We start from the raw sequence: 57,671 nt of genomic DNA on the forward strand, positions 1-57,671 counted from the left end.
GCCCGTTAGGGCACAGCAATTTTGTGTGTTGCAAGAGGGAGCTTATTTTAATGTAGTCGCAGCCTAAGCAAGCTCTCTTGTGGTACCCAAAACCGTTTTAACGCTACCGCTAACGGTTTTGACCACTCCGCCCCGAGCTGAAAAAACAGTCCACCGGACTGTTTTGTTTAACCGCTCGCGCATAGCAAAAACGCATTTATCAAAAGAAAACACGCAAAATTTTGCGTGTTTTCTTCATTTTGTGTCTTTCTCGTGCGTTTGCACAAACTTTGTTCGCCTTTATACTCGCGTTTTTGCGATCCGGACTTTTTTTACATTCCCTTTTTTTATTTGACTGTTTCGATAGAAGATACAATATCCTCAAAAACTTGAAGGGTACCTTTTGCGTAGGTATCTTCCGGAACGGAGGCAATAAAATGATAATGTACACCGTTGTTAAGGGTCAGATAATACAGGTCATAGGAGATTTTTCCGTCTTTTTCCGATGCCAGAACAAATGAACCGACCATTCTGCCGTTGACCTCTGTGATGTTTGGTCTGGAAATCACATCTTGATTTGCTTTTTTTACAGATTTGTATATAAGATTTAGTTTCTCTTCCAGTACTTTTTTGGACATGGTTGCATTTTTTTCTGAAGCAACCATAAAACCGAGTCCGGTGATAGAATCAACATAAACACCCGATACGGGTTTTATGCTTGTGGGCAGCTGCATGGTGTACCCTTCGGTTTTCTCTTCGTATTTTTCGTCGTGGGTCGGGTAGTTGCGCAACAGAATACCGACTTCATCGGGATTCAATTGTTCTGCTTTTATGCTGTTGAAAATAGAATTCATTTTTTCGTTGCCTGCGGTAGGATCTAAAGGCAAGTCAATGCGCATGTTGTAAATGTATTCGCCAAGCTCAAAGAACACATCCCGACTCATATACGGATGCGCCTCGGATTTGCAGGTGAAAGCATATTCATAAGCTTTAAATCCGGCATAGGAAGCTTCGGTTACGCCACCGGAGAATGTAAAGAGTTTTTCGTTGGAATATTTTTTGTTGTGTGCAAAATCGTAAAGGGCAAGATCGGCTGCACTCTTTCCGTCTGATTTTGAGGTTACGCTAAAGGAAATACGAGGAACGAGCTCTTCATCGGGAGATCCGAATTCATATTTGCCGTCCACATCTTCATCCGAAAGCATAATCATGTCGGCAGGAACATTGAAAGAAAGCTTTAAGCCTTCAGATTTAAAGGTGCGCCAGCCATCTTTGACGTTGGAAAGGTCATAAATATCAGAGCCTTCATATTTTAACGCAAAGCTGTCCATGTATGCCAGACCTTTTTCGCGGATTTCTGAATTTTCGATTGAAAATTCGGCATCTAACATAATGATTTGTGTTTCGGTGGAATACACAATGGTATTTAAAAAGGTCTTTTTGTCTTTTGCCTGGAAATGCATGTACTGCACACCGTCATCGGTTGTGCCTTTGTCAGCCTTTACCAGGGTCATGTCTGAAAGACTGTCCTTAACAGAGCTGAAGGTCTTTTCAAAGTTTGCATCTTCCTTTTTTTCGCCGTAAAGAATACAAAACCAATTGTCATCATCGTAAGAAAAGGCGGTAAAGGTGCCGTCGAACGACCGTTCGTCCATAGTAAAATCCTTTGGATTGTCCATGGACCAGTCAAAATAACTGTCTCCGATTGTGGCGGCATTAATTGCACCTTCCATGACTGTTTCGCCGCTTGTTGCGGTTTTGGTAACCGTAATACGTTCGGTTGCTTCATCATAAGCAACTGTCGCACCAAAAGTTTCGGAAATAAAACGCAAGGGAACCATAGTACTGCTGTTCGGAAGCTCGGGCGCAGCAAGCAAGGTTTCTGCAACACCGTTTACTTCTGCAATGGGATTGCCGATTTGCAAAACAATTTCTACACCGGGGTATTTAAGTGTAATGGTTTGCGTCTCCTCAATCCAGCCAACCTCTGCACCAAAGGCTTCGGTAATTACACGAAGCGGGACTAAGGTTACACCGTCACCTACGACATAAGGGGTTTCCACAGCGACCTCATTGCCGTTAATCAAAAGGGTACTGTCGCCTACACAGAACTGGATTTCCACCAAACCGGCAGGGGCGGTTTCCTGCGCCCATACGGGAAGCACGGAGCAGATGAGTACCAGTACCAGCAAGAAAGCGAATCGTTTTTTCATTTTTATATATCCTCCTTTTTATTTTTATCCTTGAATTTCTATATCGGATTCAACGCCGTTACGAATAATATGCACCCAAAAAGAATTGCCTGTATAAGTTTGCTTTAGTGCCTCGTTCCAATCGGTAATGCTGTGCACCGGGATGCCGTTGACCGCTGTGATTTCGTCACCTGTCAGAAGATTCGGTATTTTATCAGAAGTAACGAGAAGTCCTTTTTGCGTGGGAATGCCGATTTTAGCTTCCCAGGATGGTTCTAAATCAATTGCGACAGAAGGGCGCTTGATATTTCCGTTTTGCTCAAACTGCGCGAGAGCATATTGAACCGTATCGATTGGCACAGCAAAGCCGACATTGTCAATATCGGTATGTACAAATTTGGAGCTTACAATACCGACAAGCTCGCCTTTGGTATTTAACAACGGACCGCCCGAGTTTCCCGGATTAATGGCAGCATCGGTTTGGGTCAGCTTGTAATATGAGCCGGGAATGCTTACATTGATTCCGCAGATGATGCCTTTGGTAACTGTATTTCGCATGGATAGCGAAATAGGTGTGCCAATGGCAATGGCAGTTTTCCCGGATACAACTGTATCCTGTTTTGCCATAGGAATGGGTTTTAAGCCGATTTTATCAATTTTTACGACCGCGAGATCTGCTGTTTCGTCGCTATACAGCACTTGACCGGGCAGACAGGTGCCGTCATTTAAAACAACCGTCAAATTACGAAGCTTATCTACTACATGGGCGTTGGTCAGAATATAACCATTGCTTTTGTAAATTACACCGCTTCCGTGTACGGTAGGCGTGTTATACTGAGAGGTCACTTTACCGTCATCATATATGCCTATAATGGTAACCACACCGCTGCTTACATTTTCCACGACTTTTGCAATAGCATCGTCTTCGGTAAAGGTGATGAACGCGGAATTTGTAGTTTCATCCCAGGCTACATTTGCGCCAAGGGTCTCGCTGACTGCCCGGAGCGGAATAAAGGTGCGGTCATTTTGTAAAATGATATCGCCGTTGAAACGCACTCCGTTGACATAAACGCGAATGTTTTCCGCGGCATATATGTTTATACTTCCAAGCAACAAAAGGGCGCACAGAACCAAACAAAATCCCTTTTTCATTTTATCATCCTTTCTTTTCTTCTTATTATATATTATATCATATGTTCCTGTTGATTTCAATAGATGGATTTGCGAAAGTATCAACGAATAGGTCTTAATACGCAACGTTTGTGCATAAACTGGAAAGAAAGCGGTTTAAGGAGGCGAGACAAGAAATGATGAACCGGATATGGGTGGCGCTGATATCGGTTGCCTTTTTAGTCAGCATTTTCACGGGCAGAATCGAGCAAACCGCCTCGGCGGCAATGGAAGGGGCAAACGAAGCGGTACAAACCTCTGTTTCGGTGTTGGGGATAATGTGCTTTTGGATGGGCATGATGCGCATTGCAGAAAAAGCCGAGCTTTTAAACCGATTTTCCAACCTTTTAAAACCGCTCATCACAAAGCTATTTCGCGGGGTGCGACGGGATGAAACCCGAAAAGCCATTTTAATGAATATTACCGCAAACCTTTTGGGACTTGGCAATGCGGCAACGCCTTTTGGATTAAAGGCAATGGAGCTTATGGAAAAAGAAAACGGCAAAAAAGGGGTTGCCACCAATGATATGTGTCTGTTTGTAGTCATCAACACCGCCTCCATTCAGTTGATCCCCACCACTCTTTTTGCGCTGCGGAGCAGCTACGGCTCGGAAAAGCCCTATATTGTCCTGCCCTGTGTGTGGCTGGTGTCGGTGGCGGCGGCAGTTTTAGGAATTTTAACTGCAAAGCATTTTGAAAAGCGGAGGTAAGAAAAATGCAACTGATAGGAATCTTGAGCATACCGTCCATTATTCTGGGTATCCTTTGGTACGGCTTATACAAACGCGTGAAAGTGTACGAGGCGTTTATGGAGGGCGCAGGGGACGGCATTTCGACCCTGCTGAAAATCTTTCCTGCCCTTTTGGGACTGATTGTATCGGTTTCCATGCTTCGGGCATCGGGGGCGTTTGATTTGCTGGCAAGGCTTTGCGCACCTTTGACCGAAAAAATCGGGCTTCCCTCCCCTTTGCTGCCGCTTATGCTGATGCGACCCATTTCGGGAAGCGGCGCCATGGCAGTTATTACCGATATTTTTAAAACCCACTCACCCGATTCCTTTACAGGACTTTGTGCCTCGGTTATGATGGGCTCGACCGAAACTACTTTTTACACCATTGCGGTCTATTACGGTGCTGTGGGCATAACAAAAATCCGCCACACGGCAAAGGCTGCCGTTATAGCGGATTTAGTTGGTATGTTCGGGTCGATACTTGCGGTGCGGTTTATTCTACTGTAATGATTTCACGGCTGCCCTCAATGCCTGCTTTCCAGGTCATGGGCATATCGCCGTTGCTTTGGGTGTAACCGGTGTAAAGCTCGTTTACAACCAGCATATCCTGCTCCATACTGCTGTAGAGATAATCCAGCACCTCAATGGCGTGACGCTCGCCTGCATCCGAAACCAAAGTATAATTTCGGATGGTGGCACGGAAGTTTATGATTTTTCCGTCATCTACCGTAATTTCACAACTGTTTTTCTTGCTTAAAATCCGGTTGCCGTCAAACAGATATTCAAACGAAACGGTGTATTTGTCCTTTGCTGTCCCGGTTAAAGGTGTATTGATAAACAGCGTGACGTTGGGATCCATCTCAAAAAGGTTAAACAAATCGTCAAGAAGCTTACCGCAGGCGGTGGCGTTGGAAGAAAGGGAGCCGTCCCCCTGAAGCGGAATGCCTCTGCCCGATTCTGCCGTATATATAAGATGACCGCTGGCAGGGTTAACCGAGAGAGTGGAATATTGATCGACAAAGAGCAAATTTCCGTTGTTTTCGGTAAATTTTCTGACAATTTTCGGATTATAACCAAAAAGAGTTAAAATTCTGTCTGTGTTTTTTTCGTTAAAAGCGACGTTTTGCGCGCGGATAATGTTCATGGCGTGCGGTTCTAACGGCAAAAGTACATAAGAATCCAGCAGGACGTTTTGCTGTACATCGGCACCGTCCATTTTTTTGTCTAAATTCAATTCAAAAGCATAAGAATAGCTCTGTTTTGGTGCATTTGCAAAGGAATCGAACATTGTTTGCAGGGCGGTTGCATCACCAACCGGGATAGAAACCTGTTTGTCCGATGCGCTGTCCCGCAGAAAAACCTCTGCGCCCGAGGTTACAGGGTTGAAGCAAACGACAATCCGATCAAAGGCCTCAGTATCAAAGCGGGCGGTTTTGGTGTTGCCCAGAAAGGCTGACATGGCATCCACACTGACCGGGACAAAGTAGTCGGCATAAATGCTTTGCTGCTGTAAAGCCGATTGCCAGTCCTCCTCCGTAACAGTTACGGCATTTTCAGACTGCAGGGCAGATTTTAAAATGCGGTTAAAGGGTGTCCGGATATCCTTGCCCTCCTGTTGGGTGGAGCTGTAAAATAGTCTGCCGTCGGCATAAGTCAGCAAAAAGGATGAGGGCGAGAACACACTGCTCAGCGCGCCTGTATCGTTAATGTTGATGGCTTCCTCTTTTTCGCTTTCTGTGCCTGCTAAAAGGGATAGCAGACTGATGTCGGTTGTCCATGAGGCATTCTGCAACAAAACCTGAACACTTAAAATAACACTACTGAAAATCAGTAGTGTTAAAATCAAGGTTTTTAAAGTTTCTTTTTTCATAAGGGACTCCCCTTATCTGCCCATCTGTAATGCGGTGGACATATTTACGGTATAATCTTTCATCTTCTGTGTGAAAGAAGAACTTGTAACGGTTACTTCGCGACGAACAACCTGATGATAACCACCGTTTTCTGCATAAATCAGAATTTTGTTTAAGCCGCCGGGCAGGTTTACCTTTTTCCAGAACACGCCCGAGTCATTAATGGTGGATGCGGAAACACCCATTTTTTCATATCTTTGGGTTGCGTTGTTGAAACGGTAAAGGGTTACCGTTGTGTTTTTGCTGCCGTAACCGCAGAAAACAACACCGCCCTGAGAAGTGGACGAAAAGCTTGGCGGATTGGTAATTACAATCAGGTTATAGGAATTTGAACCTGCGCCTGCCGAAAGCGTCTGGGGTGCTGCATATGTAGCTACGGGGCAAAGCAATGCTAAAAGTGCAACTAAAACTGTAACGAAACGTTTGATTTTACGCATTGCGTACACCTCCTGATAGTTTTTTTCATTTTACACTATTATTATACCCCATTTTATGTTACAAATCAATTACAGAGCGTTTAAAAGTATAAAACATTTGGAAAAGCGGGTCTTTTTTTACAGTTACACTTGAAATTGCGGACGGTTTTTGTTATAATACTTTTAGAAGAGATATATAAAGGAATTTTTTGGAGGCAGATATGGGAAAAATTGTGGCAATCGCAAACCAGAAAGGCGGCGTAGGCAAAACAACTACGGCGGTTAATCTTTCGGCTTGTGTCGCGGCTCTTGGTAAAAAGGTTCTGGTGGTAGATATAGACCCACAGGGAAATACAACAAGCGGGTTGGGTGTATATGCGGAGCATATGGAAGCTACGATATATGATGTTTTGGTAAACGGCGTGCCGGCGGAAAGTGCCGTGACGGATGTTTCTTATTTTTCCATGCAGATTATCGGCTCGGACATCAGTCTTGCAGGCGCGGAAATCGAATTGGTGGGTGCGAAAAGACGCGAGTTCTTGCTTCGGGATGCTCTGGAAGAAATCAAAGATCAGTACGACTTTATTTTTATTGATTCTCCTCCGTCATTGGGATTGATTACTTTAAACGGTCTTGCGGCGGCGGATGCAGTAATCGTGCCGGTGCAATGCGAGTATTACGCGTTGGAAGGCATTGCACAGCTGACCAAAACGGTAAATATGGTCAAAAAAGCATTAAACCCTGAACTGGATATAGAGGGTGTTGTTATGACTATGTTTGACGGCAGAACCAATCTTTCCATTCAGGTGGTGGAAGAGGTTAAGAAATATTTCGGGCAGAAGGTTTACAAAACCTTGATTCCCCGTAATGTTCGTCTTTCGGAAGCGCCGTCCTTCGGAGAGCCGATTCTGGTGTTTGACAGAACGGCAGCAGGCGCGTTGGCGTACGAAAAGCTTGCAAAGGAATTTATTAAGAAAAACAGCTGATGTTCCACGTGGAACATTGAAAGGATGATAAAGGTATGGTAATGAAAAAAAGAGGGCTTGGCAGAGGCTTGGGTGTCAACGCACTGATTCCCGAGGTAGCAGAGCCGGTTGTTCTGAACAGGGAAACCAGTGTGTTGCCGATTAATGAAATTGAACCCAACCGGGAACAGCCCAGAAAGAATTTTGACCCTGAAAAAATAGAGGCATTGGCGGAGTCTGTGAAGGAGCATGGCATTGTTCAGCCGCTTATTGTAACCAAAGAAGAGGGGTATTACCGCATTGTTGCAGGGGAACGGCGCTGGAGAGCCGCAAAAAAAGCGGGCTTAAAAGAAGTGCCGGTTGTGATTCGTGAATACACAGCGCAGGAAGCAGAGGAAATCGCTTTGATTGAAAATCTGCAAAGAGAAGATTTGAATCCCATTGAAGAGGCGCTCGGTTATAAGCAGTTGATGGAAAAATTCAATCTGACCCAGGAAACGGTGGCGCAGAAAATCGGCAAGAGCCGTTCGGGAATTGCCAATGCACTTCGCTTGCTGTCTCTTCCCGAGAAAACCGCAAAACTCGTGCAGGATGGTGTGTTGAGCGTTGGCCATGCAAAGGTATTGCTCGGTGCAGATGCAAAGCAAATTGATGCTCTTGCGAAAGAGGTTGTGGAAAAGGATTTAAATGTTCGTCAGACCGAAGCACTGATGAATCAGAAACCGAAAAAAGAAAAGGCGAAGCCTATAAAAGATCAGAATTTTGAAAATGCCGTAGCTGATTCGCAGAAGAAAATGGAAAATAAATACGGCACAAAGGTTAAAATTCAGTATTCCAACGGCTATAAAGGCAAAATTGAGCTGAATTTTAAAGATATGAAGCAAATGATTTCTTTGTTGGATGCATTGTTAAAATAATACTTGCATTTTCTGAAATTTTGTGCTATACTAATACAAGTCGGTTTAAACCGACTTTAACGAGGCGTAGCTCAGTTTGGTAGAGTGCTTGCTTTGGGAGCAAGATGCCGCAGGTTCAAGTCCTGTCGCCTCGACCATAAAAACACCACCAAGAATTTGGGGGTGTTATTTTATGTTGAAATGAAAAGGACTTGAACCTTAAGAAGGCGCGAACCGTGAAATAAAACAGTCCGGCGGACTGTTTTATAGGTGAGCGGCGCGCAGACGGGTACCGCGAGCAGTGCGGAGCGGTCGTCAAGCGGTGCGGATTGCGAAGCAAGACGTGTCCTGTCGCCTCGACCATAAAATAACACCCCCAAGAATTTGGGGGTGTTATTTTATGTTGAAATGAAAAGGACTTGAACCTGCTTGCGAACAAGACCTAATCATACGCCACTTGTATACAAGCGGCTTTATTTTCGGTCTGTTCGCGCGCTAATCGCCAAAAGTTTCGGAGAATACTTTTGGCGAACCAGCCGAAAAGTATTGTTTGCAAACTTTTCGGCTAAAAGGAGGTGCAGAACGGAAAGAGAGCAAAACGCTGTAAGCGGATTGCGATAAAAAAGTTCTTGCACCGACGCTGTCCTGTCGCCACTCGCAGACGCGCCCTTTTCTACTCGCCGTGCAACTAAGGTTGTACGGCATCGCTTTGCAGGCGGTCTGCTCGTTTATCGCAGAAAGTTTGCTTTGCAATACTTTCCGCGAGGGCTCACTGCGTTCGTATCCCGATTCTGATATGCACCCCAAAAGTGTCTAACTTTTGGGGTGCATATCAATGTGATGGGTGGTTTTTTTATTTAATTTTATCAAATTCCACATTTTCAATGCGCATATCGTCACCGGGTTCCGGTTTTGAAAGCAAAATTCTGTATTTTCCCGGTTTGTCAATCTTAAATACGCCTGCATCGCGGACAATTCTTGTATTGACATCGGTGGTTTTGCTTAAATAAAACCGTCTCTTTTCTTCTTTCATATTTACCGACTGACTTGTACCGTCAACCGTTAAAGTATAGTCACAGTACTCCTCTTTCTGCTCCACCTGGTTAAATGTATAGGCGTGTGTAAGTGATGCCTCGTATTCACCCGCTTCGGTAAAATATGCATCCCAGCACATAACCTCGTTGCTGTCCAGCCAGAACGAAGCCTGACAGTCTTTGCCCACACACAGGCCGTGTTTTCCGTAATCGTCGATAAAGGGTCCCTTCTCATAAAAAAGCTTTGTGCTTTCACCGTTCTCATTGCCCTTTTCCACTTTGCTTGCCCATAAAACCCCAAGGAAAAGCTTACCTCCGTGTTGCACAATTTCTTTGGAAATATCGGGTTGGTTTTTGAATTCAATTTTATATACCGGCATCATCAATTCGGTCTCTGTCTGCGTTATGGTAAGCACACCGTCAACAAAGCTGTACCGAACCTCTTCCTCCAAACCTATAACAGATACCTTTTCAACCTCGTTACCTGCACCTATATTTATTTTAATTTCTTTTTGTGATTTGTCTCTTATATAAAGATACATATTTTTATCTTTATACCCAATTTGTCCCCAGGAAAATATATTCGGGAAAGGATTGCCTTTTATTCCGCCATATACCGCTTCGCTGTTTCTTGCGGTCCACTCTCCCATTTTTTTCAATATGTCTTCGGTTTCCCGCGTAAGACTTCCGTCGCCTTTAGGCCCTACATTCAGAAGAAGCGAAGCGTTACTGCCTAACGTTCTGCAAAGAATTCCGCAAACGTCGTCCGGTGTTTTCCAATTGTTATCCTGTGCCTTATATCCCCAGGTGTCATTAAGGGTAATCAGACATTCCATATTCACACCAACCGGCGCTACGGGAAGCGCGTTGTCCCCGAGGGATTCATAATCATTACAGTTGTGTGCAATTCTTGAGTTAATCTGACAATCGGGCTGCAGGCTTTTTACCAACGCACGCAATTCCTGCGACTGTTCCTTTAAAATATCGTGCGGATAGTCAAACCATATTATCTTCAAATCCCCATAATTCGTAAGAAGCTCTTTCACCTGCGGAAAACATTTTTCGTAAAGATACTTTTCAAGCTTGATATTATCATCCGGATAATCCCAGTAATTTCTGTTTTTTTGCGGTATTTTGGTTGAAGATTCCATATTTCCACCCGCATCCTTTTCATACCAATCAAGAGTATGCGAATAATAAAAGCCAAGTCCCATGCCTTGTTTTTTGCATTCATCCGAAAGTTCTTTACAAATATCTCTGCCAAAGAATCCGTAAGTAGAATAATCGGTATACTCGCTTTTGAACAAGCAAAACCCGTCGTGATGCTTACTGGTTAAAACGATGTATTTAATGCCGGCCTTTTTCGCACTTGCAACAAGATTCTTTGCAAAATCCGGAGCAGGACAAAAATACTTTCTTCCAAAGGCTTCATACTCTGCAATGGGAATTTCAAGTCTCTGCTGAATCCATTCGCCGAGCCATTCACATTTTCTGCCGTTGTAAGAGCCTGCCATTGCACTGTAAATTCCGAAATGCACAAACATCCCGAATCTGTCATCCAGTATTTTCTGAAAAGCCAAATTGTTCTCTTTCATAAAAATCCCCCTTTAAAATCGACATAATTTCTTGCACCTTCAAGCATATTATGATATAATCAGTATAGTATAATCAACAAAATTTGTAAATATATTAAATTGTAAAAATGATTGTTCAAAATCGACTTAAGGAAGTGATTGATATGATAAATTCCGTCTCTCTTTTTACTTGCGGAGTGTGTATTGCACCTGAAAATTGGTTCACCAAAAATATTCCGACACCCTACAGACTCTATTACATTCGCGGTGGCTCTGCATATTTTAGTTTTGGTGCCGAGGAATTTAAACTCCGCAAAAACCACTTTTATCTTTTCCCCTCTTCTCTTCCTTTTGTCATAAGACAAGACCCGCACGACAGACTTGACCACCTTTTTTACAACTTTTTGCTCTCCCCTTCGGTTATGTCGGCAAATCCCATATCCGCCGATATCCACACACACCCGTTATTTGAAAAATTTCTTGAAATAATGGAAATAACTGCATGGAATTATGCACAGAACAAGACAACCGAAAACAAGGACATTGCGGCCAAAGTTTTAGAGGCATTTTTAACTCTTTTCTTTTCTGTAAATCCGATTTCAAAGTCGGAAAACAATGACATTTTAGCAAGCATTACATATATGGAAACCAACTATATGCACGACATAACCATTAAAGAAATTGCATCCGGTTTATTTTTAAGCGAAGATTATTTTATAAGAAAGTTCAAAGCTTCAATAGGAATGACGCCTTACGCCTATTTATCCAAGCTTCGCCTCAGCATTGCCAATGAACTAATTGCAAGCGGTGTGTCGCTTACAGATGCCGCAAAAGCCACGGGCTTTAAGTATGTTTCCTCCCTAAGCCACGCACTGAAGAAAAAATCATAATCAACATACAAAAAACGAACCTCTGAAAAGAGGTTCGTTTCAGTTTGTTACTAGGAGACTAAATATATTTGAAGCCTCAAAACTATTACTCAAAACTTAAGTAGTTTTAGGGCAAATTATGCTTTCTGAATGTTCGTAGCCTGAGGACCTTTCGCACCTTCGGCTACTTCAAAAGTAACTTCTGCTCCTTCTTCAAGAGTCTTGTAGCCATCCATCTGGATTGCTGAAAAGTGAGCAAATACATCTGTACCGTCTTCACTTTCGGTCTGCTTGCGAACAAGACTGTATCTTCCTCTTGACTTTTTTCTGTAAACTGTTATAATATTTGTAGAAATATGTCGAGAGGTGGATACGATGGGTTTTAAATCCGAAAAAATCAGCATCAAAGAGATTGTACAGCGCGAGCTGGGCGAAATTGATGCCTATTTGTTTGAAGACGGTGAGATTGTAAAGTATGAAATTGCGTTAGAAAGCGTTCCCGAAAAGATGAGGGACTACGCCAGAGATATGCAGGCAATCTACGGCTGGGAAAATGAGGATGACAAGGTCGAGTTCTTAACAAAGGAGCAGTTTGTAAAGAATTTTTATGCGGAATATTGTGCGACGCATCATGAAAGTGTTAAAACGCAATCATTGGAAAGTGAAATGTTCGCCTATCAGGCACGCAAAAGAAAGCAACGCATGCTGACACCGCTGATTCTTCTAATCGTGGTATTGGTTGTAGCTGTGGTGGGATTTGCTTTGGCATCCTTTGGCGATATGCTTTCAGAAAAGAACGGCTCAAAAGCATCTGTTGCGCAAATGGAGCATGAAGTAAAGCAAACAAAAGAAGAACTGAACGAAGTAACAGAAGAAAGAGATGCCTTGCAGGCACAGCTTGATGCCACCGAAACCGAAATGGAATTGCTTCAGGAGGATGTGGATTCGCTGAAAACCGAAAACGAAGAGCTTCTGGAGGAAGCAGAACAGTGGCGTGAAAACAAAGACAGAGTTTCCTGGTACAATGCAAATGCGGTTGTGGTGTATAGCGACGGCGCGGACTTATATCACCTCTACGGTTGCAGTCGACATCAGGATGTGGCTTACAGAATATATGATACGGCAACGGCAAAAGCAAGCGGATATCTCGCCTGCCCCCATTGCTTAGGAAATTAAAAAAAGGAATGTTCCACGTGGAACATTCCCTTTTTGTTGCTTAAATTATTCTGCAGGAACTTCTGCGTTTTCGGCTTGCTGTGCCTCATACCGTTCTTTGGTCTGATACAGACGAACGTACTGGATATCCATGCTGGTGCCGTCTGCCTCGTCGCTGATTTGTCCTGCCCAGTTCATAACCGCTGTGGAGAACCAGGGGGTTACACCGGTGGTGGCGTTGGTGTTGGGCTTACGGGAAACCTCGGTGCCATCGAAATAGAAAATCAGCTCGGAATCTGTCCATTCTACCGCATAGGTGTGGAAGTCAGCCGACAGGTCATAAGGCGCAGTATATGCGTAAGACAAGGAAGCTTTGTTACCATTTAAGTCTACCGCTGTGTGGAGGGTAGAATTCATCTTGTTGGGATAATGACCTTCGTTGATGTCGATTTCAAAACCGTGAGGCGGTGTAGAAGAGCTTTCCTTTGTGCGATTCCACCAGGCGTTGTTGATGCCTTGCGCCGCACAGTAACGATAACGCGCTTCCCAATAGCCGTATGCCTGGGTAAACACGTCACGCTTAACCCAAACGCTGGCGGTGGTCCAATGCTTACCGCCACGTTCTTGCTTCAAAGTCATCAAACGAAGCATACCGTTTTCTACAACGGCATTTTCGCGCCATCTGGAGGATTGCAGCGATGCTCTACCTGCAGAGTGTTCGCTGTCCCATACGTCCCAATTCAAGCTGTCGCCATTAAATTCATCATTAAAGGTCATAACCCATTCCTGCCCTGCCGGGGGTCCTGACCAGACACAGGTTTCCATATATCGCTTCAAAAGTGCCGCCGCCTCTGCACGGGTTGCAGTATTTTTCGGAGAAAGGGTTGTGTCGCTTGTGCCGTTGATTACGCCCATATGTACCAAAACATTAAAGCTTTCGGCGGCAAAAGGATTGATGTCTGTTTTATCTGCATATTTTTCAAAGTTGTTGGGCACAGAATCCAACCAGGGGAAGGATTTGCCACTCTTTTGAACTGCGTTATAAATAAGAAGTGTCAATTCTTCACGGGTAATGGGTTGATCGGGCAAGAAACCGTTTTCGGTGGGGAAATTATCCAAAAGTCCGTAGCTTTTCGCACTTGCAATGGTTTTGTAGTACCATGCATCGGGCGTTACATCGGGATAAGACGGTGCGTCTGTTTCTTCGGGGCAAACGCTTCTTGCCAAGATTGCGGTTGCTTCTGCACGGGTAATGGTATCTTCGGGTGCGAAAGCGCTTTCTGCTTTACCGTTGATATATTTCTTGTCTGCCATATATTCAACATCATATTCTGCCCAATGTCCGTCCATATCGGCAAATTTGTTTAAATGACTCATCTGTGCTTTGCCGAGCATTAAAAGGTTAGGGGTAATATAAATGGTGTTCCAGATGCTATTGTCTACAGAACTTAAAATATCGAAACGAACAGCACTTGCACGCGTGTTGATGGCGGCAGTTGTTTCGGTTTCGCGAATCAGCTCCACATATTCATCACCTGTGCCGGCAAAATAGAAATCACCGAGGGTAATCCACTCGTCACCGCCACCTGCGGCTGTATCAATATAGAAGGTATCGACTTCCCCATTGTGATGTACATCGTAGCGTACATTTGTGTCATTGCCGCCTTTGTACCACAACTTGTAAACAGTAACACGAACATTGCCTACTGCGGTAATATCGGGGTCGTATTTACAGGTTGCCCCTTGCTTAGTGGTCCATAACGAACCGGGATAATTTTTGATAGGACCTGCCAAAGAACCGCTCCAACCCCACCATTTTTCACCGGCATCGTTGTATTCGGGATAGGAGAAACCGGGATAAGGTTCTACATCAATTACAACAGGTGCCTCTACTTCGAAAGTAGTGATTTCCTTGTCGGTTTTAATCAGTTTAACTGCGGAAAGACGGTGCATACCCGATTCGATAATCTGCCCTACATAGGCTTCGTTCACATCGTCAAAGTTAAATACGCCGAGGGAAACCCAACCCGGTTCGCCTTCGGTTTGGCTGATGGTTTTAACGGGTTCTTTTTTGCCGTTGTGGTTTAGTTGTAAAGTTAATTTCTTGGAAGCGGAAGTGTGTACCGGGTTCCATAAAAATACTTCATAGTTACCTGCTTCGGGCACATCAATACCCATTTTGAAAGATGCACCGGGGGTAGAACTGTAATAATGTCCCTTACCATCATAACCGGGCGAAGAAGAGGTTTTCGCCCATTTGCCTTTTGCTTCGGAAAGTGGAAAAATATAACCGCCGTCCTCAGAAGGAATTGCAACCACTTCCCGGGACAAATACACAGTATCTTCGGTAATTTCAGGCTTTTCTTCCGGTTCTGCAGGTTTTTCTTCCTGAGCAGGGGCATCTGCAAATTCAGTTACTTCTTTGTCGGTTTTAACGAGTCTTACCGCAGAAGCTCTGTAATTGCTCTTTTCAATAACAGCACCGAGATATGCCTCATTTACATCATCAAAATGAAACACGCCAACCGATTCCCAACCGGTTTCGCCTGTGGTGAGGTCTACGGGTTTAACATTTTCGGTTTTGCCGTTATGTGTCAGGCTCAATGCCATAGCAGGAGAGGAATTGGAATGAACGGGTTTCCAGTAAAACACCTCATAATTGCCTGCTTCGGGTACATCAATGCCAATTTTAAAGGAAGCACCTTTAGAATAGGTGTAGTAATGCTTGTCCCCGTCATAACCGGGTACGGTTTTAGAGGCATTCCACTTACCCTTTGCTTCGGAAAGCGGGAAGATAATGCCGTCACCGTCCGGGATTCCTTTCACTTCCTGTGACAGGTAAATCGTTTCGTTCGTGATTTCGGGTTCTTCGACCGTTTCTTCAGCCGGTGTTTCGGTTTCTTCAGGCATTTCGATAACAATTTCGGTTACGGGTTTGGTGGTTTCTTCAAGCTTTACAGCATTTACACGCGCGGTAGGCTTTGTCACTTCACCGCTGACGTACGCCTCACTTTTGCCGTCAAAATCAAATATACCAATAGAAGCCCAACCTGTTTCGCCGGTTTTCTGATTGATGTTGGCAATCTGCTCGGTTTTTCCGTTTCTGGTCAGATACAGAGGCATTTCGTTAGATGTGTTTTCATGCACCGATTTCCAGAAAAACAGCTCATAATTCCCTGCCTTCGGGATTTCCAGAGCAATTTTGAAGGTTGCGCCCTTTTCGGAGCTCCACTGATGCTTGCCGCCGTCATAGCCGGGTGCGGCAGAGGATGTGCCCCACTTTCCTGTGGTTTCAGACACCGGGAAAATCAGCTCTTCTTCTGCTGAAACAGCCATAACACTGCATATAGACAGCATAAGCGAAAAAATTAGGATCAAACAAATACTTTTCTTCATGGTTCTTTCTCCTTTCTCTGCTTTTATTATAAAATACGGCGCAGAAAAAATATATACAAAAAATACGCAAAAGTTGTTGAAAAATACGCAAAATAAATGTATAATAAAGGAGAAAGGGGGTACGACCATGCAAACGAAGGTACATCACTTCACATCCTTGCGGCAAAAGCTTTACATTTCGGAACTCGGATATATGGGGTGGACAGGCAAGCATAGGGTAAAGCCCTATATGCGGAATGTGTATATTTTGCATTTTGTCACCAAAGGCAAAATGCGATATTGCGGACAGGAAATTCAGGCAGGGCAGGGATTTTTAGTGGCAAAGCAAACGGTGCACAGTATGGATTTTGACGGGCAATCTCATGAGCTTTTCTGGTTTGCCTTTGACGGAGAAAGTGCAGAAATACTTTTGAAAGAAATCGGACTCTCCCCCACAACCCACGGTACGTTTAACATTAACAATTTGCCATATGTGGAAGCGCTGTTGCGAATGGCGCTCAAAGTGTGCGATAAAGATAAAAATGAAGAAGTTGCCCTATCGGCATTTTTAGGGTGTTTGCCTTTCCTGGCGGTACGCCACGGGGAAACTCCCGTGGAGCGCGGCTATTTTGAAGCAGCGGTCAGCCTGATGAAACGAAACCATTACCGTCATCTTTCCATGAATGATATCGCGAGAGAAATCAATGTTTCTGAAAAGCATCTCTGTAAGCTGTTTAAAGCCCGGTGCGGGCAATCTCCGAAGCAGTACCTCACCGGCATCCGTATGGAAGCAGCGAAGAAAATGCTTTTAGGGTCTAATCTTGCAGTCAAGGAGATAGCAGAAATTGAAGGCTATTCCTCACAGGGCGCTTTTTCCCAGGCTTTTACCAATTATTTCGGCGTAAGACCTACGGCTATGAAGAAAAAATAAAAAAGGATGTTCCGTACGGAACATCCTTTTTATTTGGCAATATCTGTGATGAGGTCCTCGTGACCGCGATTGCGTCTGCCGACAATGTTGGCTGTCGGAAACACATAGGGTTCTCCGCCGGTGGAAAAGGTGATGTTTCCAAGCCCGCGCTCGTGTACCAGACGATCGGAATTGGCGGAATATACCCCGTTTGGATAAGAAAGGGAGGTAACCGGTCTGCCGATCATTTTTTCCAGATGAGATTTGTTGTGTGCAAAATCATTCAAAACATAGTTAGGCGTCCGTTTGATATGCAGACGTTTTATGGTAAGATAAGCATTTAAATGCAGATAATACGAATGGTTTCCGATTTCTGCCCGGGGGGACTGCGACAAGAGCTTTAATGTATCATCGGTCAAATAGTCGGAATAATTCAATCGGCTGCCTATCACAAAGAAAGTCGCACAGGCACCGTGTTTTTCTAAAATGGGAAGCGCGTATACATAATCGCTCATATATCCATCATCAAATGTCAAAACCGCGGTTTTTTGATTGGGGTCAGGCGGATTTTGTGCAATCTCCCCTGCTGTTTTGAAAACATAGCCTTTTTCTTTCAGATAAAGAATATCATTTTCAAAATTCTGCGGCGAAGTGCACCAGGGACTCCACTCGCTCGGATTTTCAGATAGCTTGTGGTACATAATCGCAACAAAATTATTTCGGGTATAGGAGTTTGCCGAAACAGGCATAACTTGTATGAAAACAATAAAAACAATCAAAAGTGCAAGCTTTTTCATTCTGTTTTCTCCTTTGACGCGATAATAGTTTTCTCTAAAACGCAAAAGCGTTTTACGCACAATTCAGCATAAAAACAGTCTTTTTTCCCTTAGAAAAAGTATACAATTATCCTCTTTTTTTGTCAATAGTAAAATTTTTTTAATTATTTTTAAAAAAAGGCTTGTTTTTTTGAAAAAAATGGAGTATAATGTTTAAGATATCAATATTAAGGAGGATTTTTACTATGTCCGTAAAAGTAGCTATTAATGGTTTTGGCCGTATCGGCCGTCTGGCTTTCAGACAGATGTTTGGTGCAGAAGGTTATGAAATCGTTGCAATCAACGACCTGACCAGCCCCAAAATGCTCGCTCACCTCTTAAAGTATGACTCTGCACAGGGCAGATACGACGGTCATACCGTAGAAGCTGGTGAAGATTCTATCACCGTAGATGGCAAGACCATCAAAATTTATGCAGAAAAAGACGCTAAAGATTTGCCTTGGGGTGCAATCGGTGTTGACGTTGTTCTCGAATGCACAGGTTTCTACTGCTCCAAAGATAAGTCTCAGGCTCACATTGATGCAGGTGCGAAGAAAGTTGTTATTTCTGCTCCCGCAGGTAACGACCTTAAGACCATCGTATTCAGCGTAAACGAAAACACTCTTACCAAAGAAGATACCATCATTTCCGCTGCATCCTGCACCACCAACTGCTTGGCTCCCATGGCTAAAGCACTCAATGACTATGCACCCATCCAGTCCGGTATCATGGCTACAATCCATGCTTACACCGGTGACCAGATGATCTTAGACGGTCCGCACAGAAAAGGCGACCTCCGTCGTGCAAGAGCAGGTGCGGTTAACATCGTTCCTAACTCTACCGGTGCTGCAAAAGCAATCGGTTTGGTTATCCCCGAACTCAATGGCAAACTCATCGGTGCTGCACAGCGTGTACCCGTTCCGACAGGTTCTACCACCATCTTAACCGCAGTTGTTAAGGGTAAGGACATCACCAAAGAAGCAATCAATGCTGCTATGAAGGCTCAGGCTTCCGAATCCTTCGGTTACAACGAAGACGAAATCGTTTCTTCCGATATCGTTGGTATCCGTTACGGTTCCTTGTTTGATGCTACCCAGACCATGGTTGCTCAGATTTCCGAAGACCTCTATGAAGTTCAGGTTGTTTCCTGGTACGACAATGAAAACTCCTACACCAGCCAGATGGTTAGAACAATCAAATACTTCGCAGAACTTTAATTTGCAAATTTTTAAAAAGGGGTGCTCGCACCCCTTTTTTTCAACCCGACTTTCTTCTATATAATATACGGAGGCAAAAATATGTGTAATATTGCAGGCTATATCGGCAAAAAACAGGCAGCCCCTATTCTGTGCGAAATGATGCAGAGAGAGGAAGCGTTCTGGGGAAGCTATTATACAGGCATCACCGTGCATGACGGCAACAAGCTACAGACCGTAAAAGTTGTAGGTAATATGGAAAATTTCTTAAATGAAACAGACGGCATTCATTTTAAAGGAAACATTGGCTTTATGCACAGCCGTTCCAAAGGCGGCGGCGACGTGGAATGGGGTCACCCCTTTACCAATCGGGACGGCTCACTTTCCTATATCGCAAACGGTGGCTTTAAAGGCTTTGAATCGGACGATATATTCACCAAAAGAGGTGTCCTTGCCACCGAGCTGGAGCAAAAGGGCTATCTTTTCCGTTCCAAGGTTGCGGAAAGCATGACGGGCTACCCCAATCTTGCAGACGGTGGCACGGTGCATTGCAGTGATTTGCAGTGCCAGCATATCGCATCCCTGATTGATGAGGGTCTCTCCCCTGCCGAAGCGATGGCGAAAAGCAATTCCCTCTACCCTTCCGGCATTGTGGGGCTTTGTATGCATGAAAAAGAGCCTGAAAAAATTTTTGTAACCCGCCTGACCTGCCCGTTGAATGTGGGCATCACCGATGATGGCGATACATACTTTGCCACAACCCTTTTTGCTTTTCCAGAGAATGTTAAGTTCCGCACCATTGAACTTTTGCCTGCGGCAACGGTGTTTGAAGTGTTTATGGGCGGACATAAAGCAACGCCGTATCCCGTTGAGGTAAATAACATTCTGCCCCTCACCCCTGCCCTCTGGCACAATGCGTATGTGGCGGCAGAGAAAATGCTTACGGGAAGAAAAGAAAACCCGGCAACCATTCAGGAGGTGTGGGACACCTGTGATACATTTAAAAAGGAAGGCTTTGTTCTGCAAACCGACTGCATGACCTATGGTGTATTGGAAGCATTAGAGCAGGACGGTAAATTAAATATAGTAGAAGTGCCCGACTCCGGTGCAATGCCCGGTTATGAAACAAAACGCGTTCATTTTTACATTTAAAAGGGTACGAAAACGCAAAACAAACATATACTATACAGACGAAAAACCGTAAAAAACAAACAAAAAACCGTTAAATTGTGTTACAAAACCATTGTTATGTAACAAAAACCGCCGTTGGTTGACAGTTATTTTACAATTGTGTTACAGTTGCAAAAATGCTATTGACAACGGCGAGATTTTTGTTGTATAATTTCGGTGAAGCAAGAGGAGGGAGAAACTCCCGAGAGCGGATAATCCCATTAGGGAGTGTGTCCCTCATCAATCCTTTTGTGAAAAAAATATTTTATAAGGAGGAAGATTTTATGAAAAATCTGACCAGAGTTCTTGCATTAGTACTCGTATTTGCTATGATGCTCAGCACTGTAGCATTCGCTGGCGCTTTCACAGACGTTGCAGCTGACGATGACTATGCAGAAGCTATCGAAACATTGGCTGCTTTGGGCATTTTCAAAGGTTACGAAGATGGTACCTTTGGTGCTGACAAAGCAATCACAAGAGCTGAAGCTGTTGCAATTGTTAACAGAATTCAGGGCTTGTCCAGCGCAAGTGCAGGTGCACAGTCCGTATCCTTGTATACTGACGTAGCAGCTGATCACTGGGCATTGGGCGACATCAACCTCGCAACCCAGATGGGTACTGTAAGCGGTGACGGCAACGGCACCTTCAGACCCGAAGACCAGGTTTCCTATCAGGAAATGGTTAAAATGCTCGTTGTTGCTTTGGGTTATGCTCCCGCAGCAGCAGACAGAGGCGGTTGGCCTACAGGTTACCTCGTAGTTGCTTCTCAGTATGGCGTTTTGGAAGATACCACAAACGTTGGTGCTGCTCCCGCAACCAGAGGCGTTGTAGCTCAGCTTACCTTCAATGCTTTGACCGCTCCTATGATGAAGCAGACCGGTTATGGCGAAAACAAAGAATTCACCGTAATGGATGAAGACGGCAAGACCGAAGTTCTTTTGACCGAAAAACTCGATATCTATCGTGTAGCTGTAACTCCTATCGCTAACGATGCTGAAGCTATCGAAGACACCGTTCAGAAGGCTGGTTATGTTAAAGTTAAGGGTCTCTCTGAAGACGATGCTTGGTTCGGTGTTGCAAAAGCATTCTCCGGCGACAAAGCAGTTCTCTTGAAGGGCGAATCCGATATCGATGCTAAACTTGGTTATGCAGCAGTTGCATACATCCAGGAAAATGCTGACAAAGAATGGGAAGTTCTCTATTCTGCAATCGAAGATGGTAAGACCATCGTTGTAGAAGTAGATCCCGCTACAATCGTTGACGTTGTAGAAAAGACCGAAGCCACCGGTTACATCGAAGTTGAAGATGAAGACGCTGGTATCGAAGAAGAATATGAATATGATGGTAACACCATGGTTGTTATCGACGGCAAAGCTGCTGTTAAATTCAACACCAAGGGTATGGATGCTTTCATGTACGATGATGAAAACGTAATGGAAGGTACCGTTACCATGTTGTTCGAAAAGAACGAAGACGAAGCTAAGTACATCTTCGTTAAGAAGTACTACACCGATATGGTAGAAGATATCAATCCTTCTGCTACCAAGATTTACCTCAAGCAGGGTGCTGCTATCAACTTGGACGAAGATGATGTTGACGATCTCGTTTACACCATCACCAAGGGTGGCGAAGCTATCGACGTTGCTGACCTGAAGGAAGATGACATCATCACCTACAGAACTGCTAACGACAAGAAATTCTATGAAATCATCGTAACAGACACCACCATCGAAGGTTCCATTTCCTCTATCGGTAAGGATTCCGAAGGTGACACTGTTTACAACATTGGCGGCGAAAAGTACAAAGCTTCCGTTTCCGGTTATGCTGCAGGCCTTGACAACAAGTTGCCTTCCGCTCCTGGTGCTGCTGGTACTTTCTACTTCGACGCATTTGGTAAGATCGCTTACTACAGCAGAACTTCCGTTTCTGGTGTTGCTACCGAAAGAGACTACGCTTATGTAGAAGCTCAGGGTGCTGACACAACTGCATTCGGTGCTGCTTTGAAGGTTAAATTGTTTGACGCTGAAGGCGCAATCAAGACCTACACTGTATCTGATAAGTTCATGGTTAACGTTATCATCGAAGAAGATGACGAACTCATCGAAATCGAAGGCAACGACGGTGAAGCATATGATGTATACACCGGCAACGTTATCAATGCTGACGTTATCGACCTCTTCGCTGATCTCGAAGATACCCTTATCGCTTACTCTGTAAACACCGCTGGTGAATTGGATGAAATCACTCTCCCGATCGTTTGGGATGGCGAAAACGACGATGCTGAATTCAACCTCTATGCTTGCATGGAAAATGCTGAATTCGACGAAGACAACAACGAACTTACCGTTCAGAATGGTCCCAGCATCTATGTTGACGAAGAAACTGTAGTATTCTACGTTGGCGACGAAGAAACCGATGAAGAACAGTATGCTATCATGGATCTCAACGCTTTCGAACATGAAGATTTCTATCATGTTGATGCTTATGCAGTAGATTCTGACAGAGTAGCAAACGTTCTGGTATTGAGAACACCTGTTTCCACCGGTAACGAAAAGGGCAACATCGCTCTGTACACCGATTACTCCACCATGAAGAACGAAGATGGTAAGACTGTTTCTGCTATCTCCTTCCTCGAAAATGGCGAATTGGTAACTAAGTTCTGCGATTCCAAGAGCTCTACTTTCGACATCGCTAAGGGTTCCGTATTCGTATACGAACTCAACGAAAAGGGTGAAATCACCTCTATCGAAAAGATCTTCGGTATCACCTATGATATGGACGATATCGCAGGCCTCTACGGTAAAGTAACTTCCGACGAACCCACCTACGTTGTAGGTCAGGTTTACAGCAAGTCCGGCACATCCTTGAGACTTGGTGACTTCGAATCCAAGGATTTCGAAACTCACAAGGTAGCAGGCGATGCTAACGTATACTTGGTTGACAACTCCGGTTCTAAGGTTAAGATCAACGTTTCTGAACTCGGCGAAGTTATGGGTAACAAGTTCGATAAGAACGGTAACCTCTACGAAGCTGACGAAGCTGATAACTTCTATGTAGTTATCAAGTACGTTGACAAGATTGCAACTGACGTTGTTATCTACAAGAACTTCTTCAACAAAGACTGATTCTTTGTAAATCAATAAGTTCATTACAAGCCACGCGTAAAGCGTGGCTTGTTTTTTTGTGCAACGAAAACCACACGATAGTCGCGTGGTTCAATAGAGGTTTACCGATGAACAGACAGGAAACTAAAGTATATAACAAACGTAAATTGTTAAGCAACATTGTAGAATGATACAAACCAAATCGTTGTGAAGCCTTCCCCTCAAGGGGAAGCCTTGCTTAAAATAACCCATTTATGGGTAGCAAGTAATCGTTGCATGGCTGGCAGATGGGTAAAAGCGCACTTGTGCGCAGCCGGTATCGGGTAGGGCGTAGCCATGAAATAAAATACAGCTCTTCCGCACAGCAACAGAAAAAAAGGCTCCCTCTGACGAGGGAGCTGTCAGCCTAGGGCTGACTGAGGGAGAGAATGACGATTTGACGGTTAGCACGTCCTTCGCCTTCAGAATGACATGTGTATTTTTTCTGCACGCAGTCTAAGCAGTTATTACAATATTCTGCACATAATTGCAGAGTTTATTATGACATTCCGCACACACCACATGAAAACGCACTGGTTTTTTATAACTTTTCGTACACTGCACATGAAAACGTAGTGCTTATCATGGTGTTCTACACACACCGCATATAAATTCAGCACATATCATGACATTCCGTATACACTGTACATAAATTCAGTACTTATCATGACATTCCGTATACACTGTACATAAATTCAGCAGTTATTACAACATTCCGCACACACTACATGTAAATTCAGCAGCAACATAGTGTGCGGTAGCATAAAAGACTTGATTTTTTGGGTGATTTGGTGTATGATAGTAGTATAGAATAGTATAACTATCCGCTAAAAAAGGAGAGAATATAAAATGCTGAAAAAAGGATTGTGCTTATTGCTCACCATCTGCCTGCTCCTGCCCCTTATTCCGACAGTTGCAATGGCAAATACCGCAAATATCAGAATTTCAACCGAAGGTTTCCCCGAAAACTGGGTGAATTCCAACCAATCGGTTAAAATTACTGCGGACAATTCCAAAAACCTGGTACAATCCATGACCGTAAACGGCGAAACCGTTTCTCCCGTAAACGGCACACCTTACTATCTCCTCAAACAAATCTCCTTTACCGATAACACCCTCACCATGGGCGTTTTCATGGGCAACCACGCTGCCAACGGCGGTCAGTTTGCCTTTACCTACGACACAACAAAACTGCAGCCTGCAACAGAGGTTGTAAATGATTTTTATATCGGTGCCACCAATATCACCCTCATCAAAAAAGCCCCCACCGATACCCGTGCAGGCAGTGGCTACTTAGATACCGTAAAGGGCAACGGCTATGTGACCTGGGTCATCAGTACAGGCTCTGCGGTTGGCGGTGAAAATACCGAAGTTCCGCTTTTCACCATGTCCTTTGCCTTAAAAGACGGCACGACCCTTTCCGACCTTAACGCGGATACCTTTGGCACGCCTGCGATTTCCGATTTGTATAAACCGTCCATGAACCAGGCACCCTGCCTTACCATTAACGGCACAACCGTAACTACCGATTTAAAGCACGCAGTTTGGCTGAACGATACCGTGTACGGCGACAGCATTTATCCCACCTTTACCTTTGAAGGACAAACCAACGGCGCAGACCCCTTTGAAGTGGTGGTGACCGATAAAAACGGGAATGCACACCCCGAAACCATCCCCGTCAAAGTGGATCTGGTGTCGTCTTTGGATGCACCAACCTTTGATTTAAGCGAAGACCATACCGAAATTACTGTTTCCAATGTGGCTTGTGCTACCAACGCCCCCTCCGGCATCACCTTTAAAGCCGAGCTGTATGTGGGCGGACAAAAACAAGCCGAAAGTGCTGTGCAAAACGGTACCGCAACCCTCACCGCACCCGAAGGCGTAACCGCAACCGTGAAAGTGATTGCCACAAGCGGTGTGGGCGTTACAAGCTCTGCCAATAAAAACATTTTTGTGCCTGTCATTGACAGAATCGGTCCCGAAATTACGGTCAGCGGTCTTCCGCAGACCGAATGGAGCAATTCGGACGTAACCTTTACCGTCTCTGCCTCCGACCCGTCGGGCATCCGTGATATCAAGGTGGACGATGCTCCCTATTTGGAAGCAATCACCGCAACCGAAAGCAAGAGCTATAGCATAGTTGCAACCGATAACGAAGGAAATTCTTCTCAAAAACAGATTGAAATTAAAATAGATAAAACCAAGCCCGAAGCCAACATCACGGTTTCAGACGAATGGGGTAAAACCAACTCCATCACAGTAAATGCCACCGACAATCAGTCAGATGTAAAAGAAATCAAAGTAAACGGCACGCTTTTGACAGGTACCGTTTATTCGGCAACCGACAACGGCTCTTATACTGTAGAAGTAACCGACAACGCAGGCAATACCTTTACCGAAACCGTGACGGTTTCTAAAGTGGATACCACTGCACCTACCATTCAGATCATTGTGTCCGAACAATGGGGACAAACCAATCTGATTACGGTAAATGCAATCGATACTCAGTCGGGTGTTTGCTCGGTGGAAATTAACGGCGTAGCAGTGGATAACCTTGCTGTACAGCAAAACGGTGACTACCCCGTAAAGGTGACCGACAATGCCGGTAATGTGTACGAAACAGTCGCAACCGTAACCAAAGTTGATATCGATGCACCTGTGGTGCAAATCCATAAAACCGAAGGTTGGGCAAAAGAATGTGTGATTTCGGTTTCTGCAACAGACAGCCAATCGGGCGTAAAAGAAATTAAAATCAATGGCGAAGTATGTGAAACCCTTACCGTGACCGATAACGGAAGTGTAGCGGTAGAGGTTACCGACAATGCAGGTAACACATTCACCGAAGCGGTAAATGTGGATAACGTGGACACCGACCTGCCTGAAATTCAGGTAGACGCATTCCCGACAGAGGATGTAAAAGAGTTCAATATGACCTTTACCGCAACCGATGCCCGTTCAGGGGTGGCATCTGTTATGGTAAACGGCAATCTTGTAACCGGTACAGAGGGCATGTACAGTTATTTTGTAAACCAGAACAAGGATTACGAGATTGTGGTGACCGACAGAGCCGGCAACGTGACAAACCAAAGGATAACAGTTAACATCTTGGATGTAACTGCACCTACGATAAATGTTACCGGCAATCCGTCAAATTGGACAAACGAGGATGTGGTTTTAACCGTTTCTGCAGTGGATAACGGTGTATGCACCTTGTATTTTGAGGGCAATTTACTGACCCAAAACACCGTAACGATAACAGAAAACGGCACTTATACCGTTCTGGCGGTGGACGAAGCAGGCAACCAGACCTCCGAAACGGTTGTTGTAAGCTTTATGGATAAACAACCGCCCGAATTGCAGGCTGTGGTACAGCAGACCTGGGGAAAAACCAACACCATTACTATAAATGCGACCGACTCAGATTCGCAGGTGAAAGATGTGAAGGTAAACAATGCGTTATTTAACGGTTCGGTATATACCGCAACGGCGAACGGTGATGTAACCGTAACCGTTACCGATTACGCAGGCAACAGCACAGAGCAGGTGGTAACCGTCAGCAAGGTGGATACTGAAAAGCCGACCGTTACTGTGACCGATGTAAACGACACACCTTGTCTCGCATTTACCTTTGAAATAGAGGCTTCCGACAGTCAGTCGGGTGTAAAAACGGTTTATGTAAACGGCAACCCGATTCAGGGCAACACATTTACTGCAACCGCAAACGGCACCTACATCTTTACGGCAGAGGATTATGCGGGAAATCTGTCGGACAGTGTAGAAAAAGTCCTGAACTCTGTTGATTCTACTTTACCCGAGGTAACAGCGGTTTCGGGCAACCCCGAGGCTTGGCTGAAAGGGGAAGCGGAAATTACCGTTTCTTTCAGCGAGCTTTGTGCATCCGTCAAAGTGGATGGAGAGGCGGTTGCAACAAATGCAAGTTCCGCGACCTTCACCGCAGATAGTAACAAAGGTTATGTGGTAACCTTTGCCGATGTGGCAGGCAACGCAAACAGCTACACGGTAAGTGTAACCTATTTAGATAATAACGCACCCGAATTTTCAGTGAATGTGCAGGAAACCTGGGGGAAGACCAACCTGATTTCGGTTTTGGCAACCGATGCGCAATCAGGTGTAAAGGAAATAAAAATCGGCACTACCGTTGCAAACAGCCTGGTCGTTACACAAAACGGCAATGTAACTGTAACGGTAACCGATAATGCAGGCAACACCGCGACCCAAACGGTGGAAGTGACCAAAGTAGACACCACCGTGCCCGTGGCGGAAATTGATGTGCAGGAAGCTTGGGGGCAGACCAACAGCATAACCGTAACCGCAACCGATACCCAATCGGGCGTTGCGTCTGTTACGGTCGGTGGTACCCCTGTTACAAAGGTGGACGACAAATATGTCTATACCGCAAGCGAAAATGGAGAATATGCGGTTGTTGTAACCGACCACGCAGGCAACCTCTATACCGAAACGGTAAATGTTGAAAAAGTGGACACCGTCCTGCCAGAGCTTACCGTGTCGGATGCACCCTCGCAATGGTGCAAAGAACACACCTTTACCATATCTGTGACCGATGCGTTGTCCGGAATTAAAGAGATTATGGTGAACGACACGGTTCTTACCGAAAACAGCTATAAAGTGACCCAAAACGGAGAATATGTGTTCAAGGCGACCGACAATGCAGGCAACAGCGTATCCAAAACTGTTCAGGTTGAGAAAATTGACACAAGTGTGCCCGTATTTGATGGTGAAATTTCGGTAACCGCGCTTGGCGAAACAAGCTTTACGTTGGCATTTCCCATTGCAACCGATGCATCAAGTGTTACCTACGCCGTAAAGGTGAACGGCGAAGCCAAAGCCTATGACGGCAACGGTAGTTTCTCTCTTACAGGACTTAGTGTGAACACGGAATATACCGTAGAACTTACTGCGACCGATGCGGTCGGCAACCACACAACCCTTTCAAAGATTGTTAAAACTGCAGGACTTGGCAAGGTGAAGGTTGTTATAAATCTTTCCGAGCTTGGCACACCCACAGAGACACTTTTGATGAACGCAACCGTAAACGGTGTAACCAAAGTGGTAGACAATAACGGCATTGCACTGTTTGAGGATTTAACCGCAGGGGAGTACATCGTAAAAATTGAAGGTGCAGGCTATCTGGTGCTGGAGAAAAAGGTAACAGCAGAAAACGGCAAAGAAACGGTGCTGACCGTAAAGGCAGGCACGGATTTACAAGCCGGCGACATCAATGGTGACAAAAAAATCGACTTAAAAGACTTTAATATTATTGGTTCGTACTACGGTGAAAACGCTGTAACATCCGTTCAGAAAACCGCCGACTTAAACCGCGACGGCAAGGTGGACGGCAAGGATGTATCCCTTTTCTTAAAAGGTTTCAGAAAATAAAATAAGCTGAGCTTTTGCTCAGCTTATTTTTCTATTTAAGATTAGAAAGTATCTTTTTGCCGGATAACACTCAGCACCAGTCCGATTGCCATAAACGAGGTCAGTATCGACGAACCGCCGTAGCTGAAGAAGGGGAGTGGAATACCGGTAACCGGCATAATGCCGATGGTCATGCCGATGTTTTCAAATGCCTGGAAAATAAACATTGCCGCAACGCCTATGCACACAAGTCCGCCCGAGGAGGATTTAACCAAGTTGGCACTTTTGATGATACGCACAATGATGTATCCTAAAAGGGCAATAACCGCAATGCATCCGATGAAACCCAGTTCTTCGCCTGCCACCGCGAAAATAAAGTCGGTGTGCTTGCCGGGCAGAAAACCAAGCTGAATCTGCGTGCCGTTAAACAGCCCCTTCCCGAAAAATTCGCCTGCACCTACCGCAAGCTTGGATTGCAGTACATTGTAACCGCTACCCATAGGATCTGATTCGGGAGATAAAAATACGCGGATACGGTCTTTCTGGAATTCGTCTAAAACAAACCACCATAAAAGGGGCATGGCTGCCAAAAATGTACCGCCCGCCATCAGGAAATATTTAATGCGTACCCCTGCATAAAACAGCATGACAATGGCGATGAAAATAAATACCATGGCAGTACCGTAGTCGGGCTGCAGTAAAATCAGCGCCAGCGGTACACACAAGTGAAGCGCCAGCAGTAACAGCGTTTTAGGCTCGTTGATATCGTCCTGCACAGCAGAGATATGGCAGGCAAAGGTGATGATAAAGCCGAGCTTTGCAAACTCCGAGGGCTGAATGTTCACAGGTCCCACCGCAATCCAGCCTACCGTACCAACGCTTTCACCGTGACCGATAAAAAGCACCAGTATCAGCATCGCACAGTATACCGCAAAAATAATTTTGTTCAGACAAAGAAGCATCTGGTAGTCCATGTACGCAATCCAAAACATCAGCCCGATGCCTCCTGCAATACCGATACACTGTATGATGATAGCGGATTTCGAAGGGTTGGTCTGTACTGCGCTGATAATCAGAACCAGTCCGTAAAGCGCCGCCAGAATGGTCGCAACCACCAGTTTTATATCCGGTTTTTCTTTTGAAGAATAACGCATGTATGTCCTCCTTAAGCTTTCTACTTCTATTATAATCCAAAAACCGTCGCTTGTAAAGAAAAACTGTTGACTTTTAAAAAAATAAATATTATAATAAATTGTAAGGCTATGTAGTTTTTTAAGGAGGGAAAGGTATGAAAAAACAGCTTACAGCCATTTTTCTGGCACTGGCACTTTGTTTGTCCTGCCTTTCTGTCATGGCAACGCCGCCACTTGTTCCGTATGCGACTCTTTCGGTTTCGGAAAGGGACGCAAGCGGAAATATTACCCTCACTTTAACGGTGGGCGGTGTGGAGTATCAGGGCGTGCAGGCGTCTTTGTACTATAACCCCTCCGAACTGCTTGTTACCGATGAACACTTAAAAAATATCACGGTGGGCGAGCCGATAGGGGACAAAAATTCTTTAAATCTTGTACAGGCAGAGCTTCACGAAGAAAGCAATTGTATTGCAATCACAGCAATTATGAATCTTTCGCTGATGGATGATGAAATTTACACCCTTTCAAGCATGTCGAAGCAGATGAATGTTTTTTCTTTAACAGTACCTGCCACAACCGACAAGCCCGACGTAGGCTTTGCCTTAAAGGAAAGTCCGTATTATGATAAAGGTAATCCCGAGGGCTTGGTTATCTCCTGCAACGGGAAATCGAAGGATGCACAAACAGAAGTTTTGTATGCCGACGGCACAATCGGGCAGACGGGCGAGTTGAAACAGCCCGAGCCAAAGAAATCGCTCGAACAACTGCGTGCCGAGCGCATTTCGGATACTGTTATTCTGCAGTATGATAATTATGCGGCGGTGCAGAACGGTGCACTTTGCTATATAGACGAAAGCAACAAGTCGGTTATGCCTTTTGCGCAAAACGGAGAAATATATGTGCCCTATCGCTTTGTGGCGGAAGGCTTCGGCTATACAGTAGGCTGGGAGGACGAAAGTCAGACCCCGTTATTGCTTAAAAACGGCGAAACGCAAAAGGTGGAAATGCTCGCCTTAAAAGAGGGCAGAAGCTTTATTTCGGTTACTACCGCCGAGAATCTTTTGGAATTACACGCAACCGCGGTGGGGAATTGCCTGATATTTACAAAAGCAGACAACCCCTGGAATGCCGAAGGCGCCATCGAACAGGGCATTTTGTCGGATGCAATGCTGATTATGTCTCCCGCAATACGGGATATGAAATAGGAGGAAGTTATGAAAAAACGGCTTATTTGTGCAGGACTGTCTGTGCTTCTGGTCTTAAGTGGCATATCTGCATTTGCGGCAGATACAGTTACAACAGAATATACAAAAACCGAAAACGGATACCACCACTTTACCACAAGCGGCAAGCTTGATAATGCCAACACCGCATTTGTGACGGTGGTTGTGACCGACCGCGATAACATTACCATCGACAGCATCCAGTATGTGGATCAGGGACTTACCGACGGAAACGGAAATTTTGCTTTTACAAACTATATCCCTAAGCAAAACCCTGTAATCGGACAGGAATATACCGTACGCGTTGGCGTGTGGGGCAGAAAAACGCCCATCACCTGCGATCCCTTAAAATTACCGGCTGATGCACCTGCGTATTCTCTGTCGGGGCAGTTCAATTTTGAGGGCAGCCGTACCTTAGGCACGGTAGAGCTTTATAAAGACGGCGTTTTGCTGGATTCTATGGAACGTGCGGCAGGTGCGTATGATTTTTCCATGTTAGAGCCGGGCACCTACACCGTAAAATTTACCAAGCAATCCCACTTGCCCGAAGTCCGCGAAGCGGAAATCACAACCGCGCATGCAACCGATGTGGATGCAAACCTTGTGGCGGGGGATGTAAATGCCGATGCAATTATTAATCTTTCGGACTTTGGTGAGGTTACAGCGTTGCTCGGACAGGAGGCAGGCTCTGCACAACAGAAAAAAGCGGACTTTTTAGAGAACGGAAGAATCGACGTCAACGAGTTGACTAAGCTGATTCAGAATTACGGTGAAGACCGCAGAAGTGAGTAAGTATGAAAAATTTTTTAAGAAAAATATATGATTATTTCCTGGGTATACACATAAGCTTCGGGCTGGCGATGGCAATCTGGCTTTTGCTGACACTGCTGCCCGCAAATGTACCGCTCATGAACATGAAAAACGTATTGTTTTTGTTTCTGTCGGTGATTGTGCCCTGGATTACAAATTTTGTTTTTGATTACAGCTCTTCCCTTTATATGAAAGGGATTCTGCATGGCGGGCTGTGGTTTATGACGGAAATTATTATCTTCAATTTTCTGTACGGCGTGGCGCTGGAAGCAAATGTGCTGATTGTTTTACTGGTAGCGGCTGCTATTTTGTACGGTGTCGGACTGTTTGTATTCAGCCGTATTTCGGGAAAGCTCAATATCCCGGTGCGGTGCGTGTCGCAGTTTCACATGAAGGTTGTAGGAAAAATTACGAAGGACTGAAAAAGGCACAGAAATAAATAAACACTTCTTTGCATACCATGTTACAAAGGAGTGTTTTTATGTTTGTGTATACGTTCAAAATAAAATGGTGGCGGTTATTAAGCTTTGTACTGCTGGCGGTGATTGTGGCAATGGGCATTTACTATATGACCCGAAGCCAAACGACCGAATTTGTACCGGCACTGCCCCAAAAAGAACAGGAGGGACAAGTATGGCAGGTATGAGACTGGATAAAATACTGGCAAAAAGCGGATTCGGAAGCCGGAAGGATGTCAAAAAGCTTGTATCGGAGCGCAGAGTGACGGTAAACGGCGTGGTTGCAACCGACAGTGGCATGAAAGCGGAGGAAACCGAGGTTTTAGTAGATGGCAATCCCGTTTGTTATAAAGAGTTTATCTACCTTTTGATGAATAAACCGCAGGGCGTTGTGTCCTCTACCGAAAAGGGACCGTCGCAGACGGTGATTGACCTGCTTTCGGAAGAACACAAAAAATTTGAGCCGTTTCCCGTAGGTCGGCTGGACAAGGATACCGAAGGGCTGCTGCTTATTACCAACGACGGTCAGCTTGCCCATGAACTGCTTGCGCCCAAAAAGCATGTGGACAAGACTTATTATGCAAAAATTGCGGGAAAAGTAACCGAAACGGACGTAAAAGCCTTTGCAGAGGGCTTGGATATCGGCGAAAAAAAGAACACCTTGCCCGCAAAGCTTGAAATTTTAAAAAGTGACAGCATTTCCGAAATTCACGTTACCCTGCATGAGGGAAAATTTCATCAGGTCAAGCGCATGTTTGAGGCGGTGGGCAAAAAAGTGGTATTTTTAAAACGCATCCGCATGGGAGATATGGAGCTTCCGATGGACTTAGAAGCGGGTCAGTATCGGGAGGTCGACAGGGATTTTGTACAAAATGCACAAAAAAATAAAATAACTTTGTAGAAAAAAGGGTTTGTTTTTTTGGAGCAAAAGTGCTATAATGATAATAGAAAAAATTTATTTTGAAAGGAATGACTGACAATGGCAAGCTTAACTCTCAAAAATATTTACAAAACATATGAAAACGGCTTTAATGCTGTTAAGGATTTCAACCTGGAAATCGAAGACAAGGAATTTATTATCCTGGTAGGTCCTTCCGGTTGCGGTAAATCCACCACTTTACGTATGATTGCAGGTCTGGAAGATATCAGTGCCGGCGAATTCTATATCGATGACGTAATGGTAAACGATGTAGAACCCAAAGACCGTGATATCGCAATGGTATTCCAGAACTATGCACTTTATCCGCACATGACCGTGTTTGAAAACATGGCATTCGGCTTAAAGCTCAGAAAAGTTAAGAAAGAAATCATTAAAGAAAAGGTAGAAGAAGCAGCAAGAATTCTTGACATTGCACATCTTCTCGACAGAAAGCCCGCTGCACTTTCCGGTGGTCAGCGTCAGCGTGTAGCCCTCGGTCGTGCAATCGTTCGTGAACCGAAAGTATTCCTCATGGACGAACCGCTCTCCAACCTGGATGCTAAACTTCGTGTTCAGATGAGAACCGAAATCACCAAGCTCCATCAGAGACTGGATACAACCTTTATCTATGTAACACATGACCAGACCGAAGCTATGACCATGGGTACCAGAATCGTAGTTATGAAGGACGGTATCATCCAGCAGGTTGATACACCGCAAACCCTTTACGATACACCGGATAACATGTTCGTTGCAGGCTTCATGGGTTCTCCCCAGATGAACTTCATCGATGTTAAAGTTGAAAAGAACGGTGACCAGTATACCTTAACCTTTGGCGATCAGAAAATTATTCTTCCCGAAGGCAAGGCAAAGGCTCTGGCTGAATCCGGCTTTGACGGCACAGAAGCAATTATGGGTATCCGTCCCGAACACATCCGTGACGAAGAAGCAGTTCTTGCAAGCAATCCCGACAGTATCGTTTCCGCTGATGTAGAAGTTACCGAATTGATGGGTGCTGAAACTTATCTCTATCTCAAGATTGAAGGTAAGAACTTCACCGCTCGTGTAAATCCGAGAACCACTGCAAAACCGGGCGACACCATTAAGGTTGCTTTTGATGCAAACAAGATTCACCTGTTCAACAAAGACACTGAATTGACCATCATCAACTAATAAAAAAGTAAAGCGGGGCGAAAACGCCCCGCTTTTTTGTGAGAGAGACTATGGAAAAAGACGAAAAAATACTGGTGGCATCCGTGCTGGATAAGGCAAAGCGTGCCGCGCAAAAAAACATCCCCGTCTGTACCGCTTTTCTGGATTTACATCAGCAGGAGTTGGTGCGACAGGAGCGGAAGCAGTTTGAGGGCACGACCTTTTTACTGTGGGGCGGTTACCCGGATGCAGAACGGAAAATAGCGGTGTTTTTGCCTGATTATCTGGATGCTCCGCCCGAGGATGTGCTGTCTGCGGTGCGGGTGGATGTGAAAAACACCGTAAGGTTGACGCACAGAGATTATCTTGGCTCGGTATTGGGTACCGGCTTAAAGCGCGAGCAAATCGGTGACATTCTGCCGGACGAAGCAGGTGCCTATGTACTGGTTAAATCGGATATCGCGGATTTCTTAACCCAAAACCTATTGAAGGTGGCAAGAGAGAATGTGTCCTGTGAAACCTTGCGCTTATCTGAAGTGGCGTTCGCCGTGCCGGAGCCCAAATCCGAAATGACTGTTTCTGCAAACTCTTTACGCCTCGATAAAATCACCGCCGAAGCCTTTAAGGTTTCACGCACCGATGCGTCAGCCGCCATTCTGGCGGGCAAAGTGTTTGTCAACCAGAAGGAAGTGTTAAAGCCCGACCATCAGCTGTCCGAGGGAGATAAAATTACCTTCCGCGGCAAGGGCAAAGCAGAGCTTTCAACCCTTTTGGGCTTGAGTAAAAAAGGAAAGCAAAGATTGTTATTAAAAATCTATTAAAAATGAGGATGCCTTGCATCCTCATTTTTATTAGTATTTATTGTTATTGTCTTTCTTCTGCTGATTGCTCTGGGGTGCGTTGTTTTGCTTCTGCTGATTGTTTTGCTTGTTTTGCTGCTTCTGCTGATTGTTTTTCTGATTCTTTTCGTTCATAATAAAAAGCCTCCCAAAATGTGATTTACCGTATTGGCATCTCTATTTTGTGCAGGCTTTTTGTTTTTATGCATTTTTTAAATATTATCAATTTTAATATGTACGTTATACCGGTTGTCATAGCTTAAAACGGCATTGCGCAAATGCTCCGCCAAAGCTTTCTGATGTTCCGGCTTGTAATCGCAGGGTACAACCAAATCGAACAGCAGATTCCGGCTGTTTTCTCCTAAAGTTACACGCAGGTCGTGGAAGGAGAGGGAAGAATCCAGTTTTTTTACTTCTTCTGCCACAAAGTTGCGGAGAGCATTCACCGTTTCATCATCATAAGAAATGGGATCCATATGAATCACAATGTGAATGCCCATCTGTGTTAAAATCAGGTTTTCCAGGTCATCAATGGTTTCGTGAATGGCAACCACATCAATGTTGTCGGGTACTTCTGCATGTACCGAAGCCATAATTCTGCCCGGACCGTAGTCGTGAATGATTAAATCATGCATGCCTGTGATGCCTTCTGCATTTAAGATGTAGCCGGCAATCTGATTAACCGTTTCCTCCGAAGCGGGCTTGCCCAGCAAAATGCCAATGGTGTCCTTTGCCAGTCCGTAACCGCCGTACATAATAAACAGCGACACTAAAATGCCCATAATACCGTCTATAGGAAGAGCGGTAAACCCTGCACAAAGGGCAGAGAGAATGGTGGCAAGGGTCGCGATGCAGTCGTTCAAGCTGTCCTTTGCGGTGGCAAGCAGAACGGTTGAGTTGATTTTTTTGCCGATATAGCGGTTATACAAAAACATCCAGCCCTTTACGGCAATGGCAAAAAGCAAAAGCGCAGCCTGAACCGGATTTAAAGATACCGGGGATGGGGTTAAAATTTTCTGACCGGAGGATTTTAAAAGTTCAAAACCGACTAATATAATTAAAAAGGAAACAATGAGCGAAGAAACGTACTCGATTCTACCATGACCGAAGGGATGTTCTTTATCGGGCAGACGGTTGCTCATTTTCGCGCCTACAATGGAAACGGCGGATGAACCGCAGTCGGACAGATTGTTAAAGGCGTCTGCCAAAATCGCCATACTTCCGCTGATAAAACCGATTATAAGCTTTGTGGCAAACAGCAAAAGGTTGCACAAAATGCCCACAATACCCGAAAGCACACTGTATTGCTCCCGCACCTTTTTATTTTGTATCTGCTCGTAGTCTTTTATAAACAAACGAATTAAAAACTGCATGAAATAAATCCTTTCTTTTTGTAGTTCTTATATTTTACCATTTATTTTATGAAAAAGCAAGGGGATATATGTGCGTAAAGCGTTATTATATAGGAAGAAACTGCTTTTTTCTAAAAAAACAAAAAATTTTTTAAAAAAGACTTGATTTTTGAAAAAAACTGTGATATACTATTGCCAAGACTGGGAATAGGTCTTTTTTTCTTGCGCTTTTTTAGAAAAACCTATTGACAAGGCAAAAAACTTGCGATATAATATAAGGTACTCGAATTGCGTAGGATATGAATAATTTGGAGGTATAAGATTATGCGTACAAAAATTACATTGGCTTGCACAGAATGCAAACAGAGAAACTATGACACCATGAAGAACAAGAAGAACACACCCGACAGACTGGAAATCAGCAAATATTGCCGTTTCTGCAAAAAGCATACGGCACACAAAGAAACAAAATAATTGTTTTTGGGAAAGGTAGGAAGGCGTAATGGCTGAAAATAAAACTAAGAAACTTAAGGTTAAAGATTTCTTTAAAGGCGTAAAGAGCGAATTTAAGAAAATCGTTTGGCCGTCTTTCCACACAGTTGTAAATAACACCGGCGTTGTAATCGCTGTATCTGTTATTATCGGCGTTGTTGTATTTTTACTGGACCTGGGCTTCGGTGCAGGTGTAAGAGCACTTTTGGGCTAATTAAAATTCTCAAATCTGTTTTTTAACCAAAAAGGACAAGGAGGAGAAATATGGCTCAGGAGGCAAAATGGTATGTTGTGCACACCTATTCCGGCTACGAGAATAAGGTAAAGGCAAACTTGGAAAAAACCATAGAAAACAATAACTTGCATCATATGTTTTTCGATATCCGTGTTCCCATGGAAGAAGTTGTTGAGATTAAGGATAACAACGAAAAGAAATCCAGCATGCGAAAGCTTTTGCCCAGCTATGTGTTTATCCGTATGATTATGACGGATTTCAGTTGGTACATTGTCCGCAACACCCGCGGTGTAACAGGCTTCGTAGGTCCGGGATCCAAACCCGTACCGCTGACCGATGCCGAAATCGACCGTCTGGAGCTGGAAGAAAAGACCATCAATCTCAACTACGCAGTGGGCGACAACGTAAAGCTTGTTTGCGAATCCTTTGAGGACAGCGTAGGTATCGTTGAAGAAATTGATCTGGAAAGAGAAAAGGTTCGTGTATCCGTATTTATCATGGGTCGCGAAACACCGGTTGAACTGAACTTAAATCAGGTTGAACCGCTTGACTAAACGTAGTATATACTGCCCGTTTGGGTTCTGTATATAAATTAGTGGGAGGGCAAAAACCCGCTAAATACCACATTTGAAGGAGGTGCTTGGTAACCATGGCACAGAAAGTAACAGGTTACATTAAACTGCAAATTCCCGCAGGTAAAGCAACACCGGCTCCCCCGGTAGGTCCTGCATTGGGTGCGCAGGGCGTAAACATCGTTCAATTCACAAAAGAATTCAACGAAAGAACAGCAAAGGATATGGGTCTGATTATCCCGGTAGTTATCACCGTATATGCAGACAAATCCTTCAGCTTCGTAACAAAAACACCGCCGGCAGCAGTTCTTTTAAAGAAAGCTTGCAAAATCGAAAGCGGTTCCGGTGTTCCGAACAAAACAAAGGTTGCAACTGTTTCTAAGGAAGCATTAAAAGAAATCGCAACCACTAAGATGCCTGACCTTAACGCTGCATCTGTTGAAGCTGCTATGAGCATGATCGCAGGTACTGCAAGAAGCATGGGTATCACCGTAGAAGAATAATAGTTTTGGAAAATGTGGGAGGCTTTTAAGATAAGCCGTGGAACCACTAAGGAGGATTAGAATCGTGAAAAGAGGTAAGAAATATTTAGAAGGCGCTAAACTCATCGACCGTACCACTTTATATGATGCGGCAGATGCTTTAGATTTAGTTTGCCAGGCTGCAAAGGCTAAATTCGACGAAACCGTTGAATGTCATATCCGTTTGGGTGTTGACTCCAGACATGCTGACCAGCAGGTTAGAGGTGCTGTAGTACTTCCCCACGGTACAGGTAAAGTTGCAAGAGTTTTGGTATTCGCTAAGGGCGATAAGATTGACGCTGCACAGGCTGCAGGCGCTGATTTCGTAGGCGGCGAAGAACTCGTTGCAAAAATCCAGGGCGAAAACTGGTTTGATTATGATGTAGTTGTTGCAACCCCCGACATGATGGGCGTTGTAGGTCGTTTGGGTAAGGTTTTAGGTCCTAAGGGCTTGATGCCGTCTCCGAAGGCTGGCACCGTAACCATGGACGTTGCAAAAGCAGTATCCGAAATCAAATCCGGTAAGATTGAATATAAGTTGGACAAAACCAACATCATTCACTGCCCCATCGGTAAAGTTTCCTTTGGTAAGGAAAAGCTGGAAGAAAACTTCATGACCTTGGCTAAGGCTGTTGTAAAAGCAAAGCCGGCTGCTGCAAAAGGTACCTACATGAAGAGCGTTGTAGTAACTTCTACAATGGGTCCTTCCGCAAGAGTAAATACCGCAAAATTAACAGACTAATTTTAGGGTTGACAAACCGTAAAATATCTGTTATAATATCCCTGTTGCAAGAAATTGCAATATCCGCAGACAGCAGGTGCCGTAAGGCGTAAAGAGAAAATGCCTGCCGAGGAAATACCCTTTTGTATGGAGAGAAAAATTTTCTTTATGCAAGCTTAAAGGTTTTCCGGTGCGGACGGAAAACCTTTTTTAGTCTACTAAATGTGAGGTGAAAAGAATGCCCAGCGAAAAAGTTTTAAAACAAAAGCAAGATATCGTTGCAGCTTTAGCTGAAAAAATGCAAGGCGCTGCAGCCGGTGTATTCGTTTCCTACAGCGGACTTACCGTTGAAAAGGATACCGAGCTTCGTAACAACTTGCGTGCAGCAGGCGTTGAGTACAGCGTTGTGAAAAACACCCTGACCCGTCGTGCAGCACAGTCTATCGGTTACACCGAATTCGACGAAATCTTGAACGGCACAACCGCACTTGCAATTCACACAAGTGACGTTGTTGCTCCCGCAAAGGTTATTGCCGACTTCATCAACAAGTACAAGGATGAATCGGGATTGACCATCAAAGCCGGCTTTATGGACGGCAAAGCATGCGGCGTTGACGAAGTACAGGCTTTGGCAAAAATTCCGTCCAAAGATACCTTGTATGCAATGCTCGCAGGTGGCTTAAATGCTACCATTGCAGGTCTGGCACGTGCAATCCAGGCTGTTGCAGATCAGAAAGAATCTGCGTAATTTAAATTTAAAAACAATTTTTCAAATTTAGGAGGAAAAGAAAATGAGTGAAAAGATCACTGCTATGATTGAAGAAATCAAAACCCTGACTGTTTTAGAATTGTCTGAATTGGTAAAAGCTATTGAAGAAGAATTTGGTGTTTCCGCTGCTGCTCCCGTTGCAGTTGTTGGTGCTGCTGCACCCGGCGCTGCTGCTGCAGAAGAAAAATCCGACTTCGACGTTGTACTTGCTGAAGCAGGTGCTGAAAAGATTAAGGTTATCAAAGTTGTTCGTGAACTCACCGGCCTCGGCTTGAAGGAAGCTAAAGACCTCGTTGACGGCGCTCCCAAGACCTTGAAAGAAGCAGTAGCAAAAGACGCTGCTGAAGAAATGAAAGCTAAACTTGAAGAAGTTGGCGCTAAGGTTGAATTGAAATAATTTCAGCTTAAATAATTTAAAGGGCTAAACGAAGGTTTAGCCCTTTTTTACAAAAAAAGGAGTATTTTCCATGAAAAAAAGAGTATTTGGTCTTATTTTGGCGGTTGTGTTGCTGGTTTCAGCGCTGCCTGCCTTCGCACAAACCTATAATCTGCAGGACTTAGGTGTTTCGTATGACCTGCCTGACACCTGGAAGCAGGTTTCGGGCGAGGGTGCAATGTTTACCTATCAGCATCAGAATAATCCAAGTGAAGTAATCTCCATTACGGTCGGAGACATGCCGGGCATGACAGATGTTTCGCAGTATCCAAAAGACCAATTAGAGGGTTTATGTGCGGAGCTTCTGAGCGATAATGCCATTGCACAGCGCTATGCACAGGCGATGGGCATGAATATCTATGTGCAGGAGGACGAGGTTTCCAAACAATACGCACACTGGAATACCAACAATTTCTATACCTACGAAAAGTTTTTCTATATCTGGACAGACGGTGTAGAAAAAATCAAGCTGTATCACGGTGTATTTATTGCCATTGCAAACGAAAAAATGTATGTGTTTGAATACAGACATAATAACACCGGCATCCACAGTGCGGATTTTTCAGCATTTATCAAGAGCCTGCAGTTTGCGGATACCACCATTAAAATTTATATCAACAATCAGCAGATTTTCCCGGACAGCAATCCGGTGCTTGTAAATGACAGAACCTTAGTGCCTATCCGTGCGGTGGCAGAAGCGATGGGTTATACTGTAAACTGGTATGAGGAACAGCAGTTGGTGGAACTGGTTTCCCCAAAAAACGGCAATGTATTAATTTTCGGCATTGATAAATCCAATTACGCAAGAGGTCATGTGAATGCCGCACCGGAGGCGTATACCTTTTCTATGCTGGATGTGCCGGCGCAGATTATCGGCTCCCGTACCTACCTGCCCCTGCGTGCAGTAGCGGAAGGCATGGACGCGGTTGTGCGTTGGGACGGTACAACCAATTCTGTACATATTACATATTAATGCAGAAAGATTGCGATGAAAATCGCAATCTTTTTTTAAATTATAAAAAAATTTAAAAAAAGGGTTGACTTTTTTGTTGAGTTGGTTTATATTGGAGTTGATTTTAAAAACGATTGGGGATGAATTGCATGGAAGCCATAAAATGGTTATGCAAGTTTTTAAAAGGACACTGGGGAAAGATTATTTTTTCGGCTGTAATCATTTTTCTGCATGTTGTAGCGGTTTTTGTTACACCCTACATCAGCGGTTACCTGGTTGACTCTATTGTCTCGGGCGATATGTTTACCGGCAACACAAAAAAGATTCTCACCACGGCCATTGCCCTTTTAATCGGCGGCTCATTGGTGCGTCAGATTACCTGGTACATTCGATGCCTGCTGATGGAATGGACGGCACAGACGGTGGTTATGAACATCCGCGGTGCGTTGTTTGAACGTCTGCAAAAGTTGGACTTCGGCTTTTTCAGCAGTAACCGGACCGGTGATTTAATGGCGCGCATGACAGGCGATATGGATGCAATCCGTTTGGTTATTTCCAGTACCATTCCGTGCTTATTGCAACAAGTTTTGGTTTTTGTGGTGGGTGTCGGCACCGTGTTTTTCGTAAGCCCGATTCTGGGCTGTTCTTTGATGCTTTTAGTGCCTTTGATTACCTTTCTGGTGTTCAAAATGGCAAAAACCAATAAGCCCATTTTTATCAACATGCGTGAAGCTATGGCAAAGCTCAATTCCATGGTAGAAGAAAACATCAGCGGGAATCGCGTGGTAAAAGCATACAACAAGCAAAAAGAAGAAATTAAAAAATTTGACGAATTCAACAACGGCTACAGCAATGCGTTTTTGGATTTTGCAAAAAGCTATGCAAAATTCTATCCGCTTATTCATTTCCTTGTGGAAATGTTTACGGTGTTGGTTATTTTAGTGGGCGGTACGGTTGTTATTTTAGGCCATGCATCCATTGGTCAGCTCACCACTGTAAACGGTATTTTGTGGTGCATTACAACACCTATTTTAACCCTGCCCGGTCAGATTAACCAGATGCAGCAGTTTTTTGCAAGCTCCATTAAAATCCGCAGCTTAAACGATGAGGAAGCGCAAATTCAGGACAAAGCTGCCCTTGATATCCCCAAATTCGATGGCAAGGTTGCCTTTAAAAATGTTATTTTCTCCTTCGAAGACGGAGAAAGAGTGTTAAAATACATAAACTTCACCGCAAACCCCGGCGATACGGTTGCCATCATCGGTCCTACCGGCTCGGGTAAGACAGCACTTGTTAACCTGATTCCCCGATTTTACGATCCGCTAATGGGCTCGGTTTATATCGACGGCATCAATGTAAAGGATATTAAAATTTCGGCACTCCGTAAAAATATCGGTATTGCCATGCAGGACGTGTTCCTGTTTTCGGATACCATTAAGGAAAACATTGCCTACGGTACGCCGGGCGCAACCATGGACGATATTATCCGCGTAGCCAAGGCGGCAGACGCCCATGAATTTATTTCCGCAATGCCGGACGGCTACGACACGGTCGTGGGCGAGCGCGGTGTGGGCTTGTCAGGCGGTCAGAAGCAGAGAATTGCCCTTGCCCGTGCCCTTTTACGGGATGCGTCTATCTTAATTTTAGACGATACCACCTCTGCCCTTGACATGGAAACCGAGCATTCCATTCAGGAAACTTTAAAGAAAAATTATAAGAAGATGACAACCTTTGTCATTGCACACCGTATTTCGTCGGTTAAAAATGCCGATTTGATTTTGGTGCTTTATAACGGGCGTATTATTGAATGGGGCAAGCATGACGAGCTGGTGGCACAAAAGGGCTACTACAGCGCGGTTTGCGATACCCAGTACGGCAACATCAACGATACAGAATATGAGGGCGATACCACCTTCGATGATTTCGTATTTACGAAGGGAGGTCTGAAATAATGGCTAAACGTAATACCTTTAACCAGGACGAAGAAAGAACAGTCAAAATTGACGGCAAACGCGCCGTGCGTCTTTTGAAATATGCATTGCCCTTTAAAAAGACCTTGCTGATTGTGCTGGTGTTTATGCTGATTTCAAGCGTATTGGGTCTTTTAGGCCCCATGCTCTTAAAATTTGTTATTGACGATTTTATTCCGAACGATAACTTTGGTGCATTATGGATTACAGCAGGTGCATTGGTGGCCATTCACATCATCGGTGCGCTCATTACCCGTTACCGCACCCTGCACATCAACCGCGTAGGACAGGAAATGGTGCGCAACATCCGTCACGATGTGTTTGCGCATTTACAGGAATTGCCCTTAAGCTATTTCGACAGCAGACCCCACGGCAAAATCATGTCCCGTGTTATCAACTATGTCAATGCCCTTTCCGACCTTTTAACCAACGGATTAGTAGACATTGTAGTTCAGCTTTTCTCGCTGGTGGTTGTGGTTGTGTTTATGTTCTCGCTTAACGCCACCTTCACATGGATTTGTCTTGCAGGTATGCCTGTATTTTTCCTGATTCAGACGGTGCTCCGCCGTTTCCACAAACGTGCATGGCAGAAGTATTCGGATAAAAACAGCAACTTGAATGCCTATATCCATGAAAGCATTGCAGGTATCCGCGTAACCCAGTCCTTTGCCAGGGAAGACAAGAATCTTGGCATATTCTACGGACTTTGTAAGGATACCCGTTCATCCATGATGCAGGCAAGCTTAATCAGCCACACATTGGCAAACATTGTTGAAATGATTACGGTGTTGACCACCGCAGGCGTTTATATTGTGGGCGTTTGGCAGGTTTCGGGCAATGTGCTGGAGGTGGGTGCACTTATCGCCTTTACCGGCTACATCGGCCGTTTCTGGTCGCCTGTTACCTATTTTGCAAACTTCTATAACTCTATTATTACCGCCATGGCACATGCAGAGCGCATTGTGGAAATGATGGAGGAGCCGGTTGTGATTGAAAACCAGCCCGATGCCATCCGACTGCCGAATGTGGAAGGCAGAGTGGATTTTGAAAACGTAACCTTCCGCTATGAAGAGGGCGAACGCAATATTTTACAAAACACCTCCTTCCATGTGGAGCCGGGTCAGAAAATCGCTTTAGTCGGTCCTACCGGCGCCGGTAAGAGTACCGTTATCAATATCTTAGCCCGTTTTTACGATATTCAGGAGGGTAAAGTTTCCATTGACGGTCACGATATCAAGCATGTAACGCTCGAGTCTTTGCGCAGACAGATGGGCATTATGCTGCAAGACAGCGTGCTGTTTACGGGTACAATCTTAGACAATATCCGCTACAGCAAGCCCAATGCATCCTTAGAAGAAGTGGTACGTGCGGCAAAAGCGGTATCTGCCCATGACTTTATCAAGGAACTGCCCAACGGCTACCGTACAGAGGTTACAGAGCGCGGTGCAACCTTCTCCGCAGGGCAGAGACAGTTAATTGCCTTTGCAAGAGCAATTTTGGCAGACCCTGCCATCTTGATTTTAGACGAAGCAACTTCATCCATTGATACCGAAACCGAACAGATTCTGCAAAAGAGTGTGGAAGCCTTAATGAAAGGCAGAACCTCTTTTGTGGTGGCACACAGACTCTCCACCATCAAAAACAGTGATAAAATTCTGTATATTTCGGACGGCGATGTGCAGGAAAGCGGTACGCATGAGGAATTGCTTGCTTTAAAAGGCAAATACTACGAGCTTTATATGTCCCAGTACAAATTCCTGGACGTATAATGCGCAAGAATGTTATATCAGTGCAACATAGTGTTATTGACACTCTAAAATTATTTATGTTATAATAAATGCAACGGAAAACAATTCCGTTGCATTTTCATTTAGGAGTGAAAGAAATGAAAAAAGAGAACTTACTTTTTAAAGATTTCCCGCACTTTTTACATGGCGGAGACTATAATCCCGAGCAGTGGATTGCAACGCCCGAAATCTGGGACGAGGATATGAAGCTCATGAAAGAAGCCAACTGTAACGAAATGACGGTTGGTATTTTCTCCTGGGCAGAGCTTGAACCGGAGGAAGGAAAATTTAATTTTGGCTGGCTGGATACCATTATTGATAAGGTATATGCAAACGGTGGCAGAGTGGTGTTAGCCACCCCTTCGGGCGCAAGACCCAAATGGCTTGCAGACAAATACCCCGAGGTTTTAAGAACCACTGAGGACGGAAAGCGAAACTATTTTGGGGGAAGACACAATCATTGCACCAATTCACCTGTTTACCGGGAAAAGGTGAGAATCATAAACGAAAAGCTTGCCGAGCGTTACGGAAAGCACCCTGCGGTTGTGGCATGGCATTTGTCCAACGAATATTCCGTTACGGGATGCTATTGCGAGCATTGTGCTTCTAATTTCATTGACTGGCTTAAGAAAAAATATGATAATAATATTGAAAAATTAAATCATGCCTGGTGGACAAGATTCTGGAGTCATACCTACCAAAGCTTTGAACAAATCGAACCGCCCAGAGGAACAGGGGAAAGAAGTACCTATGGCTTAAATCTGGACTGGAGAAGATTTTTGTCCGACAGCATGATTGATTTTGCGGCTTTAGAGGCAGAAACGGTAAGAAAATATTCCGATAAGCCCATCACAACCAATTGCATGTGCTATTATCCCGGCTTTGACCTTTATAAAATGAGCAAAAACTTAGATGTTATGTCAAACGACTTTTATCCCGTGTGGTCAAGATCTTTAAGCTTTACTGCAGAAGAGACGGCATCTGTTGCTGCAATTTACAGAGGTGCAAAAGACGGAAAACCGTTCATGGTTATGGAAAGCGCGCCCGGAATCAACAACTGCGGTGTTGTATTCAAAAAAGTAAAAACCGATGAGGAACAGTTCTTAGAGGCAATGCTTTATGTTGCCTGCGGTGCCGATACGGTGCAGTATTTCCAATGGCGAAAGGGCAGAGGTGCCGGCGAAAAATTCCACGGTGCGGTGGTGGACCATTACGGCAAATCCGACAACCGCGTTTTTCAGACCGTAAAACGAAATGGCGAAGCACTCCAAAAAATTGAGGGCGTGCTGGGCTGTGAAATCAAATCCGAAGTGGCAATTGTACGCGATTACGATACAATGTGGGCGCTTGACGGCACCCATGACGGCTTCTGGACAACAGACCCCGGAAAAAGATACTTAAATACCCATCATAATTATTTCAGACCTGCCTGGGAAAACAATATTCCAATTGATGTTATAAGCTATGAAGCAGATTTTTCAAAGTACAAGGTATTGTGTTTGCCGATTCCGCATATCATGACAGAGAAAAATGCTGAAAAGGTCAAAAAATTTGTGGCAGATGGCGGTGTGGTTGTTTCTTCGTTCTGCACGGCAGTTGCAGATGAAACCGACCTTTGCTATTTGGGCGGTATTCCGGGCGCAGGCCTTTCGGAGGTTTTCGGGTTAAGAGTGGACGACGTGGACAACTATGAAAACTGTAACTGGTTCTATAACGAATATGCCGTTATGGAGCATGAAAACAGCGTGATTTATAAGGGCAAAGAATATCCCGTAAAATCTGTTGCAGAGTTAATTGTTCCTTCAACTGCCGAAACCTTGGCACACTTTACCGAAAATATAGAAAAAGACAAGCCTGCCGTTTTGAAAAATAGCTACGGCAAGGGTACAGCGTACTATGTAGGCTACAATGCAGAAAATACGTTTATGGACTTATTCATGAAAGACGTATTTGACGCCCATGGCATCCGGGCGGTAACAGATGTTACAAGCAACAGTAAAGCGGTTCGCGTAACCTGCCGTGAGGGGGACGGTGAAAGATACCTCTTTGTGATGAATATTTCAAGAGAAGCGCAAACCGCAAGCATCAACGGCAATTTTACCGACCTTTTAACAGGCAAAACCGAAACAGGCGAACGTATTTTACAGCCATTAGAAGTGCTGGTGCTCAAATAAAAAAAGGAATGCAGAGCTTTCTGCATTCCTTTTTAATCTGATTTTCCAAGGTATACATAAGGCGAAGAAGCCATTTGCGTGGGCGTTACATGAAAATAACGCTTAAAGGCACGGCTGAACGCATAAATATCGCCATATCCCACCTGCTTTGCGACCTGTCCCACAGAACACTTGTTTAAAAGCAGTAAGCGCGCCCGTTCCATCCGCACACGGGTAATGTACTGAAAGGGTGGCATACCGATTTCTTCCACAAACAGCTTGTGCAGATAAATTTTGCTGATATGGCATTTTTCTGCAAGCAGTTCGGAATTTAATGCCGGATCGCCGAAATAAAGGGAAATGTATTCTAAGGCAGGGGTCAGAAGAGAGCTGTTTTCCGAAACGTTTTTTTTCATGCAAAGACCTGTAAGGCGATAAAGCGCAGACAGAATCAGTGCCGCGTTTTGCGGTGCGGGCAAGTCCCGAAGCATCACAATTTCATTGTAAATTTCCATTAGCACATTTTCTTCTACCGGAGAAATGTGGGTAAGTGCGGACGGACTTTGCTCCGAAAAATTAAAAAACAAAAGGTCGGCATCTTCAATACAAATGTTTTTATGGCACGAGCCGGTGGGAATGTATAACGGGTGTCTGGAATCGGCAATCATTTCCGTATCCTCTGCAACAAATTTAACTTTACCGTGTAAAACAAAAAACAAAGCCGAGTCTTCCCGGGCAATCACCTCATGCACATCTCCTTTGGTTTCCTTGGAGCGTACTATGTATGCCAGATCGATAATCTGAGGCGGTTTTGTCAGCATTTTCATCCCTCCCTTTGTTATCCAGTTTAACATATTTTAAGATTGTTTGCAAGACGAAAGTATAATTTCGGATAAAAAATTTTTATAGTTTAGGCTATTGATAGCAGAAAATGAATGATGTATAATAAAATTATAAACAAAAAAGGAGGAGAATGTATGAAACGTATACTTTCGTTGCTTCTGGCGCTTTTGATGCTTATGCCTTTGTGTGCAGCGGTGTCCGCGGCAGACGCAAACACCTACATTTATCTGCGTCCCGAGAATTTTAAGGACAGCCTCGGCACCTGGCGTATTTTCGAAAACGAAAACGGCGCGGTGGAAGGCATCAATTTAAAAGGCAGAGAAAACCATGATTCCAAAACGGCAATCCCTGCATCGGCACAGATTGAAATCCCCAAAGACGGTACATATTATGTGTGGACCCGTTCCATGGATCACGAAACGGTACCCGGTACCCGTCATTTCAAAGTGGCGCTGGGTGAAAAAGTAATGCCCAAAAAGCTTGCCACCCACGGCATTTCGGGCTATTACTGGGAACTGGCAGGTAAAACCGATTTAACTGCCGGCAAACAGTTTGTAAAGGTGATTGACACCTCCGGCTATTATGCAAGATGCGATGCCATTGTCATCACCGACGACCCGAACTATGTTCCGCCAAATCTTGCAGATGACGTTTTAAAAGAGGTTAAAAAATACCAGGCAGACCCCAAAACCACTTCTGTAGCGGATACAACAATCCCCACCGCAGAAGCGGAAACGGCTGAACCGCCAAAAGACTATAAAGACCCGTCCGTAACCGTGCCCAAAGATATGTCGGGCGTATCCGAGGATGGCAAAACCTTAATTGTAACCACCGACAGCGCAGGCTTCTTTGGCGAAGGCGGCTGGGGTGGATTGACCCGTGGTCAGCGTCAGGGACTTTGGTCGAACAACACCCAGGCAAAAGGCATCTGGCATCCCAACATCACCGAGCCTGTTAAAGTAAAGCTTTCTTTCTTTGCGGTGCTGGATTATTCTGCCAAAAACCAGGACGATACAGCCCTGACCTTTGAAGTGTATTACGGCGACGGCAATATGGAACAATTCTCCTTTGACCTTTCCAAAATGGAAAAAGAGGGTTTTGTGGAAATCGGTACCTTTGATTTTACCGGTACAGGCAAAGAGTTTGTCCGGTTCATCAAAGTAACCAGCGGTGAAGATAACTGCAGCCGTATTTCGGACATGAAGTTTGAAGCGGTTTCGGGTACTATCAAGGTGGGTGATACCGCGCCCTCTCAGCCCGAGGTTCCGAACGTGCGCAGAGAAAAAGCGCCTGTTGTCTATGTGTATGACAAGGAATATACCGAAGCAGGTCCCTGGAGCAAGAGCGAAAAAACCAACGCAGACGGTAAAGACGCTTCTGTCGCAGCGGCACAAAACGCAGTTTGCGCCTTTGTTCCAAACCTTGCAGAAAGCAAAACCTTAAAGGTTGAAGTGTATAACGACCCCACCCCCGTGTTTGGGATGACCCCCGACACAAAAGCGGAATACACCGTTTTCCATAACGGCAAAACCAACACGGTGTCGTTTGATATGACCCAAAAAGCAGGCTGGTACGCTTTAGGTGAATTTGATTTTGCAGGTACACCCGACGAATATGTTCTGCTCAAAAAAGCAAACAGCGACACCAATACCTTTGTGCGCGCAACTGCCGTTCGTTTTTCGGGTGCTGATTTGGTACTCCGTTCGCTGGAAGACCCCCAAAAACCCGCAGCGGCAAATTTCATCGCGGCACCTGCCAATGTAACGATTACAGACATTGATACCGAAATGCCCCACAAGAAAACCTCTGCATTCTTCATCCCCAGCGAAGCGAAAATTGTTTCCCATGGTGATGCGGAATACAAGGAAAACGGTACATGGCTCGGCTCGGGTCTTGCAGGCTACTATGATGCGGTTATGGGCAAAAACACCTCTTCCCGCTACTCCTTTGACCCCAAAGCCTCCGCAAGCTGGGGTACAGGCGGTATCAAAGGCACAGCCGAGGTTTCCATCTACAAGCTGCTGCACGCAAATTCCGATAATCAGGTGCATGTTACCGTAACCCACAGCGGTCAGACCGACGAATTCTATTTAGATTTCACAACCGGCTCTCCCGGCTGGGTATCTTTGGGCGTATTTGAGTTTGCAGGCACGCCCGATGAAGGTGTAACCTTAGACAATTTCAAATCCGCAAACACCTGCCGTGCCAATGCGGTACGCTACGAGCAGTGTGCAATCCCCGTGACCGTTGAAAACGGCATCGCAACCGCAAAGGTAGACGGCGCAAACTTTGATGCACTCCCCAAAACCGCAACCAAGCAGGGCTTGAACTACGAAACGGTTGCAGAGCTTCTGTTGAACTTTGACTACGCAGAAAAAGGTTTGAAAGCCGAATTTGCAGGGGATAAAGTGAACCTTGCCAAAAAAGATTTCAAAGACGGATATTTGGGCATTCAGACACCCTTTGGTAAGCTCTCTCTGCCCCTTTCCGAAATCACCGTCGCAGATGACGAAGCTTTAGTGATTGGCTTGGAAAAGGTAGACGGCAAAACGGTAAAGGCGTCTTTTGAGATTCTTTCGGGTGGTCAGATTAAGCCCGTAAACTTTGCGTTCACAAAACAGGCACAGCTTGTTGTAAACAGCGATTTAAGAGAAAATAAAAACCTCGCATTCCGCCAGCTGGATGGTGCAGGAAGCTATATCCCTGCTTACATTGACCGTTACGGTGCATTCGGCGAACGTGCCGAAGCTTATATCGGCAAAACCTTCCAGGACAGATTGAATGAACAAAACAACGAAATTTTTGCCATGGCAGAAATTGCAGAATCCGGCACCTACGGTCTTGTACAGGGTAACGTCACCATGCCCGATATGGAAGGCCACTGGGCAAAGGATAATGTAAATGAAATGGCATCTAAAGGTCTGGTTTCGGGTAAGGGCAACGGCTACGACCCCGAAGCAGACGTAACCCGTGCAGAATTTGCCACCATGCTTCTGCGTGCCGTGGCTGCACCCCAAAGTCTTGTTTCCACAGGCTTTACCGATGTGCCCGAATCCGAATGGTTTGCACCCTATGTAAACGGTGCAAATCAGGCGGGACTGTTTGAAGGTATTCCCTTTGGCGATACCTTTGAACCCAATAAACCCATCACCCGTGAAGAAATGTCTGCCATGATTGTAAACGGCGTAAAGGTTGCAGGCAGATTCAAAAACACCCTGATTGAAGCGGATTACTATCTGCAGAATTTTGCGGATAAAGCTTCTATTTCGCCTTGGGCGACCGAGTTTGTGGCGCGTGCAACCGAGCTTGGCATCATTATGGGTATCGAACGGGACGGCGTGATGACCTTCCAGCCTGCAGAAAAGGCAACCCGTGCCCAGGCGGCAGTTATGCTGAAGCGCTTCCTGGACGTGGATGCCTATGTAGGACCCCTTGGCAACGGCAAATGGGTGCTTACGTTCCATGACGAATTTGACGGCGACGATTTGAATGATGCGGTTTGGGACAGTGTAAACGGACCGCACAGCCACATCAACTCCTCCAGATATCGTGAAAATGTGGAAGTGCATGACGGTAAGGCGTTCCTGATTACCAAGGATGAGGACAAGGGTGGTAAAAACTGGACCTCTGCCAGCATCTGGACAAGGGAGTTTGAACAGACCTACGGCTATTTTGAAGCCAAATACAAATATCCCAACTCGGAAAGCATGAATTATAACATCGCGTTCTGGCTTTACAAATCCATGATTACCGTAAACGACAGCAAGTATTACGAAATCGACATCAACGAGGGCAGATGCCCCGGCACCGTCCAGACTGCAGAGCATTGGTCGGGTGACAATATGCAAAGCCGCGGCAACAAATATATGTATCAGTGGATGCCCGAGGATTTCCGTGAAGACTACCACATCTTTGCGGCAGAATGGACACCCGAGGAAATTGTATTCTATGTGGACGGCAGAGAAATCAGACGGCACAAAACCACTTATTCCAATCATCCCATGCAGGTTTACCTTTCTACTGCAATCATGAATGAAGCAACCGAAGAAGAACTCTTAAAGGATGCAGACGGCACCGCCATGGAAGTAGAATACGTTCGCGTATACCAACGCGCAGAATAAAAAAATACAGCAACGCGCGAGAATGTACTTGCGCGTTGCTTTTCGTTATGCTATAATAGAAGAAAAAAGGGAGATGTTCAAAATGAAAAAACTTTTGGTCGTGTTACTTGTAGCGCTGATGCTTTTGCCGACAACAGCAGGCGCGTTTGAGGGAAATTTCCTCGATCCGTTCAACAACGAGCTTTTTGAGGTTGTGGCAGAGTCGCAGTATTACGATGATTTTAATCTGGATTTTTATTTCCGCGACATGGTTTATAACGAAGATTTCTCTCTTTCTAAGGTTGTAGAAACCACCCTTTATTACGACGGCACTTATGAACAGAAGGACTTGTGTGATTTCCTGCCCGACGGTGGCGCTTATGCGTATTACTTTTCGGATGAGGAGGATTCCGGGGAAAATCCGTTTAATGACGGGCTTAAACATTACAGCAACTTAGACACCTATGTGTTCGGCTTAAAAGATATTAACGACAATTTTGTGTATGAAAGCTACGCACTCGATTATTTTGTTTATGATTACAACCTCGGATTTTTGCGTGAAGGGGAGAACAACGGCTATGCAGGTCCCGATCTTGCTCCCGAGGAAAGAGAATATAAAACAACCTTTACCCGCATCATGACCGACAATGCGAAATATGAGTTCAATTGTGCAATAAGCGGTTTTAACGATGACGGCTATGCCGTAATGCGTTACAACCAAAAGCTGTATATCATAAAGCTGAAGCAGGGTGCGATTCCCACCGTTTTTTATAACAACGAAAAAATCCTTTTCGACCAGATTCCGGTAATTGAAAACGGCAGAACGCTGGTTCCGCTCCGTGCAATTTTTGAAACCTTTGGTGCAGAAGTACAGTGGGACGGTGCAACCAACACCGTTACCGCAGTAAAGGACGGCACCGAGGTCAAGCTTACCATCGACAGCACTACCGCATACAAAAACGGCGAAGCCATCACCTTAGATGTGCCGGCAAAGGTTATAAACGGCAGAACATTGGTACCCGTTCGCTTCGTGTCCGATTGCTTTGATGTGCAGGTCGGCTGGGACGGCACAATGCTCCGCGTAGATCTTACAAAATAATAAAAAAGTCCGCTAACGCGGACTTTTTTATATCTCTAAAGGGCAAGCATGGCATCAATTGCGCGTTTTGCACCGAGGCGTACGTCCTCGGAAAGCACAATTTCCTCGCCACCGTTTCCGAGCAGGCAATGGTACACGTCCACCAACGAGGTTAAGCGCATATCCTTGCAGATACATTCTCTGGAAAGGGCGTAAAACTTCTTGTCGGGATAAGAAAACTGCAGATGCTGAACGATAGAATTGTCTGTGCCGATAATAAATTCGGTTGCATCGGAATTTTCCACAAATTTCAGCACGCCTGTGGTACTTCCCACATAATCCGCACTGCCCGAAATGGCTTTTTTGCATTCGGGATGCACCAAAAGCAACGCATTCGGGTGTGCTTTTCGCATCCGCACCACATCTCTTGAGGTGATTTGCATATGTACGGGACATCCGCCGTCTATAAAATGGAATGTTTTTTCGGGCACCTGCTCTTTAATCCAACCGCCTAAATTGCAGTCCGGAATAAACAGAATTTCCTTTTGCTTCAGCTTTTTGACAATGTCTAACGCTGAGGCGGAGGTCACGCACACATCGCATTCGCATTTTAATGCCGCTGTGGTGTTGATGTATGCCACCACTGCCGCGTTGGGATATCTTAATTTTAAAGCCTTTAATTCTTCTACAGAAAGCTGTTCTGCCATGGGACAGCCTGCATCCGGGTGGGATAAGATAACTTTTTTGTCGGGCGATAAGATTTTTGCGGTTTCTGCCATAAACCGCACACCGCACATTAAAATGTTTTTCTGTGATGCGGCTGCCGCCTGCTGACTTAAACCAAAGGAATCTCCCACAAAATCCGCAATCTCGGTTACATCCTGCGTCTGATATGCATGTGCCAGAATCAGCACGTCTTTTTCTTTTTTCAGCTTGATAATTTCTGCCTGTAAATCTTTTGTGTTGAACATAAGCATTCCTCCATGTTGCATCTATTATAATGCATTTTTCAGAAAAAGTCAATAAAAGTTTACACTTTCCTTGCAATGTGTAAACTTTTATGGTATAATAATTGCAACCAAAGAAAAAAACACTTCGTGTTTTACACTTATGCAATTATTGTACCACGGAGTGATGAAGCAAGCCGACTGCGGCTTGCACTTATGGTATAATAATTGCGCCCACAGAAAAAACACTTCGTGTTTTACACTTATGCAATTATTGTACCACGGAGTGATGAAGCAAGCCGACTACGGCTTGCACTTATGGTATACTATTTTGTAGATTTAGACATTTTACGCAAAGGAGGCAGGATATGCAGACAGACATTTTCATAGCAGGAAGCGGATGTGCAGGCTTGTATTGCGCCCTTCAACTGCCCGACAGTTTAAAGGTTACGGTCATCACCAAATCGGATGCAGAAAAAAGCGACTCCTTTTTAGCCCAGGGCGGTATTTGTGTGCAACGGGATGACGACGATTTCGATGCCTTTTTTGAGGACACCTTAAAGGCAGGCCATTATGAAAACAATCCCGACAGCGTACGCACCATGATTGCATCTTCAAGGGATGTGATACAGGACTTAGAAAGCTACGGCGTGCGGTTCACCAAAAATCCCGACGGCAGTTTTATGTATACCCGCGAGGGTGCCCATTCCAAGCCGAGAATTTTGTATCATCGGGACATTACGGGCAGGGAAATCACAAGCTGTCTTTTGCAAAAAGCAAAAGAAAAACCAAATATTGAGATTTTAGAGCATACAACCCTTTTAGATATTCTTGTAAGGGAGGGCGAATGCGTGGGCGCGGTCATCCGAACGGCGGACGGGAAAACCGAAACGGTTTCGGCAAAGTATACCGTGCTTGCCACCGGTGGAATCGGCGGTCTGTTCCGACATTCCACAAACTTTAAGCATTTAACGGGCGACGCCCTCGGCGTCGCTTTAAAGCACGGCATCGAGCTAAAGGATGTAAGCTACATTCAAATTCATCCCACCACCCTTTATACTGAAGAAGAGGAGCGGAGCTTTCTGATTTCCGAATCGGTACGGGGCGAGGGTGCAAAGCTGTATGACAAAACTTTTCATCGGTTTACCGATGAACTACAGCCTCGGGATTTACTGACACAAGCCATTTTAGAACAAATGCACAAAGATAACACAAGCCATGTGTGGGAGGATTTGCGACCCATTCCCAAGGATGAAATTCAAAGCCATTTTCCCAACATTGCCGAAAAATGTGCCGAAAAGGGCTATGATGTTTATAACGAATGCATTCCCGTCGTGCCTGCCCAGCACTATTTCATGGGCGGAATCCGGGTGGATTTAAACAGCAAAACCTCTATGGAGGGGGTATATGCCGTAGGTGAAACCGCCTGCAACGGTGTACACGGCAAAAACCGACTTGCCAGCAATTCTCTTTTAGAAAGTCTGGTGTTTGCTAAAAAGGCGGCGTTGGATATGGCAAGCCATCCGCGGGAAGCGGCCGTTTTACCCGAAATTGACCTTTCGGCTTACGGAGATTCCGAAAAAATACTGCAAGGCTACCGCGAAGCGGTTTTAAACCAAATAGAAAAGGAGAAAAATTATGTTTGATAACGCAACTTTAAAATTACAGGTAGACCCATTGATTTTGAGCGCATTGCAGGAGGATATTACCAGCGAGGACGTGTCCACCAACAGCGTGATGCCCGTCTTTCAGATGGGCGAGGTGGATTTGATTTGCAAAGAGGACGGCGTGCTTTGCGGTATGCAGGTGTTTGAGCGCGTGTTTACTCTCCTTGACCCCGACACAAAGGTGGAAATGTTTGCCGAAGATGGCAAGCAAATTCAAAAAGGCGAGTTGATTGCAAAGGTGCGCGGAGATATCCGCATCCTGCTTTCGGGCGAGCGCACCGCATTGAACTATCTGCAGCGCATGAGCGGAATTGCCACCTACACAAAAGCGGTTGCCGACCTTTTAAAGGAAAGCAAAACCACCCTTTTAGATACCCGTAAAACCACCCCCAACAACCGTATTTTTGAGAAATATGCGGTACGTATCGGCGGAGGCTGTAACCATCGCTATAACCTTTCGGACGGGGTGCTGTTAAAGGATAACCACATCGGTGCCGCAGGCGGCGTGGCAAAAGCAATTCAAATGGCAAAGGCATATGCGCCCTTTGTCCGCAAAATCGAGGTGGAAGTGGAAACCTTTGACATGGTTAAAGAAGCGGTGGAAGCCGGTGCGGATATTATCATGCTGGACAACATGAGCCATGAACAAATCAAAACCTGCATGGAATATATTGCAGGCAGAGCAGAGGTCGAGGTTTCGGGCAACGTAACCAAAGAAAACATTGCCGTGCTTACAGACCTTGGCGTAGACTTTATTTCAAGCGGTGCATTAACCCATTCTGCACCCATTTTGGACCTTTCTTTGAAAAATTTACACGCCATTTAACGGAGGAGTGTTATGAAAAGTCAACAGCGACGTGCTGAAATTGTAAAAATTCTCTCGGTGGCCGAAGCGCCTGTCTCGGCAAGGGTTTTTGCAGAGCAATTTTCGGTCAGCCGTCAGATTATTGTAAAAGACATTTCTTATTTGCGCGCTTCGGGCATGTCTATTCCGGCAAAGGGAAGAGGGTATGTGCTCATAAAAGATGAAATCCCAAAACGAGTGCTGAAAACCATCCATTCTGACGAAGAGGTAGGAGATGAGCTTCGGTTAATTGTGGATATGGGCGGCATAGTGGAGGATGTGTTCATCTATCACAAAATTTACAATAAAGTAACTGCAAAGCTGAACATCAGAACCCATGAAGATGTGGACCGCTTTTTAAGTGCCCTTTCCTCCGGACAGTCGGGACTTTTAAAAAACGCCACCTCGGGCTATCACTACCACACCGTTTTAGCAGAAAGCTATGAAATCCTTTCGGATATCGAAAATGCCCTATGGGAAAAAGGGTATCTAGCCCCTTTAAAATCCTATGAGCCGGAAGAATTATTCAACAAATAACAAGAGGCTGTAATACTTACAGCCTCTTTTGTTTACACAAAAACGCCCCTTTCACGAGGCGTTTTTTAAGCTTATTGTTTTCCGATGGTGTCAAGCTCGGTAGAGAGTTCCTTGGTGGGTGTAACCTCTTTGTCGCCGATAATGACAAATTTATCGGGAATCCAGCTGACCTTTTGGTTTAACCCCTCCGAAATGGCTCGGAGCGGTACGAATGTTCTGCCGTCTCTCACATAAGCAGGCACGTCCAGAACAATTTCTTTGCCGT

46 protein-coding genes, 1 tRNA gene, 1 pseudogene and 1 other annotated feature (1 of these 49 running past the window's edge) are annotated in these 57,671 nt (G+C 44.9%); of the genes and pseudogenes, 35 read left to right on the plus strand and 13 right to left on the minus strand.

Features of this window, described 5'->3' with window-relative positions; genetic code table 11:
- Positions 1-326 precede the first annotated feature (326 nt).
- Positions 327-2,192, minus strand: coding sequence for a copper amine oxidase N-terminal domain-containing protein (locus tag IJE10_03435; protein MBQ2967160.1), 1,866 nt, complete (start codon positions 2,190-2,192; stop codon positions 327-329).
- 24 nt (positions 2,193-2,216) lie between these two features.
- A complete protein-coding gene (locus IJE10_03440; GenBank protein ID MBQ2967161.1) occupies positions 2,217-3,323 on the minus strand; it encodes a trypsin-like peptidase domain-containing protein in 1,107 nt (368 codons plus the stop codon).
- A 155-nt stretch (positions 3,324-3,478) separates the two neighbouring features.
- Between IJE10_03440 and IJE10_03445 the strand changes: the two genes are divergently transcribed.
- Complete coding sequence (locus IJE10_03445; GenBank protein ID MBQ2967162.1) at positions 3,479-4,051, plus strand: hypothetical protein; 573 nt, start codon at positions 3,479-3,481, stop codon at positions 4,049-4,051.
- Between the two features lie 5 nt (positions 4,052-4,056).
- Positions 4,057-4,578, plus strand: coding sequence for a spore maturation protein (locus IJE10_03450; GenBank protein MBQ2967163.1), 522 nt, complete (start codon positions 4,057-4,059; stop codon positions 4,576-4,578).
- Here the strand turns inward: IJE10_03450 and IJE10_03455 are convergent.
- Positions 4,565-5,941, minus strand: a complete 1,377-nt coding sequence (locus IJE10_03455; protein MBQ2967164.1) for a hypothetical protein — start codon at positions 5,939-5,941, stop codon at positions 4,565-4,567. The two genes, IJE10_03450 and IJE10_03455, sit on opposite strands and share 14 nt — an antisense overlap.
- A 12-nt stretch (positions 5,942-5,953) precedes the next feature.
- Positions 5,954-6,418 (minus strand): hypothetical protein, encoded by a 465-nt coding sequence (locus IJE10_03460; protein MBQ2967165.1) that lies wholly within the window; start codon positions 6,416-6,418, stop codon positions 5,954-5,956.
- A gap of 200 nt (positions 6,419-6,618) precedes the next feature.
- On the opposite strand from IJE10_03460, the gene IJE10_03465 reads away from it, so the two are divergent.
- The 3 genes from IJE10_03465 to IJE10_03475 all read left to right on the plus strand — a co-directional run bounded on the left by IJE10_03465 (position 6,619) and on the right by IJE10_03475 (position 8,416).
- On the plus strand, positions 6,619-7,383 hold the full coding sequence (locus IJE10_03465; protein MBQ2967166.1) for a ParA family protein: 765 nt from the start codon (positions 6,619-6,621) through the stop codon (positions 7,381-7,383).
- Positions 7,384-7,418: 35 nt separating this feature from the next.
- Positions 7,419-8,279 (plus strand): ParB/RepB/Spo0J family partition protein, encoded by an 861-nt coding sequence (locus tag IJE10_03470; GenBank protein MBQ2967167.1) that lies wholly within the window; start codon positions 7,419-7,421, stop codon positions 8,277-8,279.
- A 60-nt stretch (positions 8,280-8,339) separates the two neighbouring features.
- Positions 8,340-8,416: transfer RNA gene (locus IJE10_03475), tRNA-Pro, on the plus strand.
- A gap of 695 nt (positions 8,417-9,111) precedes the next feature.
- On the opposite strand, the gene IJE10_03480 is transcribed toward IJE10_03475, so the two are convergent.
- Positions 9,112-10,887: an alpha-L-fucosidase gene (locus tag IJE10_03480; GenBank protein ID MBQ2967168.1), complete on the minus strand. Its 1,776-nt coding sequence runs from the start codon at positions 10,885-10,887 to the stop codon at positions 9,112-9,114.
- A 143-nt stretch (positions 10,888-11,030) separates the two neighbouring features.
- Here IJE10_03480 and IJE10_03485 point away from each other — a divergent pair, with 143 nt between their 5' ends.
- Positions 11,031-11,756, plus strand: coding sequence for a helix-turn-helix transcriptional regulator (locus IJE10_03485; protein ID MBQ2967169.1), 726 nt, complete (start codon positions 11,031-11,033; stop codon positions 11,754-11,756).
- Between the two features lie 116 nt (positions 11,757-11,872).
- On the opposite strand, the gene IJE10_03490 is transcribed toward IJE10_03485, so the two are convergent.
- Positions 11,873-12,139 carry a cold-shock protein gene (locus IJE10_03490; GenBank protein MBQ2967170.1) on the minus strand — a complete coding sequence of 89 codons (267 nt, stop codon included), beginning with the start codon at positions 12,137-12,139 and terminating at the stop codon, positions 11,873-11,875.
- Between IJE10_03490 and IJE10_03495 the strand changes: the two genes are divergently transcribed.
- Positions 12,111-12,911 carry a hypothetical protein gene (locus IJE10_03495; GenBank protein MBQ2967171.1) on the plus strand — a complete coding sequence of 267 codons (801 nt, stop codon included), beginning with the start codon at positions 12,111-12,113 and terminating at the stop codon, positions 12,909-12,911. The two genes, IJE10_03490 and IJE10_03495, sit on opposite strands and share 29 nt — an antisense overlap.
- Before the next feature lie 45 nt (positions 12,912-12,956).
- Here IJE10_03495 and IJE10_03500 read toward each other — a convergent pair whose 3' ends face one another.
- Complete coding sequence (locus IJE10_03500) at positions 12,957-16,286, minus strand: S-layer homology domain-containing protein (protein ID MBQ2967172.1); 3,330 nt, start codon at positions 16,284-16,286, stop codon at positions 12,957-12,959.
- Between the two features lie 127 nt (positions 16,287-16,413).
- Here IJE10_03500 and IJE10_03505 point away from each other — a divergent pair, with 127 nt between their 5' ends.
- On the plus strand, positions 16,414-17,196 hold the full coding sequence (locus tag IJE10_03505) for a helix-turn-helix domain-containing protein (protein ID MBQ2967173.1): 783 nt from the start codon (positions 16,414-16,416) through the stop codon (positions 17,194-17,196).
- 29 nt (positions 17,197-17,225) lie between these two features.
- On the opposite strand, the gene IJE10_03510 is transcribed toward IJE10_03505, so the two are convergent.
- Complete coding sequence (locus tag IJE10_03510) at positions 17,226-17,972, minus strand: polysaccharide deacetylase family protein (GenBank protein MBQ2967174.1); 747 nt, start codon at positions 17,970-17,972, stop codon at positions 17,226-17,228.
- A gap of 224 nt (positions 17,973-18,196) precedes the next feature.
- Here IJE10_03510 and gap point away from each other — a divergent pair, with 224 nt between their 5' ends.
- From gap to IJE10_03530, 4 genes are all read left to right on the plus strand, one after another.
- On the plus strand, positions 18,197-19,207 hold the full coding sequence (gene gap / locus IJE10_03515; protein MBQ2967175.1) for a type I glyceraldehyde-3-phosphate dehydrogenase: 1,011 nt from the start codon (positions 18,197-18,199) through the stop codon (positions 19,205-19,207).
- Between the two features lie 81 nt (positions 19,208-19,288).
- The gene (locus tag IJE10_03520) at positions 19,289-20,338 is read left to right on the plus strand and encodes a hypothetical protein (protein ID MBQ2967176.1); all 1,050 of its coding nucleotides are present in this window, start codon (positions 19,289-19,291) and stop codon (positions 20,336-20,338) included.
- A gap of 302 nt (positions 20,339-20,640) precedes the next feature.
- A complete protein-coding gene (locus tag IJE10_03525) occupies positions 20,641-23,481 on the plus strand; it encodes an S-layer homology domain-containing protein (protein MBQ2967177.1) in 2,841 nt (946 codons plus the stop codon).
- A gap of 867 nt (positions 23,482-24,348) precedes the next feature.
- Positions 24,349-28,917 carry a hypothetical protein gene (locus tag IJE10_03530; protein ID MBQ2967178.1) on the plus strand — a complete coding sequence of 1,523 codons (4,569 nt, stop codon included), beginning with the start codon at positions 24,349-24,351 and terminating at the stop codon, positions 28,915-28,917.
- A gap of 41 nt (positions 28,918-28,958) precedes the next feature.
- Here IJE10_03530 and rodA read toward each other — a convergent pair.
- Positions 28,959-30,090: pseudogene (gene rodA / locus IJE10_03535) on the minus strand (rod shape-determining protein RodA).
- Between the two features lie 94 nt (positions 30,091-30,184).
- Here rodA and IJE10_03540 point away from each other — a divergent pair.
- The 7 genes from IJE10_03540 to IJE10_03570 all read left to right on the plus strand — a co-directional run bounded on the left by IJE10_03540 (position 30,185) and on the right by IJE10_03570 (position 35,412).
- Positions 30,185-31,234: a hypothetical protein gene (locus IJE10_03540; protein ID MBQ2967179.1), complete on the plus strand. Its 1,050-nt coding sequence runs from the start codon at positions 30,185-30,187 to the stop codon at positions 31,232-31,234.
- Positions 31,235-31,243: 9 nt separating this feature from the next.
- Complete coding sequence (locus IJE10_03545) at positions 31,244-32,044, plus strand: hypothetical protein (GenBank protein ID MBQ2967180.1); 801 nt, start codon at positions 31,244-31,246, stop codon at positions 32,042-32,044.
- Positions 32,045-32,046: 2 nt separating this feature from the next.
- Positions 32,047-32,484 (plus strand): hypothetical protein, encoded by a 438-nt coding sequence (locus IJE10_03550; GenBank protein ID MBQ2967181.1) that lies wholly within the window; start codon positions 32,047-32,049, stop codon positions 32,482-32,484.
- Positions 32,485-32,543: 59 nt separating this feature from the next.
- Entirely contained in the window at positions 32,544-32,708 is a 165-nt protein-coding gene (locus tag IJE10_03555; protein MBQ2967182.1) for a hypothetical protein, read from the plus strand.
- Entirely contained in the window at positions 32,705-33,421 is a 717-nt protein-coding gene (locus IJE10_03560; protein ID MBQ2967183.1) for an rRNA pseudouridine synthase, read from the plus strand. The genes IJE10_03555 and IJE10_03560 overlap by 4 nt, the downstream gene beginning before the upstream one ends.
- Before the next feature lie 78 nt (positions 33,422-33,499).
- On the plus strand, positions 33,500-34,612 hold the full coding sequence (ugpC, locus tag IJE10_03565) for a sn-glycerol-3-phosphate ABC transporter ATP-binding protein UgpC (GenBank protein MBQ2967184.1): 1,113 nt from the start codon (positions 33,500-33,502) through the stop codon (positions 34,610-34,612).
- Between the two features lie 50 nt (positions 34,613-34,662).
- Entirely contained in the window at positions 34,663-35,412 is a 750-nt protein-coding gene (locus IJE10_03570) for an RNA-binding protein (protein ID MBQ2967185.1), read from the plus strand.
- Between the two features lie 230 nt (positions 35,413-35,642).
- On the opposite strand, the gene IJE10_03575 is transcribed toward IJE10_03570, so the two are convergent.
- Complete coding sequence (locus IJE10_03575; protein ID MBQ2967186.1) at positions 35,643-36,803, minus strand: cation transporter; 1,161 nt, start codon at positions 36,801-36,803, stop codon at positions 35,643-35,645.
- Positions 36,804-37,106: 303 nt separating this feature from the next.
- On the opposite strand from IJE10_03575, the gene rpmG reads away from it, so the two are divergent.
- From rpmG to IJE10_03630, 11 genes are all read left to right on the plus strand, one after another.
- The gene (gene rpmG / locus IJE10_03580) at positions 37,107-37,256 is read left to right on the plus strand and encodes a 50S ribosomal protein L33 (protein MBQ2967187.1); all 150 of its coding nucleotides are present in this window, start codon (positions 37,107-37,109) and stop codon (positions 37,254-37,256) included.
- Positions 37,257-37,284: 28 nt separating this feature from the next.
- A complete protein-coding gene (gene secE / locus IJE10_03585; protein ID MBQ2967188.1) occupies positions 37,285-37,488 on the plus strand; it encodes a preprotein translocase subunit SecE in 204 nt (67 codons plus the stop codon).
- 50 nt (positions 37,489-37,538) lie between these two features.
- Positions 37,539-38,063: a transcription termination/antitermination factor NusG gene (nusG, locus tag IJE10_03590; GenBank protein ID MBQ2967189.1), complete on the plus strand. Its 525-nt coding sequence runs from the start codon at positions 37,539-37,541 to the stop codon at positions 38,061-38,063.
- 95 nt (positions 38,064-38,158) lie between these two features.
- Positions 38,159-38,584, plus strand: a complete 426-nt coding sequence (rplK, locus tag IJE10_03595; GenBank protein MBQ2967190.1) for a 50S ribosomal protein L11 — start codon at positions 38,159-38,161, stop codon at positions 38,582-38,584.
- 64 nt (positions 38,585-38,648) lie between these two features.
- A complete protein-coding gene (rplA, locus tag IJE10_03600; GenBank protein MBQ2967191.1) occupies positions 38,649-39,344 on the plus strand; it encodes a 50S ribosomal protein L1 in 696 nt (231 codons plus the stop codon).
- 45 nt (positions 39,345-39,389) lie between these two features.
- Positions 39,390-39,545: a sequence feature (ribosomal protein L10 leader region), on the plus strand.
- A 16-nt stretch (positions 39,546-39,561) separates the two neighbouring features.
- Positions 39,562-40,071, plus strand: coding sequence for a 50S ribosomal protein L10 (locus IJE10_03605; protein ID MBQ2967192.1), 510 nt, complete (start codon positions 39,562-39,564; stop codon positions 40,069-40,071).
- A gap of 43 nt (positions 40,072-40,114) precedes the next feature.
- Positions 40,115-40,489, plus strand: a complete 375-nt coding sequence (gene rplL / locus IJE10_03610) for a 50S ribosomal protein L7/L12 (protein ID MBQ2967193.1) — start codon at positions 40,115-40,117, stop codon at positions 40,487-40,489.
- Between the two features lie 70 nt (positions 40,490-40,559).
- The gene (locus IJE10_03615) at positions 40,560-41,501 is read left to right on the plus strand and encodes a copper amine oxidase N-terminal domain-containing protein (GenBank protein ID MBQ2967194.1); all 942 of its coding nucleotides are present in this window, start codon (positions 40,560-40,562) and stop codon (positions 41,499-41,501) included.
- 128 nt (positions 41,502-41,629) lie between these two features.
- On the plus strand, positions 41,630-43,432 hold the full coding sequence (locus tag IJE10_03620; protein MBQ2967195.1) for an ABC transporter ATP-binding protein: 1,803 nt from the start codon (positions 41,630-41,632) through the stop codon (positions 43,430-43,432).
- The gene (locus tag IJE10_03625) at positions 43,432-45,219 is read left to right on the plus strand and encodes an ABC transporter ATP-binding protein (GenBank protein ID MBQ2967196.1); all 1,788 of its coding nucleotides are present in this window, start codon (positions 43,432-43,434) and stop codon (positions 45,217-45,219) included. Before IJE10_03620 ends, IJE10_03625 begins: the two co-directional genes overlap by 1 nt.
- A gap of 116 nt (positions 45,220-45,335) precedes the next feature.
- Complete coding sequence (locus IJE10_03630) at positions 45,336-47,411, plus strand: beta-galactosidase (GenBank protein ID MBQ2967197.1); 2,076 nt, start codon at positions 45,336-45,338, stop codon at positions 47,409-47,411.
- A 32-nt stretch (positions 47,412-47,443) separates the two neighbouring features.
- On the opposite strand, the gene IJE10_03635 is transcribed toward IJE10_03630, so the two are convergent.
- On the minus strand, positions 47,444-48,211 hold the full coding sequence (locus IJE10_03635) for a helix-turn-helix transcriptional regulator (GenBank protein ID MBQ2967198.1): 768 nt from the start codon (positions 48,209-48,211) through the stop codon (positions 47,444-47,446).
- Positions 48,212-48,367: 156 nt separating this feature from the next.
- On the opposite strand from IJE10_03635, the gene IJE10_03640 reads away from it, so the two are divergent.
- Both IJE10_03640 and IJE10_03645 read left to right on the plus strand, forming a co-directional pair.
- Complete coding sequence (locus IJE10_03640; GenBank protein ID MBQ2967199.1) at positions 48,368-52,354, plus strand: S-layer homology domain-containing protein; 3,987 nt, start codon at positions 48,368-48,370, stop codon at positions 52,352-52,354.
- An 82-nt stretch (positions 52,355-52,436) separates the two neighbouring features.
- Positions 52,437-53,432 (plus strand): copper amine oxidase N-terminal domain-containing protein, encoded by a 996-nt coding sequence (locus tag IJE10_03645; protein ID MBQ2967200.1) that lies wholly within the window; start codon positions 52,437-52,439, stop codon positions 53,430-53,432.
- A 35-nt stretch (positions 53,433-53,467) separates the two neighbouring features.
- Here IJE10_03645 and nadA read toward each other — a convergent pair whose 3' ends face one another.
- Complete coding sequence (nadA, locus tag IJE10_03650; GenBank protein MBQ2967201.1) at positions 53,468-54,382, minus strand: quinolinate synthase NadA; 915 nt, start codon at positions 54,380-54,382, stop codon at positions 53,468-53,470.
- Between the two features lie 344 nt (positions 54,383-54,726).
- On the opposite strand from nadA, the gene IJE10_03655 reads away from it, so the two are divergent.
- The 3 genes from IJE10_03655 to IJE10_03665 are packed head-to-tail and all read left to right on the plus strand — an operon-like array spanning position 54,727 to position 57,406.
- Positions 54,727-56,004: an L-aspartate oxidase gene (locus IJE10_03655; protein ID MBQ2967202.1), complete on the plus strand. Its 1,278-nt coding sequence runs from the start codon at positions 54,727-54,729 to the stop codon at positions 56,002-56,004.
- Positions 55,997-56,851: a carboxylating nicotinate-nucleotide diphosphorylase gene (nadC, locus tag IJE10_03660; protein ID MBQ2967203.1), complete on the plus strand. Its 855-nt coding sequence runs from the start codon at positions 55,997-55,999 to the stop codon at positions 56,849-56,851. The genes IJE10_03655 and nadC overlap by 8 nt, the downstream gene beginning before the upstream one ends.
- A gap of 12 nt (positions 56,852-56,863) precedes the next feature.
- Positions 56,864-57,406: a transcription repressor NadR gene (locus tag IJE10_03665; protein MBQ2967204.1), complete on the plus strand. Its 543-nt coding sequence runs from the start codon at positions 56,864-56,866 to the stop codon at positions 57,404-57,406.
- Between the two features lie 71 nt (positions 57,407-57,477).
- Here the strand turns inward: IJE10_03665 and IJE10_03670 are convergent, their stop codons facing one another.
- Positions 57,478-57,671 carry the 3' end of a family 16 glycosylhydrolase gene (locus IJE10_03670; GenBank protein MBQ2967205.1) on the minus strand. The gene runs 1,936 nt beyond the window's last position, so only the last 194 of its 2,130 coding nucleotides appear in the window; its start codon lies off the right edge, out of view — the gene reads right to left on this strand; it ends in the stop codon at positions 57,478-57,480.

This window comes from Clostridia bacterium (assembly GCA_017410375.1).
GTDB lineage: Bacteria > Bacillota > Clostridia > RGIG6154 > RGIG6154 > RGIG6154.

Coding starts and splice junctions, on each gene's coding strand:
- nadC (MBQ2967203.1), top strand. CDS start 55,997: ATGTTTGATAACGCAACTTTAAAATTACAGGTAGACCCATTGATTTTG.
- IJE10_03485 (MBQ2967169.1), top strand. CDS start 11,031: ATGATAAATTCCGTCTCTCTTTTTACTTGCGGAGTGTGTATTGCACCT.
- IJE10_03640 (MBQ2967199.1), top strand. CDS start 48,368: ATGAAACGTATACTTTCGTTGCTTCTGGCGCTTTTGATGCTTATGCCT.
- IJE10_03480 (MBQ2967168.1), bottom strand. CDS start 10,887: ATGAAAGAGAACAATTTGGCTTTTCAGAAAATACTGGATGACAGATTC.
- IJE10_03495 (MBQ2967171.1), top strand. CDS start 12,111: ATGGGTTTTAAATCCGAAAAAATCAGCATCAAAGAGATTGTACAGCGC.
- rpmG (MBQ2967187.1), top strand. CDS start 37,107: ATGCGTACAAAAATTACATTGGCTTGCACAGAATGCAAACAGAGAAAC.
- IJE10_03460 (MBQ2967165.1), bottom strand. CDS start 6,418: ATGCGTAAAATCAAACGTTTCGTTACAGTTTTAGTTGCACTTTTAGCA.
- IJE10_03465 (MBQ2967166.1), top strand. CDS start 6,619: ATGGGAAAAATTGTGGCAATCGCAAACCAGAAAGGCGGCGTAGGCAAA.
- rplK (MBQ2967190.1), top strand. CDS start 38,159: ATGGCACAGAAAGTAACAGGTTACATTAAACTGCAAATTCCCGCAGGT.
- IJE10_03500 (MBQ2967172.1), bottom strand. CDS start 16,286: ATGAAGAAAAGTATTTGTTTGATCCTAATTTTTTCGCTTATGCTGTCT.
- IJE10_03630 (MBQ2967197.1), top strand. CDS start 45,336: ATGAAAAAAGAGAACTTACTTTTTAAAGATTTCCCGCACTTTTTACAT.
- IJE10_03545 (MBQ2967180.1), top strand. CDS start 31,244: ATGAAAAAACGGCTTATTTGTGCAGGACTGTCTGTGCTTCTGGTCTTA.
- IJE10_03560 (MBQ2967183.1), top strand. CDS start 32,705: ATGAGACTGGATAAAATACTGGCAAAAAGCGGATTCGGAAGCCGGAAG.
- IJE10_03620 (MBQ2967195.1), top strand. CDS start 41,630: ATGGAAGCCATAAAATGGTTATGCAAGTTTTTAAAAGGACACTGGGGA.
- rplL (MBQ2967193.1), top strand. CDS start 40,115: ATGAGTGAAAAGATCACTGCTATGATTGAAGAAATCAAAACCCTGACT.
- IJE10_03550 (MBQ2967181.1), top strand. CDS start 32,047: ATGAAAAATTTTTTAAGAAAAATATATGATTATTTCCTGGGTATACAC.
- IJE10_03540 (MBQ2967179.1), top strand. CDS start 30,185: ATGAAAAAACAGCTTACAGCCATTTTTCTGGCACTGGCACTTTGTTTG.
- IJE10_03530 (MBQ2967178.1), top strand. CDS start 24,349: ATGCTGAAAAAAGGATTGTGCTTATTGCTCACCATCTGCCTGCTCCTG.
- IJE10_03625 (MBQ2967196.1), top strand. CDS start 43,432: ATGGCTAAACGTAATACCTTTAACCAGGACGAAGAAAGAACAGTCAAA.
- IJE10_03655 (MBQ2967202.1), top strand. CDS start 54,727: ATGCAGACAGACATTTTCATAGCAGGAAGCGGATGTGCAGGCTTGTAT.
- IJE10_03635 (MBQ2967198.1), bottom strand. CDS start 48,211: ATGCTGACAAAACCGCCTCAGATTATCGATCTGGCATACATAGTACGC.
- IJE10_03435 (MBQ2967160.1), bottom strand. CDS start 2,192: ATGAAAAAACGATTCGCTTTCTTGCTGGTACTGGTACTCATCTGCTCC.
- secE (MBQ2967188.1), top strand. CDS start 37,285: ATGGCTGAAAATAAAACTAAGAAACTTAAGGTTAAAGATTTCTTTAAA.
- IJE10_03525 (MBQ2967177.1), top strand. CDS start 20,641: ATGAAAAATCTGACCAGAGTTCTTGCATTAGTACTCGTATTTGCTATG.
- IJE10_03470 (MBQ2967167.1), top strand. CDS start 7,419: ATGGTAATGAAAAAAAGAGGGCTTGGCAGAGGCTTGGGTGTCAACGCA.
- IJE10_03605 (MBQ2967192.1), top strand. CDS start 39,562: ATGCCCAGCGAAAAAGTTTTAAAACAAAAGCAAGATATCGTTGCAGCT.
- IJE10_03510 (MBQ2967174.1), bottom strand. CDS start 17,972: ATGAAAAAGCTTGCACTTTTGATTGTTTTTATTGTTTTCATACAAGTT.
- IJE10_03440 (MBQ2967161.1), bottom strand. CDS start 3,323: ATGAAAAAGGGATTTTGTTTGGTTCTGTGCGCCCTTTTGTTGCTTGGA.
- gap (MBQ2967175.1), top strand. CDS start 18,197: ATGTCCGTAAAAGTAGCTATTAATGGTTTTGGCCGTATCGGCCGTCTG.
- IJE10_03490 (MBQ2967170.1), bottom strand. CDS start 12,139: ATGCTGATTTTTTCGGATTTAAAACCCATCGTATCCACCTCTCGACAT.
- IJE10_03555 (MBQ2967182.1), top strand. CDS start 32,544: ATGTTTGTGTATACGTTCAAAATAAAATGGTGGCGGTTATTAAGCTTT.
- IJE10_03455 (MBQ2967164.1), bottom strand. CDS start 5,941: ATGAAAAAAGAAACTTTAAAAACCTTGATTTTAACACTACTGATTTTC.
- nusG (MBQ2967189.1), top strand. CDS start 37,539: ATGGCTCAGGAGGCAAAATGGTATGTTGTGCACACCTATTCCGGCTAC.
- IJE10_03665 (MBQ2967204.1), top strand. CDS start 56,864: ATGAAAAGTCAACAGCGACGTGCTGAAATTGTAAAAATTCTCTCGGTG.
- IJE10_03450 (MBQ2967163.1), top strand. CDS start 4,057: ATGCAACTGATAGGAATCTTGAGCATACCGTCCATTATTCTGGGTATC.
- IJE10_03520 (MBQ2967176.1), top strand. CDS start 19,289: ATGTGTAATATTGCAGGCTATATCGGCAAAAAACAGGCAGCCCCTATT.
- IJE10_03505 (MBQ2967173.1), top strand. CDS start 16,414: ATGCAAACGAAGGTACATCACTTCACATCCTTGCGGCAAAAGCTTTAC.
- IJE10_03445 (MBQ2967162.1), top strand. CDS start 3,479: ATGATGAACCGGATATGGGTGGCGCTGATATCGGTTGCCTTTTTAGTC.
- ugpC (MBQ2967184.1), top strand. CDS start 33,500: ATGGCAAGCTTAACTCTCAAAAATATTTACAAAACATATGAAAACGGC.
- IJE10_03615 (MBQ2967194.1), top strand. CDS start 40,560: ATGAAAAAAAGAGTATTTGGTCTTATTTTGGCGGTTGTGTTGCTGGTT.
- nadA (MBQ2967201.1), bottom strand. CDS start 54,382: ATGTTCAACACAAAAGATTTACAGGCAGAAATTATCAAGCTGAAAAAA.
- IJE10_03570 (MBQ2967185.1), top strand. CDS start 34,663: ATGGAAAAAGACGAAAAAATACTGGTGGCATCCGTGCTGGATAAGGCA.
- IJE10_03645 (MBQ2967200.1), top strand. CDS start 52,437: ATGAAAAAACTTTTGGTCGTGTTACTTGTAGCGCTGATGCTTTTGCCG.
- IJE10_03575 (MBQ2967186.1), bottom strand. CDS start 36,803: ATGCAGTTTTTAATTCGTTTGTTTATAAAAGACTACGAGCAGATACAA.